Origin of the sequence: Paraburkholderia sp. J67 (assembly GCF_905220265.1) — a bacterium.
Lineage (GTDB): Bacteria > Pseudomonadota > Gammaproteobacteria > Burkholderiales > Burkholderiaceae > Paraburkholderia.
The window spans coordinates 1-57,485 of the sequence record NZ_CAJMZK010000025.1 but is presented as its reverse complement, the minus strand read 5'-3'; the positions used below and the strand labels follow the sequence as shown (position 1 = coordinate 57,485).

Genomic DNA, 57,485 nt, shown 5'->3' with positions numbered 1-57,485 from the left:
GGTGGACTGGCGCGACGCCAACATCCACGTGCTGACCCACACGCTGCACTACGGCATGGGCGTCTTCGAAGGCGTGCGCGCCTACAAGACGGCCAATGGCACCGCCATCTTCCGCCTCGCCGAGCACACCAAGCGTCTGCTCAACTCGGCCAAGATCTTCCAGATGGACGTACCGTTCGACGCGAAAACGCTGTCCGACGCCCAGCTCGAAGTCGTGCGCGAGAACAAGCTCGAATCGTGCTACATCCGTCCGATCATCTGGGTCGGCTCGGAAAAGCTCGGCGTATCGGCCAAGGGCAACACCATTCATGTGGCCATCGCGGCCTGGCCGTGGGGCGCCTATCTGGGCGAAGACGGCCTCGCCAAGGGCATCCGCGTGAAGACCTCGTCGTTCACCCGCCATCACGTGAACGTGTCGATGGTGCGCGCGAAGGCATCGGGCTGGTACGTGAACTCGATCCTCGCCAACCAGGAAGCCACCGCCGACGGCTATGACGAAGCCCTGCTGCTGGATGTGGACGGCTACGTCTCGGAAGGCTCGGGCGAAAACTTCTTCCTCGTCAACAACGGCAAGATCTACACGCCGGATCTCGCGTCCTGCCTCGACGGCATCACGCGCGACACGGTCATCACGCTGGCGCGCGACATGGGTATCCCCGTGATCGAAAAGCGCATCACGCGCGACGAGGTCTACACCAGCGACGAAGCGTTCTTCACCGGCACCGCCGCCGAAGTCACGCCGATCCGCGAACTGGACAACCGCACCATCGGTTCCGGCTCGCGCGGCCCGATCACCGAGAAGCTGCAATCGGCTTTCTTCGACGTGGTCTCGGGCAAAAACGAGAAATACGCGCACTGGCTCGCGAAGGTCTGACGACCCGCTGCGCCAGAGGCAACATTGCGCCCCACTGCTACACAGAGAATCATCCCCATGAGCGAACTGAAGGAAATGCCGCTGGTCGAGTTGAAGGCCAAGGACCTGCCGGCGTACTGCCCGAACCCGTCGATGCCGCGCTGGAGCAATCATCCGCGCGTCTTTATCGACGTCACGCACGGCGAAGCGAAGTGCCCGTATTGCAGCACGCGCTACAAGCTGAAGGACGGCGAGGTCGTGCACGGCCACTGACGGCACGCGGCCGCGCAGCGCTTTGCGCACGGCCGCGCCGGGTGAAGCCGATAGCCGCTGGAACGGAGTTGGAGCGCGCTCGGGGTGTTCACACCGCGGGCGCGCTTGATTGCTTCCCTGCGCGCTCGAGCACGATCGGGCATTTCCTGCTGCTTTCGGCCGCTGCCGAAATTTGGCATTCCCGACGTTAGCGCGGGGCAGCACCCGGCACGCTACGTGCGCCACGTGCAGACCCCGCAACTCCCGACGCGCCTCGCGCGTCGTTTTTTCAACCGCGTTTCGCGCATGCCGACGCTGGCCCTAACCGGCCGCCCGTGCCCGAAACCTTTGCCTTTTCCGGACTTTGAATCCCGATGCGCCGCGCGCTGGTAATTGCACCGAACTGGATCGGTGACGCACTGATGGCGCAGCCGCTCTTTTCGCGGCTCGTAAAACTGCATCCGCGTATCGAAATCGACGCGATTGCGCCCTCCTGGGTTGCGCCCGTACTCGAGCGCATGCCCGAGATACGCGACGTCTACGCCACCGACCTCGCCCACAGCAAGCTGCAACTGTTGCGCCGCTGGCAACTGGCGAGCGATCTGCGCGCCGAGCACTACGACGCGGCCTACGTGCTGCCGAATTCGCTCAAGTCCGCGCTGATCCCGTGGCTCGCGAACATCCCGCTGCGGATCGGCTACACCGGCGAGAGCCGCTATGGCCTGCTGAACGTGCGCCACGCGAATCCGCCCAAGGACGAGCGCCCGCCGATGGTCAAGCACTACGCCGCGCTCGCCTGGGCGCCCGGCGCGAAGGTGCCCGACGATCTGCCGCTGCCGCGTCTTGAATCGGATCCGAACGAAGCGTCGCGCGTCTCGGCGCGCTTCAATCTGGACACGCGCGTGCCGCTGCTGGTGTTCTGCCCCGGCGCCGAATACGGCCCCGCCAAGCGCTGGCCGCCCGAGCATTTCGCGGCGCTCGCGCGCATGGTCGGCCAGTCGTTCCCGTACACGCAGATCGTCGCGCTCGGTTCGCCCAAGGACGCTCCGCTCGCCCAGGCGATCGCCGACCAGGCGCCCAACGTGCGCAACCTGTGCGGCCAGACCGCGCTCGGCGAAGCCTGCGCGCTGATCTCGCGTGCGAGCGCCGTGGTCACCAACGACTCCGGCCTGATGCACGTGGCAGCCGCGCTGCGCCGCCCGCTGGTGGCGATCTACGGATCGACGGATCCGCGCCACACGCCGCCCTTGTCCGAGCTTGCAAAGGTACAATGGTTGCATCTCGACTGTAGTCCCTGCTTTGCGCGCGAGTGTCCGCTCGGGCATCAGAACTGCCTGCGCGAACTCAGCGCGGAACAGGTCTTCGACGATTTGCGCGGCATGCTGGTCGCCCAACGCTAAGGACATGTGCTGCACGTCTTGCGTTGCGCGGCAACCACGCGTCGCGACGTGGATGTGCGGCATGCCACCGACGCCGCGACCGGGGCGCGCGCCCAATTCAGGTAACGCGCGCCGCTCGCACAAGCCTGGGCAGCCCGGCACGCCTCGACGCGTCACAGGCCTGTCTCGCATCACGCGCATGCTCGCGGCTGCCGGTTCAGGACCGCGTCCCGCGCCGTGCAACCGTCCGGACATCGCCAGTCGCGGCATAGCAAACCGAAGCCACCGCCAACCCGCGCGCGAAGCGCATCAGATCAACGAGCCATGCCACGTTTTGCCCACATCTTCGAAGCCGCCGCGGACACTCTCAACGCGTACTACCAGGCCGTCGCGGAGGTCAATATCGACGCGTTGATGGGTCTGTGGATCGACGAGGAATTCGTTAGCTGCATCAGCGCCGAGGGCGCGCATCTGCACGGCCTGGCCGATATTCGCGCGGGCCTTGCCTCGCAGCTGACGGCAGCGCCGGTGTCGATCGAACCGCTCGACATCCGCGTGTACGACAGCCTGGGCACCGTGGTCTATGCCATCGTGGAAGCGCACCGCCCCGTGGATCCGAACGCGATTCCGGCGATGGTCTTCACGACCTACGTGATGGTTCACGAACGCGGCGAGTGGCGCATCGCGCACATTCACGCGAGCCGTATGCCGGACGACGCGGCCAGCCAGTTCTCGGCGAAGCTGCGCCACGGCCAGGGCGCGCTGCACTAAAGCGCGCGCCCACTAAAGCGCGCGCCGAAAAGGTCAAAGCGCGGCCAAAGCACGGCCAAAGCGGCGCGCGAGACGCCGCGACGTTTCATGCGGATTCGCTTTCATGCGAACCGCCTCGCTGTAGCAGGGCAGGAACAAGAAGTCACGCAGTTGCAAGAAGGGGACGGCCATGAGCACGACAGGCGACGAAGCAACCAAATTCGACGCGGCATCGCAAGCCGCATCGTCCGTCCTGAACGAAGCACCCAGCCCTGCGGGCGCGGGCTTCGGCTACCGGGCGCCGTTCTGGCTGCCGGGCGCGCATATCCAGACCATCGTCCCCGCCCTGTTCTCACGTTTGCCCCTACCCGTTTACCGGCGCGAGCGCTGGAATACGCCCGACGGCGACTTCATCGAACTCGACTGGGTCGAGGTGAGCGCCTCCACGCCTGCCAACGCCCCGCTTTTCGTGCTGTTCCACGGCCTGGAGGGCAGTTCCGGCTCGCACTACGCGCGTGCGCTCGCCGCGGCCGCCACCGCGCGCGGCTGGCGTGCGGTGATCCCCCACTTTCGCAGCTGTAGCGGGCCGATGAATCTGCTGCCGCGCTTCTACCACCTCGCCGACGCCGCCGAAGTCAACTGGGTGCTGCGCCGCCTCGCCGCCCAGCACGCGGGCCCGCTCGTGGCCGCGGGCGTCTCGCTCGGCGGCAACGTGTTGCTGCACTGGCTCGCCCAGCAGCGCGAGGATGCGCGCATCGTCAGCGCCGCGGCCGCGATTTCCGCGCCGCTCGACGTGCACGCAGGCGGCAAGATGCTCGCGAGCGGCTTCGGCATGATCTACACGCGCAGCTTCCTCAAGACGCTCAAGATCAAGGCGCTGCAAAAGCTCGACCAGTTCCCGGGCCTGTTCGATGCCGAGGCCGTGCTCGCGACCCGCAACATGTACGAATTCGACGACGTCGTCACCGCGCCGCTGCATGGCTTCCAGAGCGCGCACGACTACTGGACCCGCGCGACGGTGCGCCCGAAGCTCGGCGAGATCGCAGTGCCGACGCTGCTGCTCAACGCCCGCAACGACCCCTTCCTGCCGAGCGACGCGCTGCCCGCGCGTCATGAAGTCAGCGCCGCCGTGGAGCTGGATCAGCCCGAGGACGGCGGCCACGTCGGTTTCATGACCGGGCCGTTTCCGGGGCGCTGCGAGTGGCTCGCGCAACGCGTGACCCAGTACCTGTCGCCCCATCTCCCCGCTTCCCCTCACACCGCACATGGATGACATCGTCAAGCAGGCCCTCGCGCGCTGGCCCAACGTTCCCGCTTGCAGCGGCTGGCTGCGGCTCGACGCGCGCGGCCACTGGCGTCTGCGCGACGAAGCCGACCAGGCTCAAGGCGCGCCAGGCACGCCGGTACGGCACGATGCGCTGAACGCCTTTATCGGCCGCAACTACGAGCGCGATGCGCTCGGCCAGTGGTATTTCCAGAATGGACCGCAACGCGTGTTTGTCGAGCTGGAGTACACGCCGCTCGTCGTGCGCCTCGCGCACGATGGCGAGGGTTCGCTCACGCTCACCGACCAGGCGGGCCATCCGTTCGAGCCGGTCGCAGCGTGGCTGGACGAGCACGGCAGCGTGCTGTTCGCCGATGCGGGAAATGCCGATAACGACGTGAAGCCGCGCGTGGCGCTGCTGCACGATCACGATCTGGACGGGTTTGCCGAGCACGCGACGCTCGCCGACGACGGCCAGAGCGGCGTATTCCACTGGCGCGCGGGCATCGACCTGCCGCTCCAGGCCATCGCGCGCGACGATGTGCCCGCGCGATTCGACTTCGTGCCCAGTCCCGAACAAAGAGAGAAAGTGCAGAAAGCATCGGGCTGAGCGCGGCCTCAACCTCGATCCTTCTCCTCGGCGCGCTCTTCCTTGTAGCGCGCCTCGAAGTCATGCAAGCGCGCGTCGATCGTCGATAGATCGTAAAAGCCCACCGATTTCATATCGCGCGCCTCCTTCAACTGCCGGATCGCCGACGGCCACGCACCATCGAGCGCGAACTTCTCCGCGAGCGCGCGGCGTTGCGTGAGCTGATCGCCGAGCCCCGCGCTCGACTGCGCGAGATACTGCCACCACGCGCCCTGCTGCGGCTCCGCTCCGGTCTCGCGACGCGCCAGCGTCTGCGCTTCCTTGAAGCGACGCGCGACGATCAAGGCCTGCAACAGTGTGTCGGTGGCCGCATGCGATGTGGGCCACGCCGCGTGCGCGGCTTGCGCGAGCCGCACGGCGTCGTCGCTGCGGCCTGCGCGCCGGGCGATATCGGCGGCGAGCACATCAAGACTCGGCGAGCTGCGCTGCCGGCTGCCGTCCGCGACCTCGAACTGCGCGAAGGCCGCGCGCGCGGTCGCAAGCGAGGCCTGCGCGTCGTCGTAACGTTCGAGCTGCAACTGCGCGAACGCGATGCCGTACCAGTTCGCCGCCACATTCACCGCAATGCGATCGTCGATCTCCGCGCGCAGACGCGAAATCTCCTCGAGATACTCACCCCGCGTGCGGTCCTGCAACACCCGCACGCGAGCGCGCACGAAACCGAATTCCGATGCCTGACGCGGCTGCCGATACGGCGCGCGGCGCGCGCGATCCTGCATATCGGCGATGCGCTCGCCATTGAGCGGGTGCGTGCGCGCATAGGCGGGCACGCCGGCGTCGCCCATCGACGCGCGTTCGAGCCGCTCGAAGAACGCCACCATGCCCCAGGGATCGTAGCCCGCACCCGCAAGCAGCTGAAAGCCGACGCGATCCGCTTCGTGTTCGGCGGCGCGCGAGAAGCGCAGTTGGCTATCGACGGCGTACGCCTCGCTGCCGATCGCAATGGCACTGCCGAGGTCGCCGCTGCGCGCGAGCACGCCCGCGAGAATGCCGAACAGGATGCCCGCGAGCGTCGCATAACCGGTGCGCTCGTTCTGCGAGAGCATGCGCGCGATGTGCCGCTGCAAGACGTGCCCCATCTCGTGGCCGAGCACGGAGGCCAGTTCCGATTCGGTCTGCGTCGCCACGATCAAACCGGTGTTCACGCCGATGAAACCGCCCGGCAGCGAAAACGCGTTGATCTGCGCGTCGCGCACCGCGAAGAGATCGAAGTCGGGCCGATAGCCGCCGATGAACTGCGCCGCCGCCGAGGCGGACAAGCGCGCGGCAACCGAATCGAGATAGTCGAGCACGAGCCAGTCGCCGATGTAGTCGGGATCGCGCCGGATCTCGCGCATCACGCGCTCGCCGACGCGGCGCTCGGCCTGCGGCGTGAGCGCGCCGCCCGAACCGTCGCCCAGATCGGGCAGTTGCGGCACCCACGCGGGCGCGTGCACACTGGCGTTGCCCGGCGTCGTGCCCGGGCCCGGCTGACTCGACCACGTCTGGCCGAAGCGGCTTTGCGCGCCGCCATAGGTGCCGAACACGCCCTGCGCGATCGAGGCGGGGATAACGGGTTCGGCGGCGTCATCGAGTGCGCCGCTCACGAGCGCGGGCGCATTCGGCGCGAGCGAGACTGAAGATGGGTGCGAAGCAGAGGATGTGCTGACGGACGCTGTCGATGTGACAGATTTCGCCGAACCCAGATCGAGTACGGCGGCATGCGGCGCCGATGCCCCGCTGCCGCCCGGCGTCTGCGCCCAGGCTGGCCCGGGAACGGCAAGCGAAGCGCACAACCAGCCAGCTAGCAGCCGTTTCAGAAGCATCGATGTCGGGTCGGGAGAACAGACAGCGCAAGATGCTGGCGCGGCGGCCAGCCACCGGGCGATTGTAGCCCGCAATCCCGCCCTCGAATCTGGGCGCGCACGCGGCGCTGTTAAGATAGGCGCCCCTCATGACGCAGCGGAGATTTCCCATGCCCGAACTCACGCATTTCGACGCCGCAGGCGACGCGCACATGGTCGATGTCGGCGGCAAGGCCGAGACCAAACGCATCGCCGTGGCGAGCGGCACGATCCGCATGCTGCCCGACACCTTCGCGCTGATCCGCGACGGCAACGCCAAAAAGGGCGACGTGATCGGCGTTGCGCGCATCGCTGCGATTCAAGGGGCGAAGCGCACCTCGGACCTGATTCCGCTGTGCCATCCGCTCGCGATCACGCGCGTGAAGGTGGATTTCGTGCTCGACGAGGCGCTGCCCGGCGTGCATTGCACGGCCCAGGTGGAAACGCTCGGGCGCACAGGCGTGGAAATGGAAGCGCTGACCGCCGTGCAGGTCGGTCTGCTGACGGTCTACGACATGTGCAAGGCGGTGGATCGCGGCATGACGATCACCGATGTGCGCGTGCTGGAGAAGCACGGCGGGAAATCGGGGGATTGGGTGGCGGCTGACGCGCCGCGCTGAGTTCCGGCAAGATTTCCGGCAAGAAGCAAGCGGCGGCGTGAGTTCAAACACCACGCCGCCCGGTCACTTAACGATCAATCATCCGAATCATCGTCATCGTCGTCCGACGACGAAGGCGGCGGATTGCCATACTTCTTCACCAGATCGGCCTTGAAGCCCGCGAGCGTCGGCTCATCGGCGAGCAGGCCGTAGAGCGCCGCCAGTTGCGTCGGCCAGTCGTGCAGTTCCTGCGCAAAGATCTTCAGGCGCTCGACCGTATCGAAAGCGCCGTCCGTATTGCCCGCCAGCGCCTGCAGCACCGCGTAGCGGCGCAGCACCGTTTCGCCCGGCAGCAGTGCGATCGCGCGTTCATGCGCCGCCAGTTTGGTCGACAGGCTTGCCGCATTCATCGGCATGAGCGTCGCCATGCCGTAGTCGCCCCACGCGCGGAACAGGAACGACGGCGCTTCGGCATATTCCTGCGCCGGATGCGAGCCGTAGTACAGCACTTCGGCGCGGTTGTAGTCGCGCATCACCGGCCACAGCGACACGATGCCGCCGAACACGATCACCGTATAGACCGCAAACGCGGCGCGCGACGGCAGCAAGCGCAGCGGCTTCGTCTCCAGCAGCCCGAACACGAACATCGCGGGCAGCAGGAAGAACATGTACTGCTGCGGGTACTCGACGAGTGCGTGCATGACCAGCGCGCCAATCAGCGCGAAGCCGAAAATGCGCTCGGCCGTGTGCGGCGCGCGCAGCATGCGCACGAACCACGCGAGCAGCCCGAACAGGACGATGCCGCAACCCACCACGCCGGTCTTGGCGAGCAGATCGAGGAAGATGTCGTGCGAGTTGTTGGCGATCTCGACGCCGCCCAGCGTGCGCGCGAGTTCGAACTGGTGAATCGGGAAATCGCCCCAGCCAACACCCAGCAGCGGATGTTCCTTGAACATCGTCCAGCCGTAGCGCCACAGCGCGATACGCGGTGCGATCTGGCCGGCGTCCTTGAAGCGGTCGGCGGCCGACTGGTCGAGTTGCAGTTGATAGTGCACGTTGGCCCAGCGCACGAAGGCGTTCACGCCCACGAAGACCGCGAACAGCACGAGCGGCACGATCCAGTCGCGCACGCCGCCCTTCACGATCGCCGCACCGCGCTCGCCCGCCTCCTCGCCTCGCACGCCACGCGTCGCCGACAGCGCCATCCACAGCCCCGCCACAACGATCACGGCCATCTGCAGCCACGGCCCGCGCGACACCGTAAGCGCGAGACCGCCCGAGAAGATCGCCGAGAGCACCACCCACAGCAGCAGGTTCAGACGGCGCGTCTGCACGAGGTAGAGCGCGGCCGCCGTCGCGAAGGCGATGTAGGTGGCGAGGTGGTTGGCCTGCGCCATGTTGCCGAACGGCCGGCGATCGAACTGCACGTTATAGGCGACGACCAGCGGCGTGACCTTGACTTCGAGATGCAGCAACTGCACGACCTGGCAGAACACCGCGAACAGGCCGCCGATCACGAGTGCCCAGGCGCTCCACACCATCGCCGTGCGCACGAGATTCGCACGCGCGATGCCGTAGCCCGCATGCACCGCCATGAAGGCGGCGAGCAGGTAGCCCGCGCCGAGCCAGTTCATCGACGGCTGCGCGACCGGCAGCGCGATGGTCTGCACGACGAGCAGCAGCCCGAAGGCGAGCGGCACGAGCGCGACCGCGGGCGAGGCAAACTCGACCGCCGGGCGCGCGGAGCGCACCAGCAGCCAGACGCCCGCGCCCACCATCAGGTAGAGCGCAAGCGCCGTGAATTCGGCATAGAACGTCGGGATCGGGTAGGTGTGGTTGACGACCGCATAAGGCAGGATCAACGCTACAGCCAGCAAAACGAACGTAAGGTAACGCGCAAATGGAGAGGGCATGGGAATGGGGGGCGTCAGCAACCGGCGCACTATACAAAACTTTTCCCTCCCTGTGCGCCAGCATTCGGACGAAAACGACACGCAAACGCCAGGACTTCGGTCTTCGCGAACCGAAATACGTCTGAGCGGACTGCGCGGGCGGTGCTTGTGCAACCCTCTGTCACCACCCGCGCACCCTTAGTCCACCGCCGCTCCTTTCAAACTGCGCCTACGCGCGGCATTCCGGCGGCGCGAGATTGGACGGAAGCGTGGCGGCATCGGCCGGCGCCGGTCCCGTACCCGGCGCGCCGAGCGACGAAGCCGTCTTGCCGCCCGCGAAGCATTCCCACGTGAGCGTGCCGCCCTGCACCGCGCCCTGTGCGAGCGCGACGCGCGCCGTGGGTGAATCGGCGTTATCCGGCACCGATGGCACGAGCACGAGCGTGTTGGTCCCCTCGGGGGCGATGCGTGTGGTGAAGGCCACGGTGATCTGCCCGGTCGTGTCGTCGATGTGCACCGACGAGACATTGCGCGTGGCGGGCGGCGACGTGTAGCCGGCGCTGAAGGCGTTGCCGCTCGCCGCGTTTTCGGCCACGGACAGGCGTGCTGCCGAGGCGAGCGACAAGCCCTCGCCCACCCGGCTGCGCGCCAGATAGTCCTGGTAGGCGGGAATCGCATACGCGGCGATCACGCCGACGATGGCGAGCACGATCATCAGTTCGATGAGCGTGAAGCCTGGCGCGGCCCACTGGCTCGCACGGCGCAGCAACGCCCGCCACGACTGCATGAACGACGCGGCCTGCGTGGCTGTGCGAGAAGCGACGCCACGTGCGCCTGGGCTTGAAACAAGTAGGGATACGGTCATCATCTGGGCTCCTGAAACGAAAAACGCCTGCCCACCGGAAGGTGGACAGGCGCTTCGATCGTATCGGCGGCCCGTCGCGCGCAGCAGTCGGCCAGATGGCTTAGGCGTGGCGCTGTCAGTGCGTGGGCAGTACGCGGTCAGTACGTGGTCAGTGCGAACCCGCCGCGCGCGCCGCGTTGCGCCGCTTGAGCAGATGGCCGAGCAGCACCACGAAAAGCGCGCCCGCCACGCACATGCCGTACTCCGCGACCGGCGTGTCGAGCAGCGGCCAGCGGTCGCCCGCCGGATCGTTGACAATCAGCCCGCCCGCGATCCAGCCGAGCAGCGCCGCGCCTAGCGTCACGATCACCGGGTAGCGGTCGAGCAGCTTCAGCACGAGCTGGCTGCCCCAGACGATCAGCGGAATGCTCACCATCAGCCCGAAGATCACGAGCGCGATGCGGTGACGCGGATCGGCGGCCTCGGCGGCGCCCGCGATCGCCACGACGTTGTCGAGGCTCATCACGGCGTCCGCGACGATGATGGTCTTGATCGCCCCGAGCAGCTTGTCGGCCGGCTTTACGTTGGCATGTTCGAGATGCGCCGGCGCGAGCAGCCGCACGCCGATCCACAGCAGCAGCAGGCCGCCCGTGAACTTGAGCAGCGGCACGTTGAGCAGCACCACGGCGAAGGCGATCAGCACGACACGCAGCGCGATTGCGCCCACGGTGCCCCACAGAATGCCGCGCAGACGCTGCTGCGCGGGCAGGTCACGACAGGCGAGCGCGATCACCACGGCGTTGTCGCCGCCGAGCAGGATGTCGATGACGATGATCTGGATGACAGCGCCCCAGTGGAGCGTCGCGAAAAATTCGAGCATGGATGCGAGGACGTAAATAACGCTGGAAACACGGGAATCGCGCGCGGTCTGACGCCGCAAATAAAAAAGCGAGGCAGCCATGACTGGCTCCCTCGCTTTTGTTCGGAAACCTCGTGAAAGGATTCCGCAAGCATAGCAAAAAACGCCAGCGCCCCGCGCATCCATGATGCGCGGAGACCGGCGTTATCCGCAAATTACAGCACCGACTTCAGCAGACGGCCCATTTCCGACGGGTTGCGCGTGACCTTGATGCCGCACGCGTCCATGATTTCCAGCTTCGCTTCAGCCGTATCCGCACCGCCCGAGATCAGCGCGCCGGCGTGGCCCATGCGCTTGCCCGGAGGCGCCGTGACGCCCGCGATGAAGCCGACGACCGGCTTCTTCATGTTGCCCTTGATCCACTCGGCTGCCGTCGCTTCGTCCGGGCCACCGATTTCGCCGATCATGATCACGGCGTCCGTATCCGGATCGTCGTTGAACATCTTCATGACGTCGATGTGCTTCAGACCGTTGATCGGGTCGCCGCCGATACCGACTGCCGACGACTGGCCCAGGCCCAGCGCCGTCAGCTGTGCAACCGCTTCATACGTCAGCGTGCCCGAACGCGACACGACGCCGATGCGGCCCTTGCGGTGGATGTGACCCGGCATGATGCCGATCTTCAGCTCGTCCGGCGTGATCGTGCCGGGGCAGTTCGGGCCGAGGAGCAGCGTCTTGCGGCCTTCGCGGCGCATACGGTCCTTGACTTCGATCATGTCGCGCACGGGAATGCCTTCCGTGATGCAGATCGCGAGATCGAGGTCGGCCTCGACGGCTTCCCAGATCGCAGCAGCAGCGCCTGCCGGCGGCACGTAGATGACCGAAACGGTCGCGCCGGTAGCATCCTTGGCTTCACGCACGTTCGCGTAGATAGGAATGCCTTCGAAATCTTCGCCGGCCTTCTTCGGGTTCACGCCAGCCACGAACGCTTCGCGGCCGTTCGCGTACTCACGGCAAGCGCGAGTGTGGAACTGACCGGTCTTGCCGGTGATGCCCTGCGTGATGACCTTGGTGTCTTTGTTAATCAGAATCGACATGTATTGACCTCTGTTCGTCTGGCGTCGCGTCGCCCTGCCACGGACATTGCCGTGGCCGCGCCGGCACTACGCCATTCGTATCCGCTGAAAATTACTTGCCTTCGGCAGCTGCGACAACCTTCTGCGCAGCCTCTTCCATGCTGTCTGCCGAGATGATCGGCAGGCCCGAATCGGCCAGCATCTTCTTGCCGAGGTCCTCGTTCGTACCCTTCATGCGCACGACGAGCGGCACCTTCAGGTCAACGGCCTTCGAAGCCGCCATCACGCCTTCCGCGATCACGTCGCAGCGCATGATGCCGCCGAAGATGTTCACGAGGATCGCCTTCAGGCCCGGATTCTTCAGCATGAGCTTGAACGCTTCCGTGACCTTCTCGGTCGTCGCGCCACCGCCGACGTCCAGGAAGTTCGCCGGCTCGCCGCCGAACAGCTTGATGGTGTCCATCGTCGCCATGGCGAGGCCTGCGCCGTTCACCAGACAGCCGATGTTGCCGTCGAGCGAGATGTACGCGAGGTCGAACTTCGAGGCTTCGATTTCAGCCGGATCTTCTTCGTCCAGATCGCGGTAAGCGACGATTTCCGGGTGACGGTACAGCGCGTTCGAGTCGAAGTTGAACTTCGCGTCGAGTGCGGTCACGGTGCCGTTGCTCGAAACGTTCAGCGGGTTGATTTCAGCCAGCGACGCGTCGGTTTCCCAGAATGCCTTGTACAGGCCTTGCAGGATCGTGCGGGCTTGCGGAATCGAAGCTGCCGGGACGCCGATCTTCGCCGCCAGGTCGTCGGCTTGAGCGTCGAGCAGACCCGTCGACGGATCCACGATGACCTTGTGGATCAGTTCCGGATGCTTTTCGGCGACTTCTTCGATGTCCATGCCGCCTTCGCTCGAACCCATCAGAACGATCTTTTGCGACACGCGATCCACGACGAGGCTGACATACAGTTCCTGCTTGATGTCGGCGCCTTCTTCGATCAGCAGACGGTTGACCTTCTGGCCTTCCGGACCGGTCTGGTGCGTGACGAGCTGCATGCCGAGGATCTGGCTCGCGTATTCGCGGACCTGTTCCAGCGTCTTCGCCACTTTCACGCCGCCGCCCTTACCGCGGCCGCCCGCGTGAATCTGGGCCTTGACGACCCACACCGGACCGCCCAGCTCTTCAGCGGCCTTGACCGCGTCATCCACCGAAAACACAGGCGTGCCGCGCGGTACCGCGACGCCGAATTTCCGCAGGATTTCCTTACCCTGGTACTCGTGAATCTTCATGCGTGATTCCCTTCAGTCTGAGAGTTGGAGTGAACTTCGTTTCCGCTGTTGTTATTCATGCGCGACGGCGTCGGCCCTGCCCTCACGGCCCGGCCCAGTGTCTTCGCGCACGCTGGCGGCGTCCGGGCCGCGCTCTTTCGAACGCGGCGCATGGCCATACCAGCGCGGATAAAACTGCTTGACCGCCTCACCGTCGAACCGCAGCGCGTGGCAGCGACCGAGTTGGAAAGGCGGTTTGTCGCCGGCGACGGATTCGTCGCCAGAAGTCTTGCCGAGCTCCGGTCCGGACTCGTCACCCGGGCTGCCTTTCGATGTGTCCCACACGGCTCCCACGAACGCCTGGATCGCGACGGTCGGCAACACACCCAACATTTCTGTGAGGTGCGTGCAGCCCTGCGTGCCGGCGAGGAGCCGGCCCGCTTCGCGGCGGAAATTCTGGAGGAGATTGAGCCCGATAAGGGCCCGATAGGCGGGATTGGCGTTCTGGCACTGACCGTCGTAAGGCACCCAGTCGGAGGACGCCTCGGCGTCAACGACGTTGAGCTTGCGATCGATCGTGATACGAAGCCAGAGTTCATGGATTGGCAACCCATTAGGCCGGACACCGGCGGCAAGCGGCACGTCGCGTGGCTTGTGATCCGTCAGGCACGCATCGATGTCCCACAGGCCGTCCTCACGCTCATAGGCTACCGCCCGAATAGCGCGCTGATGACGCAACTGGCGAGGCGCAGGCGGAGAGAGCGGCATGCTAGGTAAGACCGGATTGGAAAACTTCTCGATTTTAGCATACCGGGTATTTGAGACAGCAGCGATCTCGCACCCCCTCTAGAAGCTTGTTTCCAGACGTTTTTTGATCCGCGAGGATCAATTTTCAGACTAATCGCTATCAAAGCCGCCATCGAAATCATCTTCGATGCCCTTGAGGATTTTGCCGATGACGGACATCGAAAAACCGCGTGCGGCGAGAAAACGCGCCTGACGTGCACGCTCGGCCGGCGTCTCGGGCAACTGGCCGTACTTCTTCTGCCAGACCGCGCGGGCACGCGTGAGTTCCGTTTCGCGCAGCTGCGTATTCACTTCTTCGATGAGCGCGTCGCCCACCGCATGACGCTTGAGTTCGCTGACGATGCGCCCTGCTCCCACGCGCGCGGCGCGACGATACACGACGCTTTCCGCGAAACGTGCGTCGGAGAGCCAGCCGTCGCGCTCGAGCGCGTCGAGCAGGACCTCGAGCTCGTCGGCGTCTTCGGTATAGGACATCAGCTTGCGCGAGAGTTCCGCGCGGCTGTACTCGCGACGCGAGAGGTAGCCGAGTGCGCGCCCCTTGAGCGAGCGCTCTGGACGTTGCCTGCTGGATGACGATGACGCAGCGGCGGTTTTGCGCGCGGCGCGTGTCGCAGAGGTGCGCTCGTAGCGGTCGCCTTCGGGTTCCGGCGCTTCGCCGGCTAGTGCGGCGGCACGGGCCAGATCGTGTGCGTCGAATGATTCGTCGTCGAAATCGTCGCGACGATTCGTCTGGCGTGAGGTGCGTGGCAGCACGCGAGCGGGTGCGCGATTCGACGCATGGGTCGAAGCCTCGGGGGTTCGACGCGATTGGCGTGATTGGCGCACGGGCACAGGTTCGCGCGTGTACTCGCTTTGCGATTCGAACGACGGTGCCAAGGGCGTGTTCGTGCCATCGGCGGGCGCATCGAAGAAGGCTTCGAACGGTACTTCGAATACCGCACCACCTTCATCGTCGAGATCGTGGGGTACGTCATGCGGCATGTCTTGAGTCACTTCTTGATTCACATCGCGAGCCGCAGAATGAGAAAAGCCGCGAGCGCCCAGATGGGCGTCGCGGCTTTGTATGTTGGGTGCGGTTTCAACGCGCTGAGCGGAGGAACGCTTTATCGCGCCCCGAGCATCACGCGGATGCCCCGCCTCGCCCGAAGTCGAGGCAGTGGCCGCTTGTGGCGGCACCGAGGCGGAACCGCCCTTGCGCATCATGAAACTCCGCTCACTCGACGCTAACGGACTTTATTCCTCGTCCGCGATTTCGACTTCGCCGGAGCCGTTGACGCTGTCGGCCATCGCGCTCACGCCGAGCGATTCGCGAATGCGGTTTTCGATCTCACGAGCGATGTCCGCGTTTTCGCGCAGGAATTCGCGCGCGTTGTCCTTGCCCTGACCAATGCGTTCGCCGTTATAGCTGTACCACGCACCCGCCTTGTCGACGATCTTGGCCTGCACGCCCAGGTCGATGATTTCGCCCTGACGCGAGATGCCTTCGCCGTAGAGGATGTCGAACACGGCTTCGCGGAACGGCGGCGAGACCTTGTTCTTGACGACCTTCACGCGCGTTTCGCTGCCGATCACTTCGTCGTTCTTCTTGATCGAACCGATACGACGAATGTCCAGACGCACCGACGAGTAGAACTTCAGCGCGTTGCCGCCCGTGGTGGTTTCCGGGTTGCCGAACATCACGCCGATCTTCATACGGATCTGGTTGATGAAGATGACCATGCAGTTGGTCTTCTTGATCGTGCCGGTGAGCTTGCGCAGCGCCTGCGACATCAGACGCGCCTGCAGACCCGGCAGCGAGTCGCCCATTTCGCCTTCGATTTCGGCCTTCGGCACGAGTGCCGCAACCGAGTCGATCACGATCATGTCGATCGAGCCCGAGCGCACGAGTGCGTCGGTGATTTCGAGTGCCTGTTCGCCCGTGTCCGGCTGCGAGATCAGCAGTTCCGGCACGTTCACGCCGAGCTTGGAAGCGTATTGGACGTCGAGCGCGTGTTCCGCGTCGATGAACGCCGCCGTGCCGCCGAGCTTTTGCATTTCGGCGATCACCTGGAGCGTGAGCGTCGTCTTACCCGACGATTCCGGACCGTAGATCTCGACCACCCGGCCACGCGGCAGGCCGCCGACGCCGAGCGCGATGTCGAGGCCGAGCGAACCGGTGGAGACCACCTGGATGTCCTCGACCGCGTCACCGTCGCCGAGTCGCATGATCGACCCTTTGCCGAACTGCTTTTCGATCTGCGCGAGCGCGGCGGCCAGCGCCTTGCCCTTCTCAGCAGTCAGCCCAGCCGAGCCTTTCTTGCTATCTTCCATGAATCGTCCTTTGCTATGATGAACGGCGTCTGATGACGATGCACGCGCCCGCCGATGACATACTGCGAGCGGTGCGCACGAACCCAGACACTGTATAAAAAAACAGTAGTTTTGGCAAGCCCGTTTTCAACTAACGCGCACGCCGAAACCGCGATTTTCGGAGACCGCCGTGCGCCGCCCGTTCAGGCCCCAAGCCTGCGAACGCGGCGCCGGTGCTGCGAAGCGCGCCCCAGACATGCGGGCAAGGCGCTTCGAAGGCGACGCTGGCGCATCATGCGAATTCTCATTGCCGAAGACGACAGCATACTCGCGGACGGTCTGGTCCGATCACTCCGCCAATCGGGCTATGCCGTTGATCACGTGCGTACCGGCGTGGATGCCGATACCGCCTTGTCGATGCAGTCTTTCGACCTGCTGATCCTCGATCTGGGCCTGCCAAAAATGCCGGGCCTCGAAGTGCTGCGACGTTTGCGCGCGCGCAATTCCAACCTCCCCGTCCTGATCCTGACCGCTGCCGACAGCGTGGACGAGCGCGTCAAAGGCCTCGACCTCGGCGCCGACGATTACATGGCCAAACCCTTCGCGCTCAACGAGCTGGAGGCGCGCGTGCGCGCGCTCACCCGGCGCGGCGCGGGCGGCGGCCCGACCGTCGTGCGCCACGGCGCACTGTCTTACGACCAGGTCGGCCGTGTCGCCCACATCCACGAGCAGGTGCTCGATCTGTCGGCGCGCGAGCTGGGTGTGCTCGAAGTGCTGCTGCAAAGGCTTGGGCGGCTGGTCTCGAAGGAGCAACTGGTCGATCACCTCTGCGAATGGGGCGAGGAAGTCAGCAACAACGCGATCGAGGTCTACGTGCACCGCCTGCGCAAGAAACTGGAAACAGGCGGCGTGCGCATCGTGACCGTGCGCGGACTGGGCTACTGTCTGGAGAAGGAAGCAAAAGAAGCGACCCCGCAGGCGAACGCTTCCCCGGGCTCGACCGTGCAAGCCCAACCCGCCATGCCGGCCAGCCACTACTTCAAATAGCCAGGCGCGACGATGGCCGAGCCCGATCCCGCCGCGCGCTCCCTGCCGGCCTCGTCCGCCAGCCCGCGATCCGTTGCGGCATCCACGACGTCAACCGCGCCAGGCACGTCGGACGCGCTCGACGACGAAGCGCGCGACGCCCGTTACGCCAATCCCTTCGCCCCGCCCGACGAAGCCGAGGCCGCCGCCGAGGCGCGCCCGCGCTCGCTGTTCGGCGAAATCCTCGACTGGATGCTCGCCCCGCTGCTGCTGCTCTGGCCGATGAGCATCGCGGTCACCTATCTGGTGGCCAAGTCGATCGCCAACGGCCCGTTCGACCGCGCGCTCGAAACCGACGCCTATGTGCTCGCGCGCCAGATCCATCCGGTCAACGGCGTGGCCGAGCTGACCCTGCCCGATTCCACCCGCGACTTCCTGCGCGCCGACAACGTCGACAGCGTCTATTACCAGGTGCTCGGCAGCCGCGGCGAACTGGTGGGCGGCGACCGCGACATGCCGCTGCCGCGCGACGACGACCGTCCTTCGCCGGGTCTCGTCGAATTCCGCGACGACACGCTGCACGGCATCGACATCCGCGTGGCCTACACGACGGTCGAACCGCCGCATCTCAACGGCTCGCAAGCCGTGCTCGTGCAGGTGGCCGAAACGCTCGACAAACGCCGCGCGCTCGCCAACGACATCATCAAGGGCGTGATCCTGCCGCAGTTCGTGATCCTGCCGCTCGCGATCCTGCTGGTCTGGTTCGGCCTCTCGCGCGGGCTCGCGCCGCTGCACGCGCTGCAATCCAACATCCGCCTGCGCCGCCCCGACGATCTTTCGCCGCTCGAAGCGCGTCGCGCGCCGCCCGAGATCGAGCCGCTCGTCACCTCGTTCAACGACCTGCTCACGCGGCTCGAACAGAACATGGAACTGCAAAAGCGCTTTATCGCCGATGCCGCACATCAGATGAAGACGCCGCTCGCGGGCCTGCGCACCCAGGCCGAACTCGCGCTGCGCCAGGATGCCTCGCCCGAAGTGCACCGCTCGCTCGAACAGATCGCAACGAGTTCCGAGCACGCGGCGCGACTCGTCACGCAGCTGCTCGCGCTCGCGCGCGCCGAGAACCGCATGTCGGGGCAAATCTTCACGCCAGTCGATGTGGCCGACGTCGCCCGTCATGCGGTGCGCGACTGGGTGCAGCCCGCGCTCGCGAAGCAGATGGATCTGGGCTACGAAGGCCCCGACGAGGCCAGCACGGAAGGGGCCGATGCGCAGGCAATCGCCGCCATCGTCGACGGCAATCCGGTGATGCTGCGCGAGATGCTGTCGAACCTGATCGACAACGCGATCCGCTACACGCCCGTGGGCGGGCGCATCACCGTGCGCGTGCGGCCCGAGCCCGCCGCGCGGGCCGTGCATCTGGAAGTGGAGGACACGGGAATCGGCATTCCCGCCGCCGAGCGCGAACGGGTGCAGGAGCGCTTCTACCGCATCCTGGGCCGCGACGGCGACGGCAGCGGCCTTGGGCTCGCGATCGTGCGCGAGATTGCGACGATGCACGGCGGCACCCTCGCCATCGACGACAACGTCTATCAGGAAGCGCCGCGTCTCGCGGGCACGCTCGTGCGCGTCACGCTGCGTCTGCGCGCTGCAAGCTGACACGTATCAGCCAAAACTGACGACGGGAGCGTCAGAAACAGGATGGGACTTTCCCTTAGCCGGCCCTTGATCGCCGCGAGTCACTCGCACCAATGCAAGCCGTTAATAGATATTTCAGAGATATTAGAAACAAATTCGACGAATTTAACGGCAATTCAACCACTTCCTACGCGTTTTTGAACCCGCCCTCATACGTCAGAACCCCGTAAGTTTCCATTCCAATAATGCAGCGCAGGACCGCCACAAACGCGGACCCACACGCATATCAAAATTGGAGACACATATGGCAACCGTTGGCGGACAAGTCTCGCACGCGCCGATGACCCGCGACGAAAAACGCGTGATCTTCGCGTCGTCGCTCGGCACCGTGTTCGAGTGGTACGACTTCTACCTGGCCGGCTCGCTCGCGGCTTTCATCAGCAAAAGCTTCTTCTCCGGCGTCAATCCCACCGCGGCCTTCATCTTCACGCTGCTCGGCTTCGCGGCTGGCTTCGCGGTGCGCCCGTTCGGCGCGATCGTGTTCGGACGCCTGGGCGACCTGGTAGGCCGCAAGCACACCTTCCTCGTCACCATCGTCATCATGGGTCTGTCGACCTTCGTGGTCGGCTTCCTGCCGGGTTATGCGTCGATCGGCATCGCAGCACCCGTGATCTTCATCGGCATGCGCCTGCTGCAGGGCCTGGCTCTCGGCGGCGAATACGGCGGCGCGGCCACCTACGTCGCCGAACACGCACCGCCCGGACGCCGCGGTTTCTACACGGCCTGGATCCAGACGACTGCCACGCTCGGCCTGTTCCTCTCGCTGCTCGTGATCCTCGGCGTGCGCACCTCCATCGGCGAAGAAGCCTTCGCCACATGGGGCTGGCGCGTGCCGTTCGTCGCTTCGATCCTGCTGCTCGGCGTATCGGTGTGGATTCGCCTGCAACTCGACGAATCGCCCGCGTTCAAGCGCATCAAGGCCGAGGGCAAAGTGTCGAAGGCCCCGCTCTCGGAAGCGTTCGGCCAGTGGCGCAACCTGAAGGTCGTGATCCTCGCGCTGATTGGCGTGACGGCGGGCCAGGCCGTGGTCTGGTACACGGGCCAGTTCTACGCGCTGTTCTTCCTGACGCAGACGCTCAAGGTCGATGGCGCAAGCGCCAACATCCTGATTGCGCTGGCGCTGCTGATCGGCACGCCGTTCTTCCTGTTCTTCGGCTCGCTGTCGGACAAGATCGGCCGCAAGCCGATCATCATGGCCGGCTGCCTGATCGCGGCACTCGCCTACTTCCCGCTCTTCAAGGCGCTCACGCACTACGCCAACCCGGCGCTCGAAGCCGCCACCGCGCGCGCACCGATCGTGGTGATCGCGAATCCGGACGAATGCTCGTTCCAGTTCAACCCGGTGGGCACCTCGAAGTTCACGAGTTCGTGCGACGTCGCCAAGAGCGCGCTCTCGAAGGCGGGCCTGAACTACTCGAACGTGGCCGCCCCGGCGGGCACGCTCGCGCAGATCAAGGTGGGCGACACGACCATCGACACCTATAACGGCAAGGCGCCGGGCGCCAAGGAGGCCGGCGCGGCGTTCGACAAGACGCTCTCGGGCGCATTGAAGAGCGCGGGCTATCCGCTCAAGGCCGATCCGGCGCAACTCAACTGGCCGATGACCGTGGTGATCCTCACGATCCTCGTGATCTTCGTGACGATGGTGTACGGGCCGATCGCGGCGATGCTGGTGGAGATGTTCCCGACACGCATCCGCTATACGTCGATGTCGCTGCCCTATCACATCGGCAATGGCTGGTTCGGCGGCTTCCTGCCCGCGACGGCGTTCGCGATCGTGGCGGCCAGAGGCGATATCTACTCGGGGCTCTGGTATCCGATCATCATCGCGCTGGCGACCTTCGTGATCGGCATGCTGTTTGTGAAGGAGACCAAGGACTCGGATATCTACGCGCAGGATTGAACCCCGAGTGAACGGCGCCCTGAAAAAGTTTTGAGAAGGTGCTTGACAGGGCTGCCGATCCCCGACATAATCTCACTTCTCAAGGCGAATTAGCTCAGCCGGTTAGAGCGACGGAATCATAATCCGCAGGTCCGGGGTTCGAATCCCTGATTCGCCACCAAATGCGAAAGCCGCTGTTTCGAAAGAAACAGCGGCTTTTTCTATTTCCGCGCCCGAAGCAGCAAAGGCGCGCATAACGCGGAGGCGGCACCGGCACTCAAGCCGCTCCGCCCGCCAGATTCACCCCACCACCTTCCTGCCCCGCTTCGCCACATACATCGCCCGATCGGCCTGATCGATCAGCGCAGTCATCTCATTGCCGTCCTCGGGCAGCACCGCCACGCCGACGCTCACGCCCAACTCAATCGTCTGCCCTTCGAACTCGAACGGCTCCTGCACCTTCTCGCAGATCCGCTGGCTATGCACCTCGGCATCGTGCCGACCCGTGATGCCGGGCAGGATCATCGCGAACTCGTCGCCGCCCACGCGCGCGGCCGTATCCACGCGGCGGCTGTTGCGCGCAATGCGCGAAGCCGTCTCCTTGATCGCCGCATCGCCCGCGCGGTGGCCATAGCGGTCGTTGATCGGCTTCAAGCCATCCATGTCGAGATTGAGCACGCCGAGTCCGCCCGCCGAGCGCACCGCCAGATCCACCGACTGGCGCAGGCGATCGTAGAACAGCGCACGGTTCGGCAATCCGGTGAGCGCATCGTGCGTCGCGCGCAGATAGAGCTCGCTGGTTTCATGGCGCGCGGCATGGAACATCGCCGCTGCGATCAACCCGGAGATGAGCGAGAGCGCCGCGATGTCGTCGTCGCTGAAGGCGCTCACTTCGGGCGCGACCACCTTCAGCACGCCCACCGTGGTTTCCAGATGCTTGAGCGGCGTCACAATCATCGAGCGCAGGCCCGCACGGCGGCAGGCTTCGCGATCCACACGCGGATCGTTTTCCGAGTCGTCGCAACGCAGGATCTCGCCGCTGCTCACGCACAGCCCCGACAGACTGGAACTGCGCGCGAGGCGCAAGCCCAGCATGCTCGCCACGCTGCCCGACGCCGCGCGATAGACCATGTCGTCGCCTTCGGCGAGTTCGACGGCAGCGCCCTGCGCGCCCGTCAGCATTTCGGCGCGTTCCGCGACGAAGGCCATCACGCCTCCCAGGTCGAGGCCCAGGCGCGCGATGTCCGACTGCGCGCGGATGATTTCGAGGAGCGTTGCGTTGTCTAGTTGCGGAGCGCCAGGTGCATTCATCATCGTGTCAAACGTTTGCGGATTGAGGCTGACCAGAAACTTGAAACTCGTACTTGAAACCTGCCCGGTGTCTGACGGCGCTGTAAGGCGCGGCGTGAGACACGGTGTGAAGCGGGTCGCGCTGAAGCATAGCAAACTCGCGCGCCCGATCCATCAGCCTTCGATGCGCTCGCGCGTCACGCGCAGCAGCGCGGCCATCGCCTCGCGCGCGGCGGACGCATCGCGCCGCGTGATCGCATCAGCGACTGCAGTGTGGTCGGGCAGCGCGGCGTTGAAGACGTCGGCGCGTTTGGCGTTCACGCGCAACTGACCTTCGAGCGTGCGCCCGATCAGCACGCCCAGCGGCACCAGCAATTCGTTGCGGCATGCCGCCAGCACGGCCAGGTGAAAGCGCAGATCGGCGCGCACCCATTCGTCCACGTTACGGGCGGCGGCCATCGCCGCATGCGCTTCGTCGATCTGCGCAAGCGATGCGGTGTCATGCGCGCTCGCCGCGAGCCCAGCCGCGTACGGCTCGATCATCTCGCGCATCTCCTGGAGCTTGAGTGCGAACGCAAGCGGCGGCGCGACGCGCGCGTACCAGTCGAGTAGATCGGCATCGAGCAGGTTCCACGCGGCACGCTCGCGCACGCGGGTGCCGATCTTCGGGCGCGATTCCACGAGCCCCTTGGACGTGAGCGTGCGCAACGCCTCGCGCAACACCGTGCGGCTCACGTCGAAGCGCTCCATGAGTTCGGCTTCGCGCGGCAGGATTTCGCCGGGCGCGTGGTCGCCGCGCAGGATCGCGCTGCCGAGTTCGAAGGCCACCGTGCCGTGCAGATCGCGCTGAATGGCTGTTCTCCTGGATATTGGGAATCGATGTGAAATAATACTATTAATAGCACTTTAAGGCGAATTTTGCAGTAGCATGTGTTCCAGGACGCGCCGGGCATCCGTCCGAGCCGCGCGCCGCATTCCGCTATCTGGAGACATTCCGTGAAAATCACCAAGCTCGAAACCTTCGTCGTGCCGCCGCGCTGGCTCTTTCTCAAGATCGAAACGGACGAAGGCATCGTCGGCTGGGGTGAGCCGATCGTCGAGGGTCGCGCGCATACGGTGGCCGCGGCCGTCGACGAACTCGCCGACTACCTGATCGGCAAGGACCCGCTGCTGATCGAGGATCACTGGCAGGTGATGTATCGCGCGGGCTTCTATCGCGGCGGCCCGATCACGATGAGCGCCATCGCGGGCGTCGATCAGGCGTTGTGGGACATCAAGGGCAAGCATCATGGCGTGCCCGTGCACGCGCTGCTTGGCGGCCAGGTGCGCGACAAGATCAAGGTGTATTCGTGGATCGGCGGCGACCGTCCGAGCGATGTCGCGAACAATGCGCGCGCCGTGGTCGAACGGGGCTTCAAGGCCGTCAAGATGAACGGCTCGGAAGAGTTGCAGATCATCGACACCTTCGACAAGGTGCAAGGCGTCATCAACAACGTCGCGGCCGTGCGCGAGGCCGTGGGCCCGAATGTCGGCATCGGCGTGGATTTCCACGGCCGCGTGCACAAGCCGATGGCCAAGGTGCTCGCCAAGGAACTCGATCCGTTCAAGCTGATGTTCATCGAGGAGCCGGTGCTCTCCGAAAACGTCGAGGCGCTGCGCGACATCGTCAATCAGACCAGCACGCCGATCGCGCTGGGCGAGCGGCTCTACTCGCGCTGGGACTTCAAGCACATTCTCGCGGGCGGCTACGTGGACATCATCCAGCCCGACGCCTCGCACGCGGGCGGCATCACCGAATGCCGCAAGATCGCGGCGATGGCGGAAGCCTACGACGTTGCGCTCGCGCTGCATTGCCCGCTCGGTCCGATTGCGCTCGCAACCTGTCTGCAGATCGACGCGGTGAGCTACAACGCGTTCATCCAGGAGCAGAGCCTCGGTATCCACTACAACAAGGGCAACGACCTGCTCGACTACATCCGGAATCCGGAAGTGTTCAAGTATGAAGACGGCTTCGTGTCGATTCCGCAAGGGCCGGGGCTCGGCATCGACGTCAACGAGGAGAAGGTGCGCGAGATGGCGAAGACCGGCCACCGCTGGCGCAATCCGGTGTGGCGCCACGAGGACGGCAGCGTCGCCGAGTGGTGATGCGAGATGGCAATGAAGCGTGTTACGTGCGTCACGTGCGTTACGTGACGGCCCGCATGGGCCACGTTTCAGCGCCGTAACGTTTAAGGCCGTTTTTCGGCTTGCAGGCCGCGTTGTGCTTTTTGGCACACGCGGCCTTTGTCGTTTTCGCACACAACGTTTTTGGGCGCAAAGCCACGCCCAATAAGGCTTGCAGCGATGTCCCGCAAGCCACTCCAGCGAGGCCGGGCACGCCGTATGCGCCGCTGGCCTGCTCTTTGCTGAATCCCCTGTGAGACCAACACACAACAAGCTGCAAGGGATTCACATGGACATCATGCTCCCCGACTATCTGATCCGCGAACAGGCCGCCGTCCTCGCACTGGTGGTGTTCGGCCTGACACGGGTCATCGCGGCCGCCGTCGCCAGCACGCGCGGCTGGCGCATCCTCGTGATCGAACAGAGCTTTATCGGCGTGGCGATCCTCTGGTGCGCGCCGCAGCTCATCGAGCTGATCGTGCATCCGTCGTCGGTCACCGCGCTCGCCGAGCTCGAAGGCAAGGCGATCGGCTGCGCCATCGCCCTGTTCTTCTCGCCGATTCTCAGCCACCGTCTGGGCTACGAGTGAGTACGCCGCGGCCGCTATCCGACCCGACGTTTCAGCCCTGCAACACGTAGCCCGGCACGCTGTGCGCAAGCACGGCCGCGATCACCAGCACGGCCATCATCACGAGCGCTTCCAGATGCAGCACGTTGACGAAGCGTCGGGCCGCGCCCGTTGACGCCGCGCGGCGCAGCTCGGGCATGGCCACCACGCGGTTGAAGCCGCCCAGCAGCAGCGTCAGCGCGACGAGCGCGAGTTTCGCGAGCAACACGTGGCCCCACGTGCTCGATTCGAGCGCCTCGATCGAACCGCCAGTGCCACGAATGGCGTTGAACACGCCCGTCGCGAGCACGAGGCCCACGGCGAACAACGCCACGTTCGACACCTGCCCCGCCGTGCGGATCAGCACGCCGCGCGCCGTCGACGCACCCAGTGCGGGCAGCACCGCCAGCCCGCCCGCCATCACGATGCCGCTCCAAGCGCTCGCGCTCAGCACGTGCAGCGTATTGAGGCCGAGCGCCGCCGAGGCGAAGCCCGCGTCGGCCGCGTGACCCAGTCCCGCGCGCCCTGCCGCCACCACGATGATCGCGAGCCATAGCACGCCGTCACGCAGCGGGCCGGCCGACGCCAGCGCGGTCGCGAGCAACACCAGCGCGCCGGCGAATGCGACGCTCCACGCATGGCCCACATGCGTCTGCGCGAGCACCGTCGACATCACGCCGAATCCGCCCGGCAGCGTTTCACCGCTGATAGATGCGCTCTCGTACAGCAACCACATCGCGAGCGCGATCACCAGCACGAGCGCCGCTGCGCGCAGCGAGCGTTGCGCACGCAGCCACGCGAGGCGCGCGGGCGCGACGGCGCTGCGCGCATCCTTCTCGAGCCACGCGCCGTAGAGCGCGGAACCCAGTGCGAAGGCGTAGGCGATGTTCACGAGGGCGGCCATCGCGACCTGCCCGATCCAGAGCCAGTCAGCTTTCATCGGGCGCCGCCCTCCCCAAGTTCACGGCGCACGCGAAGTACGCGGTGTGCATTGGGTGTGGCGATTGTGGCGGGCAGTACGCAGTGCGCGCGAGCATCAAGGCGCGCCTGCAACATCGAAACGGAAAGTGCAATTGGAGTCATCGAGACGAGTGGCAAGGAAACAACAAGAAAACGGGCTGAGGTGAGAGGGAGTCGGACGAAGTCGGCCGCAACCGTGCGCGCCCTTTTCGAGACGTGCCTGCTTCGATAGCCCAGGCGCGGATCGGTTCAACGGCAACGTCATCGTCAGGCCGAATTTCGTGCGCGAAGGCAGGGACAATCCCGAGTCACGGATCGGCCAACAGGTGCAGAATCATAACCGGCGTCGTTGCGACCCTCCGCCGCATTCGAGTTCGGGCAAGCCCGCGTAGCCGGGCGGTCAGGCTCTGTGGCAAATAGTCTCTATCGGGTCGCCAGGCTAGTAGAATCGGCTGCGTCGCCGCAGCGCGCACGGTCTCTTTCGCTTTCATCGCGCGCAGCCTCAAGCCGGGCCGCACGAAGCCTGGTCAGGTCCACGATAAAGAATGGAGTCACGCGTGTCCCCAAGACGTATCCTCCGACCGCTCATTCCGCTCGTCGCGCCGCTGGGAGCCGCATTGCTGTTCGGCACGACCGGAATATTCAGCGCTGCTTCTGCACAGACCCCGCAACCGAAAGCCCCCGACACGATCGAATCGCGTGTGCAGGGCTGTACCGCGTGTCACGGCTCGCACGGCCAGGGGACCGACAACGACTACTTCCCGCGTCTTGCCGGCAAACCCGCCGAGTACCTCTACAACCAGTTGATGAATTTTCGCGATGGGCGACGCAAGTACCCACCGATGAATTACCTGGTCACCTATCTCTCCGACGAGTACCTGCACGAGATCGCCACGTACTTCTCGCAGCAGCGCCCGCCGTATCCGCCGCCCGTGAAGCCGTCGGTCGGCGACAGCGTGCTCGCGCGCGGCCAGGCGATCGTGCTGCGCGGCGACCCGGCCAAGCAGGTGCCCGCGTGCGCGGCCTGCCACGGCGGGAAGCTCACCGGCATGGAGCCGGCGATTCCTGGTCTAGTCGGGCTGCATTCGGACTACATCAGTGCGCAGATCGGTGCGTGGCGCTCGGGCTCGCGTCACGCCAAGGCGCCCGATTGCATGCATGAGATCGCCACGCGCCTCACCGACGATGACGTGAATGCCGTCGCGGCCTGGCTCTCGACGCAAAATGCGCCGCAAAATCCCGTGCCGGCAGCGGCTGGCTCGTTGAAGACGCCGCTTGCCTGCGGCAGCGAACCGCAATAAGGCGCCGGGGAGACAGCCATATGAACCGCAAGTCCCTGTTCTCACTGTCCGCAGTCGTGCTCGCCGCCGCAGCGGCGCTCGTGCCCGTGCTGTGGACCGGCAACACGTATCTGCACGTCAGCTCGGCGCAAGCCGCTACGCCCGTCGATCAGGCCGACCTCATCAAGAAGGGCGAATATCTCGCCCGCGCCGGCGACTGTATCGCCTGCCACACGGTGCGCGGCGGCAAGATCTTCGCGGGCGGCCTGCCGATGGCGACGCCGTTCGGCACGCTCTACACGCCGAACATCACCCCCGACGACCGTGCGGGCATCGGCAAGTGGAGCGCCGACGACTTCTACCGCGCCATGCACACGGGCCGCTCGAAGGACGGCAGCCTGCTCTACCCGGCCTTCCCGTTCACGAGCTACACGAAGGTCTCGCGCGCGGATTCGGACGCGATCTATGCGTACCTGCGCTCGGTGCCGCCCGTGAGCGTGCCTAGCCGTCCGCACGAGCTCAAGTTCCCGTTCAACAACCGCAACCTGCTGATCGGCTGGCGCACGCTGTTCTTCCACGAAGGCGAGTACAAACCCGACCCCACCAAATCGGTCGAGTGGAACCGTGGCGCGTATCTGGTCGAAGGGCTCGGGCACTGCGGCATGTGCCACACGTCGATCAACATGATGGGCGCGCCGGTCAACTCGTCGGCGTTCGCGGGCGGGCTGATTCCGCTCCAGAACTGGTACGCGCCGTCGCTCACCTCGAGCGAAGGCGGCCTCGGCGACTGGGACATCAAGGACATTTCGAGCCTGCTCAAGACCGGCGTGTCCGAGCGAGGCGCGGTGTTCGGGCCGATGGCGGACGTGATCCACAACAGTCTGCAATACGTCTCGGACGACGACATCCACGCGATGGCGACCTATCTGAAGACCATCCCGCAGAAGAAGGAAGCGCCTGAGAACATGCAGATGGAGACCTCGGATACGTTCGGCGGCGAACTCTTACAGCAAGGTCAGAAGATCTACCATGACCAGTGTGCAAAGTGTCACGCGGAGAACGGCCTCGGCATGCCGCCGAATTTCCCGCCGCTCGCGAACAACCAGTCGATCCAGATGCATTCGGCTGTGAATCCGATCCGCATGGTGCTCAATGGCGGCTATCCGCCTAGCACGCAGGGCAATCCACGCCCGTATGGCATGCCGCCGTTCGCGCAAGCGCTGTCGAATCAGGAAGTGGCAGCGGTCGTGACCTTTATTCGCATGTCGTGGGGCAATAAGGGCACGCCGGTGTCCCCGCAGCAGGTGGCCGATCTGCGCTCCGCGCCGCTCGACTAGGGTATCGCCTGCTATAGTGGTGCCTGCCTGATCAGGGCGCAGCCGGCAAAACGCCGTCGGCTGCGCCCTTCGCTATTTGGCGCTTCGGGCATCGGGCTGTCGAGGACAGCCGAACGAAGTTGAACGAAAGGTTTTTTTGAACACGGCGCGACTGGCGTGCGCAAGCGGCGGCAAAGCGGGTTTGCAGCCGCACCGATACCGGGTCTGAACCGAACCGGGCACGCAGGCCAGATCGGCATGTCGAGCGGGAATCGGCATGACGCAGCCGCGGGGCAAGAAGAACAAGGAGTTGTCGTCATGCACGCCGGTGAGCGTTTGAACAGCATTACTCACCTCGTGGGCGCCATGTTGTCGATCGCGGGGCTGGTTTCGCTCGTGACGCTCGGCGCGCTCGATCACGATGCCTACAAGGTCGTGAGCTTCGCCGTCTACGGTGCGATGCTATGCGCGCTGTACACGATTTCCACGCTGTATCACGGTGTGCGCGGGCCGCGCATCAAGGCCGTGCTACAGAAGTGCGACCATGCCGCGATCTATCTGCTGATCGCGGGCAGCTATACTCCGTTCTCGCTCGTCACGCTACGCGGGCCGTGGGGCTGGTCGCTCTTCGGCGTGAGCTGGGGGCTTGCCGCGCTCGGCATCGCTCAGGAGCTCACGCTCGGGCGGCGCACGCGTGTGCTCTCGATGGTGCTGTATGTGGTGATGGGCTGGCTCGCGCTGGTCGCGGTCAAGCCGCTCATCAGCACGCTGCCGGCGGCCGGCACGGCCTGGCTACTGGCCGGCGGCATCATCTACAGCGTCGGCATTTATTTTTTCGTCAATGACGAACGCATCCGGCACGGACATGGAATCTGGCATCTGTTCGTGCTAGCCGGAAGCGTCTGTCAATTCGTGAGCGTCGCAGGCTACGTCGCCTGACGGCCTTCAGGGCACCCGCGGCCATCCGCGCGGGAATCCACACGAAGCTCATCGCGCGGCGGCCGCAGTGTCCGCGGCCGCGCGATGCAACCCTATGCCAGCCGGCGCTCCCTGGGGAGCGTCGACAAGCGGCGCGCGCACTGGCGCGCCGTCCGAATAAACGCGAGCGGATGTGCGTGCGCGAGCAGCCCTTGCCGCACAGCGCGCCGGCTGCCGGCAGCGCCTGCCGCCCGCGATACTGCAATAAAACAGGTCTTTATGTCTTTTGATTCTCTCGGCTTGTCCGAACCGCTGGTCCGCGCTGTCAACGAACTGGGCTATACCTCGCCCACGCCCATCCAGGCGCAAGCGATTCCCGCCGTGCTTAACGGCGGCGACCTGCTCGCCGGCGCGCAGACCGGCACCGGCAAGACCGCTGGCTTCACGCTGCCGATCCTGCAACGCCTGACCGACATGGCGCCGGCCGCAGGCGGCAAGCGCGTCGTGCGCGCGCTGATCCTCACGCCCACGCGCGAGCTCGCCGCCCAGGTGGAAGAAAGCGTGCGTGCCTACGGCAAGTATCTCAAGCTCAAGTCGACGGTGATGTTCGGCGGCGTGGGCATCAATCCGCAGATCGACGCACTCAGGCGCGGTGTGGATATCGTCGTGGCGACGCCGGGCCGTCTGCTCGACCACATGCAGCAAAAGACCATCGACCTCTCGCAGATCGAAATCCTCGTGCTCGACGAAGCCGATCGCATGCTCGACATGGGCTTCATCCACGACATCAAGCGCGTGCTCGCCAAGCTGCCGCCCAAGCGCCAGAACCTGCTCTTCTCGGCCACGTTCGCCGACGAAATCAAGGCGCTCGCCGACAGCCTGCTCGACTCGCCCGCGCTGATCGAAGTCGCGCGCCGCAACACCACCGCGGAAACGGTCGCGCAGAAGGTCTACCCGGTCGATCGCGACCGCAAGCGCGACCTGCTCACGCATCTGATCCGCCAGCACAACTGGTTCCAGGTGCTCGTGTTCACGCGCACCAAGCACGGCGCGAACCGCCTCGCCGAACAGCTCACGAAGGACGGCATCAGCGCCCTGGCGATCCACGGCAACAAGAGCCAGTCGGCGCGCACGCGTGCCCTGAGCGAGTTCAAGGACGGCACGCTGCAGGTGCTGGTGGCCACCGATATCGCCGCGCGCGGTATCGACATCGACCAGCTGCCGCATGTGGTCAACTACGACCTGCCGAACGTGCCCGAGGACTACGTCCACCGCATCGGCCGTACCGGTCGTGCAGGCGCGACGGGCGAAGCCGTGTCGCTCGTTTGCGTGGACGAGCATCAGTTGCTCAAGGACATCGAGCGCCTCATCAAGCGTCCGGTGCCGCAGGAAGTCATCCCGGGCTTCGAGCCGGACCCGAACGCGAAGCCCGAGCCGATCCAGCGCCGTGGTCAGCAGCAAGGTCGTGGCCAGCAGCAGGGCCGTGGTCAAGGCCAGCAAGCTCAGGGTCGTGGCGCGGCGCAGGCCGCGAAGCCCGCACAGGGTCGCGAGCCGCGTGGCGGCAATCGTGAGGGTGGTCGCGACGGTAACCGTGCCCATGCGGGTAACGGTGGCAATGCAGGTGCCAATGCAGGCGGCAACGGCGGCCAGCGCGCAGCCAAGCCCGCATCGAATGGCATCCGCACAGCCAAGCCGGTGAAGCAGCAAGGCACGGCCAATCATGGCGCCAACCACAGCGCACAAGGCGGCCGTGCTGAGCACACGCGTCGCGAAAGCCAGCGCGGCGTCTCGCACGAAAGCGCGCTGGGCCGCGCACAGCCGCGCAAGCCGCAGTCGAATCCGGGCGCCCTGCTCGGCGGCGGCGGCCGTCCGGGTGGCTCGCGCCGCGACGGCAACGGTCAGCGCGATCGCTAAGCGTTAAAGGGCAGGCCTGAACGGCGCTGCCAGACAAACAAAGGCCCGCTACGCAGCGGGCCTTTTGCATTGCTGACGCGGAAAAGCGCGTCTAGCGGAAGAACACGTGCTGCGTGATCTTCGTGAGCGGGTACATGACCCCCGGCGCGATGCGAGCGGGCAGATCGAGCGGCTTGAGCAGCATCTTCACGCACATCTCGGCCGACAGGTTGTGGCGCACCAGCTTGTTCACGCGCGCGGTGAGCTCGCGGTTATAGGCGGCATCCCGCACGCGCTCCGGATAGCGAATCGCGAACACGTGACGCAGCGCGATCTCCGAATCCTCGTTCTTGATCTCCATCACGCGGCGCATCAGCGCACCGAGCACGGCGAGCCGGCCGTGGCCCTCGACCTGGTTGTACTTCTTGAAGTATTTGAAAAAGTGTTTGTAGTGGCGCACTTCGTCGGTGCGGATGTTGTCGGTGATTTCCTTGAGCACCGGCTCGTCCGAACACTCGCCGATGGCGCGATACAGCGTGGCCGTGCCCGTTTCCACCACGCAGCGCGCGACCATTTCGAGCGCGCGCGTCTTCTCGAACTCCTCGAACGAGCAGGTCTTCGAGTATTCCTCGAAGAAGTTATGGAAAGCGGTGTCCCAGTCGAACTCGGGCCACACGTAGTTGATGTAGGTCTTCAGCGCGCGGCCGTGCTGAAGCTCCTCGTGTTCCCATTCGTTGTTGAGCCACTCGGACACTTCCGGGTCGCCGTTGAAGAAAACGCTCAGGTTGCTCGTGTACAGGTCCGAGCCGCTTTCGATGAACGATGCCGCGCACAGCAGCAGCAACAGGTCTTCATTGACGGCGGCACGCTGACGGTCGATTCGCGTGAGGTCGATATCTTCGATGCGCCAGGGCATCACGTGGCGAGGCTCAATGTCATTGCGCATTGTGTCGTGCTCCAAAGCGGTATCGGGCAGTGCCGCGCCTGTCCAGGCTACCCGGTCTTGCGCCGAGGCCGCGTAGCGAAAGGTACCAGCCCTTTTAACTTCATCTTAGCTGCTGTTCTGCAAAGCTGCAGTCTGAGAGCACAGACCGATCCCGGACACGGCAGTTCCAGGAAAAGACGACTTGTAAGCCTCGCGTGAGCGGGTGGCCTGACCTATGCGCGCGGTGAATTCGCATGAAGCTTTCAGGGCCGTTGCGCGAAGCCAGCGACGCGAAACCCGATGGCAGCGGGCACACATTGGTTTGCAATCCTGCGCAATGCGCACGCCTGTAAGCTGAATAGACAGTAATAATCGTCTAAAACCAATAACCGAAGATTTCTTCCACGCTGGTCGCTTGACGATCCGCAAGCGCGACGTCCGATGCTCGCGCAGCGGGACTGCACAGGACCGCGTGACGACGCTGGGAGCCCATTGCGCATTGCAGCCGATGGGGTCGGCAAAGGCAGTCAGAATCATGGCGCATTCTTGCACTGCGGCACGAACTTCAAGTGAAATCAAGGATCTGCGCGCACGCCTCGACCGCCGCCGCAAGGCACGGTTGTCAAACGGAATATTTTTGGGATGTGGTTTGTACAACGCAGCGCGGTTGCCTACACTCCAGTTCCCCGGCGCCGATCCGGGCTGGATGCCGTTTGGTTCATTTGTCGAACGCCGCCTTGGCCGATGACGCATGACAGCAAACGGTCCGCCCATCCGGCACACGAATCGCGCCGTCGCAGGCTTTCGCGCACGCCCACCGCATGATTGTCACCACGCCGCCCAGCCCGGCCGCGCAAGGTGACCTCTGATGCGGCAACACGGAGAGAAAGATGCTGAGTCCGCATGAATTCGCCACCCTGCTGCTAGTGCAAGACGCGCCCAATCAGATCGACATGGAACGCGAAGAACTGGACGCCCTCCTCGAAAGACAGCTCGTTCAACTGGAACGCCTCGCTTCCGGCCTCCAGCAATGGCGACTTACCGAAATCGGCGACTCTGCGTTACGCGCGATTAAACGGTGTTCATGAGCCCGGTGGGCGCACCCCGCGCCAGCCGCCACTCACAACGATTAGCCCATCATCCGATTTCTCGACCTGCGCGGACGCCGGGATAGTCCGCCAGAGCGTTGTGTCGAGCCCATCCCCGATGCAGGCGCACGGTAGTAGCAGCACGCGCCTGCAGTGCATGGTCACGCGGACCCGCGCGCTTCATGCCCGCGTGACCATTTTTTTCCGACTCTGGATGCTTCCGTGAGATCGATCGCGCCGCGCTGCGTGACGCCTTGATGCGTCTGTACGTTCCGTAATATGCCGGTTTGGGCGCTTCAGCCGCCGCGCAAGGTCGGGTCCGCCGACGCGCGCCACGTGAGCGCCTGCGCGCGCTGCGCATTGAGGTATGCCACCCACGCATTACGCGCCTGCGCATCTGCGCCGGCAGCACCCGCGCCATGCGCCGTGTACTGCTGCGCGAGCCCCGCCTGAAAGCCGCAGAACTGCTCCTGCGGCAGCTTGCCGTGGCGATTCGCGACATAAGCGTCATAGATCGCCGAATAGACGGCCTGCGTGTCAGCACCGTAATCGGGCTGACGGGCGCCGCACATCTGCTGGAGATCGGCAAAGGCAGGCGCGCGCCAGCCGCCCACGAGCCCCGACGTATTCGCGCACCCGGCGACGAGCATCGCCGCGCCGATCATCGCAAGTCCACGCATCGCATTCCCCTCTGTCCGGCTCGTATTGGATCAGCCATTGTCGCATCGCGCGGCGCGCGCGCGCAGCCTGGCCGTCCGGCCAACGCCCGGCAGTGGTCACGAACGCCCACGAATCCCGACAATCCCCCGCCCAGAGTGACGCCGCGCGCGCAAAAGCACGTATCATTGGGCTTTCAATCGTCCCGCGTTGCCGGCCCACGCGGGCTCGCCGCCAAGCCCGGCCGACCGCTCCCCTGCTTTTTTCGTCTTGCGCATGATCGACCATCTCATCTGCGACTGCGACGGCGTGCTCGTCGACAGTGAAGTCATTGCCGACCACGTCCTCTTCGATACCCTCAGCCGCACCTTTCCCGGCGTCGATTTCCGCGCCGCCGTGGCGGGAGCGTTCGGACAGCAGACCTCGCGCTTTCTGGCCGATGTCGCCGCGCGCTTCAATCTCACGCTGCCCGACAATTTCCTCGAAACGATCGACCACAACTGCGAAGTCGCGATCGCCGAATCGGTGAGCCCGATCAACGGCGTGCGCGATGCGCTGCGCCGCGTCTCGCTGCCGGTCGCGGTGGTCTCGAACAGCCGGCTCACGCGCGTGCACGCCTCGGTGCGGCGCGCCGGGCTCGATACGATCTTTGGCGAACGCATCTTCAGCGCCGAGCAGGTCGCCCGGCCCAAGCCCTACCCCGACGTCTATCTGCACGCCGCGCAAACGCTCGGCGTGGAGCCATCGAACTGCCTCGTGGTCGAGGACAGCATCTCGGGGTTGAATGCCGCGCGCGCAGCGGGCATGAAGACGATCGCCTTCGTAGGCGCGAGCCACATCCCGTCGGGCTATGCCGACGTGCTGCGCGAGATGGGTATCACGCGCATCATGGAACACATGGACGAGTTGCCCGCGCTCGTGGAAGCGGGCGTACGCGGCGAGTTCGGCGACGTGCAGTCGTAGGCGAACTTAAGCGAATCTGCCATGCAAAACGGCGCGTAGGCCCCAAGGCCTCACGCGCCGTTTTTCATTCCGACGACGGACGCTGCAGCGCGCCCGTCGTCAACGGTTTTACACCAGCTCGGCGCTACGCTCGCGCGCGAGCGCCAGCGATTCGCGGAACTCGACCAGCTCGGCGATCGTGAGCATAGGCAGGTTGTGCAATTTCGCGAAGTCGTCGACCTGCTGGCCGCGCGCCATCGTGCCGTCCGGATTCATCAGTTCGCACAGCACGCCCGCCGGAGCGAGACCCGCGAGCACGGCCAGATCGACGGTGCCTTCGGTGTGGCCACGGCGCGCCAGCACGCCGCCCGGCTGCGCGCGCAGCGGGAACACGTGGCCCGGGCGCACGATGTCTTGCGGTTTGGCGTCGGCGGCAATGGCCGCGCGGATCGTCGTCACGCGGTCGGCAGCCGACACGCCCGTGCTCACGCCGTCACGCGCCTCGATCGAGACCGTGAACGCGGTGCGGTTGCGGCTTTCGTTGTGCGGGACCATCGGCGGGAGTTCGAGCGCGCGCACCTGCTCGTCGGACAGGCACAGACAGACGATGCCGCTGCATTCGCGGATGAAGAGCGCCATCGTCTCGGTCGTCAGGTGTTCGGCGGCGCAGACGAGATCGGCTTCGTCTTCGCGGTCGTGGTCGTCTTGCAGCACGACCGGACGGCCTTCGCGCATGGCTTGCAGCGCGGCGGCGATGCGCGGCGGCACCACTTCGGTTTCGAGCAGGGGAAGATCGGCGATGGCGTCGAGCGGCGCATCGGCGGAAACAGCATTGCGGGTAAAGGACATGTGAAACGCTCCTCGCAAGAGTTGGGCGAAAAACGTTTCAGGGCATTGCAAACAGACAGGAATCCCCGTCGCGCGTCGTCCGGCACGCACGTCGTATCCCGAAAATCAGCACAAAAGCACCGACACTCACAGACACGCGCGCAGGCTGGAAAGCCGCGGCGGATGGGCAAACATGACCATCTGCACATCTTCTCTCATCCGGACTATGACCGTCGGCTCTGGCTTCGCACCAGATCTGCTGACCCCACGCAACATCGCGCGGGCGCTCGCGGGCTCGCTGGCTTTGCCTTTCGGCTCGGCCGGCATACCGCCGGTGGGGAATCGCACCCCGCCCTGAAGACGCACTGATTACCGGATCAACCGGCGGGCAAAGGATACAACAGGCCGCACAATCGTGCAGCGCGGTAAAAAACCAGTAGACAAGCGGCGCGCACTGCGTCTTGTGCACTGCGGCACAACAACGGCCGCGCCCCTGACTTCGCTCATGCCGGCTGCGGCGAAGCCGACGCTTCGCTGCTGCCGACACCATTGGCGCTATGCGGCACATCCCAACGCGGCGGCGTTTCGGCGTTGAGCGTCACGCGGAACACACGCGTTTCGGTATCGCCGGGATTGCGCAGGCTGTGCGGCTGATCGGCGTCGAAAACGATCGCGTCACCGGTCGCCAGCAACTGGCGGCGGTCGTGCACGCTCACTTCCAGCGTGCCCTCGCTCACCACCAGATTGACGGTCGTGCCCGGCGCGCGGCGCGTGCCCGGCTCCGTGTGCAGCGGCGCGATGCGCAGCTCGTGGAATTCCGCGACGGCCGGGCCGTCCTCGGGATAGAGCGCGCGTGCCGAATAACGACCATCGGCGCTCACGCGGCGCGCGGCGCGCTCGGCGGGCAGATGCTCGAAGCCGCTCACCGCATGGCGGCGCAGGAACGCCGAGACCGAGACCTTGAGCGCCGCCGCCACCTTGCACAGCACCTTGATCGACGGCACGCTGCGCGCGGATTCGACCTGCGCGAGCATGGCGCGCGAGACGCCCGAAGCGCGGGCCAGCGCGTCGAGTGAGAGCTGACGCTCGGCACGCAGACGCGCGAGATTCACGCCGACCAGATATTCGAGCGCATCGAACGGGCCTTCGCCGCGCGCGGCGCCGTTCGATGTGAATGAATCGGCGGAAAGCGCGGACGTCTGCACGGCGAGATCGTCAGCGTGATCGTCTGCATGTGCATCTGCACGAGCAGGCTGTTGATCCGTACTCCGATGCGTCGTGCTGCGATATGCGGCCGGACGATCGGCCTGTGCGTCCCTCACGAGCGCGAGCGGTGATTGCATGGCTGCCTCCCAGGCGCGCCGTTGAAGGCGCTAGAGCTTGAATGGAGGCAAGACTAGCATCGGGCCCGGCCGCGCCCAACGAAGTTATCTTCACACTGATATCAGCATTGCAGAGCGCGATTTCGGGAATGCTTTCGCGTCCTGACGATATGTGCGCAGCCGGTGCTGTTGCGCCGGATCGGCGCAGGCTCGATCGCTCAGCAAACGTCCTGGCGAACCGCGACTTTCGTACCGACCGCGGCGTGCGAAAGCGAAGTGCGCGCGTCGAGCCGCGCCGCGAACCACGTCAGCACGAGCGCCGCGATGGCGACCACGGCCGCCACCCAAGGCAGCGCATCGAGCGCCACACCACGTGCGATCGCAAGACCACCGAGCCACGCGCCCATTGCATTGCCCACGTTGAAGGCGCCGATGTTGAGCGTCGAGGCCAGATTGGGCGCGGCGGCGGCCTTTGCGACCACGCGCATCTGCAACGGCGGCACGGTCGCGAACGCGGCGATACCCCACACGAACAGCGTGATGGCGGCCGGCACGCTCGCATGACTCGTCTTCGTGAAGATGGCCATGACCACGGCCAGCGCGACCAGAATGCCCATCAGCGAAGGCATGAGCGCGCGGTCCGCCAGCTTGCCGCCGAGCGTATTGCCCAGCGTCAGCCCCACGCCGAACAGCACGAGCATGAGCGTCACGCCGCGCGGCGAGAAACCGCTCACCTGCTCCAGGATCGGCGCGATATAGGTGAAGACGACGAACACGCCGCCAAAGCCCAGCACCGTCATGCCGAGCGCGAGCCACACCTGCGGTTCGCGCAGCACGCGCACTTCGTGGCCGAGGCCGATCGGGCCGCTATCGTGCTGATTCGGCACCAGCGCCGTCACGCCGATCAGCGAAATCACGCCCAGGCCGCTCACGATCCAGAACGCCACGCGCCAGCCGAACTGCTGGCCGATGGCCGTGCCGAACGGCACGCCCAGCACCGTCGCGAGCGTGAGGCCGGTGAACATCAGCGCGATGGCGCTGGCCCGCTTTTCCTGCGGCACGAGCGAGGCCGCCACCACGGCGCCGATGCCGAAGAACGATCCGTGCGCGAACGAGGCCACGACGCGCGCGACCATCAGCAGCGAATAGTTGTCGGCGATGGCGCACATCACGTTGCCGACGATGAACACGCCCATCAGCAATTGCAGCGCGAGCTTGCGCGGCATGCGGCTGGTGAGCACCGCGAGCAGCGGCGCACCGACCGCCACGCCCAGCGCGTAGCCCGTCACGAGCAGGCCGGCGGCGGGAATCGTCACGCCGAGATCGCGCGCGACGTCGGGCAAGAGGCCCATGATGAGGAACTCGGTGGTGCCGATGGCAAAGGCGCTGATCGCCAGCGCGAGCAAGGGTATAGGCATCGAAATCTCCGGATTGCAGCCTTGGGGTATGACGTGTGGAACGTGTGGGTAGGGGCGCTTCAGCCCGCCGCCGTCACGAATTCGACGACGACGCCAGGCGCCAGCGCCACGAACAGTTGCCGCTCGCCGCTCAGGGGCACATCGGCGAGCTGATACGGCACGCCGTGCGCCGCGAGCCGGGTGAGCAAGGCCTGCCATTCGTCGCCGGGCGCGACGCGAAACGCCACGTGATCGAAGCGCGGCGCGACACGCACGGGCCGCGCGGCGGCCACGGTCGAATCGACCAGATGGACGACGGGCCGGCCGTCGGCGTAAAGCCAGTAGCCGCCCACCGCAAACGGCGGACGCGCGCCGTTCTCAAGGCCCGCGACGTCGCAGAAGAAGCGGCGCGCGCCTTCCAGATCGGGCGTGACGAGGGTGATGTGATCGAGTTGCATGCGCGACTCCTGCGTGGCCCGACAAGCAACGCCGACGGGCAAAAGCTGAGAACACGCGCATTGTCGACGCCACGCGCAATTTTGATAATTGGCGTAGCATTTGAAGCATTTTCAATCAGCATCTAATAATCCCGAGTCATCGCATATGGACAATCTCGGCGACGTGCGCCTGTTCGTGGAGGCTTCGCGCCTGGGCAGCCTGTCAGCAGCGGGGCGCAAGCTCGGTCTCACGCCCGCGGCGGCCAGCGCCCGCCTCGCCCGGCTCGAAGCCGAGTTGCGTGCGCGCCTGTTCGACCGCACCACCCGCCAGCTACGCCTTACTGACGAAGGACGCGTCTATCTCACCTGTAGCGAACACGCGCTGCGCTCGCTCGACGACGCCAAGGCCGCGCTCCAGGAGGGCCAGAACGCGGTGCGCGGCAAGGTGCGCATTTCGGCGACCTCCGACTTCGGCCGCAATCTGCTGATGAAGTGGCTCGACGAATTCCGCGCACGCTATCCCGAGGTGCGCTTCGCGCTCACGCTCACGGATACGCTCTCGAATCTCGTGCTGGAGGACATCGATCTCGCGATCCGCTTCGGCAATCCGGCGGACAGTTCCCTGATCGCTCGCCGCCTCGCGCCGAACCGGCGAATCCTTTGCGCGTCGCCCGCCTACCTGGCGAAGCACGGCGAGCCGCGCGAGCCGAACGATCTGGCCCGTTTCGACTGCATCGTGATCGGCTCGTCGGCCGGTCCGGTGAACGAGTGGCGCTTCACGCGCGGCAGCGAAACGCAGACGTACACCGTGCCGCTGGAACACGCGCTCGAAACCACGGACGGCGCGGTCGCGCGCCAGTGGGCGCTGTGCGGCTATGGACTCGCGGTGAAGTCGATCTGGGACGTGGCCGACGACCTGCGCGCCGGGAACCTGAAGATCGTCTTGCCCGAGTGGCGCTATCCCGACGCGCCGCTGCACGCGCTCTATCACCGCAACCGCTTTCTCGCGCCGCGCGTGCGGGCGCTGCTGGACTTTCTGACCGAGCGTTTCGCGCAAACGGCGGACGAGTTGCACGCGCTCGTGCCCTGCACGGAAGACGCGGCGGGCGAGCCCGCCAAACGGGTGGGCGACAGCGCAACGGGCCGCTCGCACCGTCGCAAGCCCGTCGATGCATAAGGCTATAATGTTGGATTACGCTGAACAACGGTTCGCGTCGCAAACCCCGGCCCAATAAGCAGATGCAGCCGCTGCGCGGGCAGATGCCCGCGCGAAAGCACAAGCAGCTCAAAGCAAACGCCGCTAGCGAACCGCCCCACCGTGCGCCCCAGCCTTCGCAGGCCGGCCACCCGCTTCAGCCCTCATTTATTCACCGTAGTCCCGACGTGCATTGTGTGCATCAGCCGGACGACGCCCCCAGGTGAACCACTGCGAACGGCGAAACCCGATGACCAAGAAAGTTTATGTAAAGACGTACGGCTGCCAGATGAACGAGTACGACTCCGACAAGATGGTCGACGTACTCGGCGCGGCTGAAGGCCTCGTCAAGACCGACACGCCCGAAGATGCGGACGTGATCCTCTTCAACACCTGCTCGGTGCGCGAAAAGGCGCAGGAAAAGGTGTTCTCCGAACTCGGCCGCGTGCGCGAGCTCAAGGCGGCGAACCCGAATCTGCTGATCGGCGTAGGTGGTTGCGTGGCAAGCCAGGAAGGCGCCGCCATCGTGCAACGCGCGCCGTACGTGGATCTCGTGTTCGGTCCGCAGACGCTGCACCGCCTGCCGCAGATGATCGACGCGCGCCGCGCCTCGGGCCGCTCGCAGGTCGACATCACCTTCCCCGAAATCGAGAAGTTCGACCATCTGCCGCCCGCGCGCGTGGAAGGCCCGAGCGCGTTCGTCTCGATCATGGAAGGCTGCTCGAAGTACTGCAGCTACTGCGTCGTGCCCTACACGCGCGGCGAAGAAGTCTCGCGTCCGCTCGACGACGTGCTGACCGAAGTCGCGGGTCTCGCCGACCAGGGCGTGCGTGAAGTCACGCTGCTCGGCCAGAACGTCAACGCCTACCTGGGCGCGCTCACGCAAGGCGCCGAGGAAGTCGCCGACTTCGCCACGCTGATCGAATATGTCGCGGACATCCCCGGCATCGAGCGCATCCGCTATACGACGTCGCACCCGAAGGAATTCACGCAGCGCCTGATCGACACCTACGCGAAGGTGCCCAAGCTCGTGAGCCACCTGCACCTGCCGGTGCAGCACGGTTCGGATCGCGTGCTGATGGCGATGAAGCGCGGCTACACGGTGCTCGAATACAAGTCGGTGATCCGCAAGCTGCGCGCGATCCGTCCGGATCTCTCGCTCTCGACGGACATCATCGTCGGCTTCCCCGGCGAAACCGACGAGGACTTCGCGAAGACCATGAAGCTCGTCGAAGAGATGAGCTACGACACGAGCTTCTCGTTCATCTACAGCCCGCGCCCGGGCACGCCGGCTTCGAATCTAGAAGACGACACGCCGCGCGAAGTGAAGCTCAAGCGTTTGCAGCATCTCCAGGCCACGATCGAAGAGAACGTGCAGCGCATCAGCCAGTCGATGGTTGGTCGCGTCGAGCGCATTCTGGTCGAAGGCCCCTCGCGCAAGGACCCGAGCGAACTGTCGGGCCGCACCGAGAACAACCGCGTCGTGAACTTCCCGGCGCCGCTCGCTTCGCACGCGCGTCTGATCGGCCAGATGATCGACGTGAAGATCAACCACGCGTATCCGCACTCGCTGCGCGGCGAGCTCGTGCTCGCGCACGAGGGCACTTCGGCGCTCACGCACTAAGGCGCGCGCCCCCACGGAATCCGGGAGTTCAGAGACACCTTGAAGCCCAATCAGCAGCATCTGGAATTCACCGCACCGCGCGAAGACAACGCGCGGCTCGCGAACCTCTGCGGTCCGCTCGACGAGAACCTGCGACAGATCGAGCAAGCCCTCGACGTCACCCTCGCCCGCCGCGGACACCGCATCACGATCCGCGGGCGCGGCGCGAAGCTCGCGCTCACCGCGCTCGAAAACTTCTACAACCAGGCGCGCGATCCGCTGTCCGTGGACGATATCCAGCTCGCGCTGGTCGAGGCGCGCCATCTGGCCCGCCGCGCGGCGGCCAATGGCGGCGCGCGCGGCACGAATGGCACGAGCGGCACGAGCGACGATGGGGAAATCGACCCGCGTTTTCGCGGCGATCCCGATCATCCGTTCGACGAGCCCGCAGGCAACGACATCGATATCGAGGAACAAGGCCCGAAGCTCTACACGCGTCGCGCCGACCTGCGTGGCCGCACGCCAGCGCAGCGCGAGTACCTCAAGCAGATCATTTCGCACGACGTCACGTTTGGCATCGGGCCGGCGGGCACGGGCAAGACCTATCTCGCGGTAGCTTGCGCCGTTGACGCGCTCGAACGCGATCAGGTCAAGCGCATCGTGCTCACGCGTCCGGCCGTGGAAGCGGGCGAGCGTCTGGGCTTCCTGCCCGGTGATCTCTCGCAGAAGGTCGATCCGTATCTGCGCCCGCTCTACGACGCGCTCTACGATCTGCTCGGTTTCGACAAGACGGCGAAGATGTTCGAGCGCCAGATGATCGAGATCGCGCCGCTCGCCTACATGCGCGGACGCACGCTCAATCACGCGTTCATCATCCTCGACGAGGCGCAGAACACCACGCCTGAGCAGATGAAGATGTTCCTCACGCGGATCGGCTTTGGCTCGAAGGCGGTCGTGACCGGCGACACCACGCAGATCGACTTGCCGCGCGGCCACAAGAGCGGCCTGATCGAAGCCCAGCACGTGTTGCAGAACGTGCGCGGCATTGCGCTCACGCATTTCACGAGCGCGGACGTGGTGCGCCATCCGCTCGTCGCGCGCATCGTCGAAGCCTATGACGCGCACACGAAGAAGGATGACAGCGCAGCCGATGCCCGCTAACCGGGCACGCTCAATCGTCAGAACCCTATGGCACGCGCACCGAAACTCAAACTGAACGTGCAGTTCCCCGCCGCGAAGGCGTTTCCCGAGCACAAGGCCGCGCTGCCCCGCGCAACCGTGGCCGCGTGGATCAAGGCAGCGCTCTTCGCCGACGCGGAACTGACCGTGCGCTTCGTCGACGCCGAGGAAGGCCGCACGCTCAACCGCACCTATCGCGGCAAGGACTACGCGACCAACGTCCTCACCTTCGCTTACGCGGAGAGCGAGGACGATCCCGTGACCGGCGACCTGATCCTGTGCTGCCCAGTGGTGGCGAAGGAAGCCGCCGAGCAGGGCAAGCCGCTCTCGGCGCACTACGCGCACCTGCTCGTGCACGGCACCTTGCACGCACAAGGCTACGACCACGAGGACGACGCCGAAGCCGAAGAGATGGAAGGCATCGAAACGGAAGTCCTCAACTCGCTCGGCTTTCCCGACCCGTACAAGTAAGTCCCTGCTTTTCCGTCAGCCCGATATGAACGACAAGCGCGCGAACGTTTCCGGTGATGTGATCGACTCGCAGAAGGAGCGCGCGGCGCCCTGCCCGGGGTATCCGCCGTCCCTCGGCGAGTCGAGACTGCTCAGCGAAGACGAACTGCGCGATTCGCTCGCCTGCATGCTCCAGCAATGGGACGGGCGCAGCGACATCTGGCTGTTCGGCTATGGCTCGCTGATCTGGAACCCGGGCCTGCCCACCGTCGAGAACGTGCGCTCGCGCGTGCATGGCTACCATCGCGGCCTGTATCTGTGGTCGCGCGTGAATCGGGGCACGCCCGAACAGCCGGGCCTCGTGCTCGCGCTCGATCGCGGCGGGTCCTGCGCGGGTGTGGCGTTTCGTCTCGCCGCGCAAGGCGTGATGCCGCATCTGGAAGCGCTCTGGCGCCGCGAAATGCCGATGGGGTCGTACCGGCCCGCGTGGCTGCCCTGCGTGCTCGCGGACGGGCGGCGCGTCGCCGCGCTTGCCTTCGTGATGCGCCGCGACGTGGCCAGCTACACCGGCAAGCTCGACGAGAACACCGTGCGCACCGTGTTCGGCTGCGCCACCGGCCGCTACGGCACGACGCTCGACTACGTGCGCCGCACCGTCGATGCGCTGCGCGAGAGCGGCATGCCTGATCGGGCGCTGGAACGCTTGCTCACGCGCTGCGCTGGCGAAAAAGGTTGATCACGGCACTTCCCTACGCGGCCCCCCCTACGCGGGCCGCCCTATTTTGTTCCGCCGCGCGATACGCGCCCATCTGCGATAGGATTGATCTGAGTGGCGTGCCATACACAGGCGCGCCACACGCATGATGTATCCTTTCCCCTCCGCAACAGCGCGCCCGGCCCGGAAGCGGCCAAGGGCGCACCACCATGAACGACTCTTATCCCAGTCGACGATTGACCGACAAACCGCAAGAAAAGCGCTCCCTTCTGGAGCGGCTGACCGACTTCATCTCGCCCGAGCCCGACTCGCGTAGCGAGCTTCTCGAAATCCTCCAGGACGCACACGCGCGCAATCTGATCGACGCCGACTCGCTTTCGATGATCGAAGGCGTGTTCCAGGTGACCGAGCTTTGCGCGCGCGACATCATGGTGCCGCGCGCCCAGATGGACGCGCTCAACATCGCCGAGAGCCCGGACGATTTCATGCCCTTCGTGCTGGAAAAGGCGCACTCGCGCTATCCGGTCTACGAGGGCAATCGCGACAACGTGATCGGCGTGCTGCTCGCAAAAGATCTGCTGCGCTACTACGCCGAAGAGGAATTCGACGTGCGCGGCATGCTGCGCCCGGCCGTCTTCATCCCCGAGTCCAAGCGCCTGAACGTGCTGCTGCACGACTTCCGGCAGAACCGCAATCACATCGCCATCGTCGTGGACGAATACGGCGGCGTGGCGGGCCTCATCACGATCGAGGACGTGCTGGAGCAGATCGTCGGCGATATCGAGGACGAATACGACTTCGACGAGGAAAGCGGCAATATCATCGCCTCGCCCGACGGACGCTTCCGCGTGCGCGCGCTGACCGAGATCGAGCAGTTCAACGACGCGTTCGGCACCCATTATTCGGACGAAGAGGTCGATACGATTGGCGGATTCGTCACCAATCACTTCGGGCACGTGCCGCATCGTGGCGAAAAGGTCCGCATCGACGATCTGATTTTCGAGGTGCTGCGCGCCGACGCCCGCCAGGTGCACATGCTGCTGGTGCGCCGCGACCCGCTCGCCGGTCACCGCGAGGCCGCGTTGCAGCCTCCGGGCACCTGAAGCGCGCGCTCAGAACGCGCTAGCAGGACATGACGCCGGCCTTCGCGCCGGCGTTTTACATGGCGGCACGATCGGACCCCAAACGATTTGCACCGATGCCGCCCGACACCGCGAATTCCTGACGCGCGAAAATGCTATCGTTGCGCTCGCTGTCCGCACGTAGCCGCATCGCCGATAACCAGCACGCGGGCCTCCGCGCTACCGCAGCGAACGCACGACCTACCCGCAACCCGCGCCCCCGGCGCGCCTGCGCACTACAGCGCCACCGCATATTCATGGCCGAACCGATCGATTCCCGCACGCGCGATGGCGCGCGCGCTAGTAGCCCCAACGTCAGCACCGCGCGTCGCGCCGTGCCCGCATGGCATTACCTCGCCGCCGTGGCGCTGGGCGCGCTCAACACGCTCTCGTTCGCCCCCACGCCGCATGGCGGCTGGCTCGAAATCGCGATCTTCGCCGGTTTCTACTTCTGGCTCACGCGCACCACCGGCTGGAAGAGCGCGCTCTTCACGGGCTGGGCGTTCGGCTTTGGCAACTTCGTCACGGGCGTCTGGTGGCTGTATGTGAGCATGCATTTCTACGGCGGCATGCCCGCGCCGCTCGCCGGTGCCGCGCTTGGGCTGTTTTCGCTCTATCTGGGCGTCTACCCGGCGCTGGCCGCGCTGGTCTGGTCGTTCTGCGCCGGGCACGCGAAGAACGGGCGCGACGATTCACTGCCCTACTCACCCACGTGGCACGGCGCCTTCGCTTTCGCGAGCGCCTGGGCGCTCGGCGAATGGGCGCGCGGCTACATTTTCACGGGCTTTCCATGGCTCTCCAGCGGCTACGCCCAGGTCGATGGACCGCTGGCCGGTTTCGCGCCGATCGTCGGCGTGTATGGCGTGGGCTGGGTGCTCGCACTCGTCGCGGCCCTGGTGGTGCAGACGCTCATGAGCCTGCGCAGCGCCCGTGGCAGCGCGCTCACGGCGGCCGTCATCGCGCTCGCCGTGACCGGCGCCGGCCTGCTGCTGCCGCGCGTGAACTGGACACAACCCGAAAACGCGCCGCTCAACGTGCGCCTGCTGCAAGGCAACGTGAAGCAGGACATGAAGTTTTCCGAGTCCGGCACGCAAGACGCGCTCAACGAATTCCAGAAGCTGATCACCGAAAAACCCGCCGATCTCGTCGTCACGCCCGAAACGGCCGTACCGGTGCTCCTCCAGGCGATTCCGGAGAAGTTCGGCCGCGACGTGCGCGCCTTCGCCGACGGCACCCATACCGCGATCCTTTTCGGCGCGGTAGGCGGCACGATCACGCCGGACGGCCGCGTGGTCGATTACACCAACAGCCTGTTCGGCATCACGCCGGGGACCAACGGCCTGTATCGCTACGACAAGCACCACCTCGTGCCCTTCGGCGAGTTCGTGCCCTGGGGCTTCCGCTGGTTCGTGAACCTCATGAACATTCCGCTCGGCGACTTCGCGCGCGGCGCGCCCGTGCAGCCGCCGTTCCTCGTGCACAACCAGCCGGTGGCCGTCGATATCTGCTACGAGGACATCTTCGGCGAGGAAATCGCCCGCACCGTGCGCGAAAGCCCGGTTTCGCCGGGCATCCTGATCAATTCGACCAATCTGGCGTGGTTCGGCGACACCATCGCGCTCGACCAGCATCTGCAGATCGCGCGCATGCGCTCGCTCGAAACCGGCCGGCCGATGCTGCGGGCAACCAACACGGGCGCGACCGCCGCGATAGACGCGCACGGCAACGTGATCGCCCGCCTGCCCACCTTCACGACGGGTTCGCTCGACGTGCGCGTCGAGGGCACGCAGGGCTTCACGCCCTACGTGACGAGCGGCAACAACACGGTGATCGCCATCTCGTTGTTGTTGCTGGCGATAGGCTTTGCATTCGGGCCGGGCCGCATCGGCCGCAAGAAGACCTGAGCGCACAGGTGCAGGCGCGCGATTGAGATTGTCGCGCGCCTTCTGCGCCAGAACGGGCCACAACCCGGCCTGCAAACCGGGCCGCAAACCGGGCCGCCAAGCCCTCCCGGCCTCAACGCTCCACCAATCCGGTAAAATTCAGCGTTTCAGCACCTGGCCGCCACGCACCGGTCGCCGCGCGGGCCTCGCCTGCCGCCGCAACCCGCGTCTTCCGCCCTAAAGACACCGCAGACACTGCAGGCACACATGCTCACGTTTCAGCAAATCATCCTGACGCTCCAGTCCTACTGGGACAAGCAGGGCTGCGCGCTGCTCCAGCCGATCGACATGGAAGTCGGCGCGGGCACCTCGCACGTCCATACCTTCCTGCGCGCAATCGGCCCCGAGCCGTGGCGAGCAGCCTATGTGCAACCGTCGCGCCGCCCGAAAGATGGCCGCTACGGCGAGAACCCGAACCGTCTGCAGCACTACTACCAGTACCAGGTGGTGCTCAAGCCCGCACCGGAAAACATCCTCGACCTGTACCTCGGCTCGCTCGAAGCACTCGGCTTCGACCTGAAGCAGAACGATGTGCGCTTCGTGGAAGACGACTGGGAAAACCCGACGCTCGGCGCGTGGGGTCTCGGCTGGGAAGTGTGGCTCAACGGCATGGAAGTCACGCAGTTCACCTACTTCCAGCAAGTGGGCGGCATCGACTGCAAGCCGGTGCTCGGCGAAATCACCTACGGTCTCGAGCGTCTCGCGATGTACCTGCAAAAGGTCGAGAACGTCTACGACCTCGTCTGGACCGAGTGGGAAGAGCAAGGCCCGAACGGCCCCGAACTGCGCCGCCTCACCTACGGCGACGTCTACCACCAGAACGAAGTCGAGCAATCGACCTACAACTTCGAGCACGCGAACGTCGACCTGCTGTTCACGTTCTTCAACGCGTACGAAAGCGAAGCGAAGCGCATGATGGAACAGCAACTCGCGCTGCCCGCCTACGAACTCGTGCTCAAGGCCGGACACACCTTCAACCTGCTCGACGCGCGCGGCGCGATCTCCGTGACGGAACGCGCGGCGTACATCGGCCGCATTCGCGCGCTCTCGCGCAGCGTGGCGCAGTCGTACTACGAATCGCGTGAAAAGCTTGGCTTCCCGATGCTCGGCAATCCCGTGCACGGCGTGCCGGGCCTGACCACCGACGAACAGGACGCCGCGATGCCCGCCTGGGCGCCGCCGCTGAAGGTCGAACGCAAGTTCGACGAGGAATGACCGGATCTCCGACAACAATGACCCAAGCTCATCAAGCCACCCTCCTCGTCGAACTGCTGACCGAGGAACTGCCGCCGAAGGCCCTCGCGCGCCTCGGCGACGCCTTTGCAGAAGGCATCGCGCAGCGCCTCGCCGCGCGCGACCTGATCGAAGGCGATCTGTCGTTCGAACGCTTCGCCACGCCCCGCCGCCTCGCGGTGACGATCAAGAACGTGCGCACCGTCGCCCCTGAAAAACAGGTGCGCGAGAAAGTGCTGCCGGTGTCGGTCGCACTCGACGCCAACGGCCAGCCCACCGCGCCGCTCGCGAAGAAACTCGCGGCGCTCGGCTTCCCCGACTTCCCGGTGAGCGACCTCGAACGCGCAGGCGAAGGCAAGAACGAAGCGTTCTTCCTGAGCTACTCGGCGCCGGGCGCGACCCTCGCCGACGGCCTGCAAGCCGTGCTCGACGAAGCGCTCGCCAAGCTGCCGATTCCGAAGGTCATGACGTACCAGCGCCCGGACGGCAGCAACGTGCAGTTCGTGCGCCCGGTGCATCGCCTCACGGTGCTGCACGGCGACCAGATCGTGCCCGTGAGCGCATTCGGCGTCGATGCCGGCGACACCACGCGCGGCCATCGCTTCCTCTCGGAAGGCCTGATCGCCTTCACGCACGCCGACGACTACGCGCACACGCTCCTGCACAAGGGCCGCGTGATCGCGAGCTATGACGAACGCCGCGAATCGATTCGCGCGCAACTGATCGAAACCGCGGGCGACGACAAGGTCGTGATGCCCGACGCGCTGCTCGACGAAGTGAACTCGCTCGTCGAATGGCCGGTCGTCTACGCGTGCAAGTTCGAGGACGAATTCCTGCAAGTGCCGCAGGAATGCCTGATCCTCACGATGCAGACGAACCAGAAGTATTTCGCGCTGACCGACGACGAAGGCCGTCTGCGCTCGCGCTTCCTGATCGTCTCGAACATCGAAACCAGCACGCCGGTTGAGATCGTCGAAGGCAACGAGCGCGTCGTGCGCCCGCGACTGGCCGACGCCAAGTTCTTCTTCACGCAGGACAAGAAGAAGCCGCTGGCCGACCGCGTGCCGCTGCTCGCCAACGTCGTCTATCACAACAAGCTCGGCTCGCAGCTGCAGCGCGTGGAACGCCTCGAAGCCCTCGCAGGCGCGATCGCCGGCATGTGCGGCGCCGACGTCACGCTCGCGAAGCGCGGCGCACGTCTGGCCAAGGCGGACCTCTTGACCGACATGGTCGGCGAGTTCCCCGAACTGCAAGGCACGATGGGCACCTACTACGCACGCCACGACGGCGAAGCGGAAGAAGTGGCGATCGCCTGCTCCGAACACTACCAGCCGCGCTTCTCCGGCGACGACCTGCCGGGCACGCCCACGGGCACCATCGTCGCGCTCGCGGACAAACTGGAAACGCTCGTCGGCATCTGGGGCATCGGCCTCGCGCCCACGGGCGAGAAAGACCCGTTCGCACTGCGCCGCCACTCGCTGGGCGTGCTGCGTATCCTCGTCGAAAAGCAACTGCCGCTCGACCTCGTCGAACTGCTGCGCACGACGTACGCGCAATTCGCGGGCATCGAGGCCGTCACCGAATCGACGCAGGCGATCTACGAATTCTGCATGGACCGTCTGCGCGGCCAACTGCGCGAGCGTGGCTACGCGGCCCAGGAAGTCGACGCCGTGCTGGCGCTGAACCCCACGCGTTTCGACGACGTGGTGGCGCGACTGGACGCCGTGCGCGAATTCGCGGCACTCAACGAAGCCGCCGCGCTGGCCGCCGCCAACAAGCGCATCTCGAACATCCTCAAGAAGTCCGAGGGTGCCGAGGACGCCGGCGTGCAGATCGCCCTGCTGACGGAAAACGCCGAAAAAGCGCTTTACGCCCAGCTCGAACAGGTCGCCCCGCGCGTGGAATCGCAACTGGCTGCCCGCGAGTACACGGGCGCGCTGACCGCGCTTGCGGCGCTGCGCGAAACCGTCGACACGTTCTTCAACGACGTGATGGTCAATGCCGAAGACCCGGCGCTGCGGGCCAACCGCCTCGCGCTGCTCAAGGCACTGCATCGCCAGATGAACAGCGTGGCCGACATCTCGCGGCTTGCGGCATAACGGCCGTCGTGACACGACAACCCTGACGCGACACCATGCCGACCAGCACCACGCGCAAACTCGTGATCCTCGACCGTGACGGCGTGATCAACGCCGACTCCGACGCCTTCATCAAGTCGCCGGACGAATGGATCGCACTGCCGGGCAGCCTCGAAGCGATCGCCCGCCTGAACCAGGCGGGTTATCGCGTCGCCGTCGCGACGAACCAGTCCGGCATCGGCCGCGGCCTGTTCGACACGACGGCGCTCAATGAGATGCACGCGAAGATGCACCGCCAGGCCACTGCCGTGGGCGCGCGCATCGACGCCGTGTTCTTCTGCCCGCACACCTCGCAGGATCACTGCGACTGCCGCAAACCCAAGCCCGGCATGCTGAAGATGATCGCCGACCGCTTCGAGATCGAGCCTGCCGACACGCCCGTAGTGGGCGATTCGCTGCGCGACCTGGAAGCGGGCGCTGCGCTCGGCTTCCGCCCGCACCTCGTGCTGACCGGCAAAGGCCAAAAGACGCTCGCGGCCGGCGGCCTGCCCGAAGGCACGCAAATCCACGATGACCTGCGCGCATTCGCGCTGGACTTCCTCTCCAGCGAATCGGCCTGACACCCAACGCCGCCCCGCACCACCGAACGGTCCACCCGATGCGCTTCATCCGCTCCCTGCTGCTGCTTGTCTACCTGATCGTCTACACGATGCCGTACGCGATCGCGTGCTTCATCGCCTTCCCGTTCATGAACGCCACGCGGCGCTACTGGATGGCCGCGGGCTGGTGCCGCTCGACGCTGTTTGTCGCGCGCTGGCTCAACGGCATCCAGTACCGCGTCGAAGGCATGGAGAACCTGCCGGACGGGCCGGCCGTGCTGCTCTCCAAGCACCAGTCGGCATGGGAGACGCTCGCGTTTCCCGCGCTGATGCCGAAGCCGATGTGCTACGTGTTCAAGCGCGAACTGGTGTATGTGCCGTTCTTTGGCTGGGCGCTCGGCATGCTCAAGATGATCAAGATCGACCGCAAGGAAGGCAAACACGCGTTTGCCTCCGTGACGCGCCAGGGCAAGGCGCGCATGGCCGAAGGCGCATGGGTCATCATGTTCCCCGAAGGCACGCGCACGCCGGTGGGCTCGCAAGGCAAGTACAAGACCGGCGGCGCGCGCTTCGCGATCGCCACGGGCGCGCCCGTCGTGCCGATCGCGCACAACGCCGGCCGCGTCTGGCCGCGCAACTCGTTCATGAAATATGCGGGTATAGTCACGGTGTCGATCGGCAAGCCCATCGACACCACGGGGCTCACGCCCGATGAAGTGAATAAGCGCGTGGAAAAATGGATCGAAACCGAAATGCGCCGTATCGATCCCACCGCGTACCGCGAAACGGATGGCGCGTCGGTTAATACCGCGAGGATTTGACTGCTCGGTTTATCCGGCCCGGTGCAGAAGGCCGGGTTCGACAGCCCATCCGCCGCGCGGGCCGCTCACGCCCCTCCCGCACCAGGCCTGACAATGCCGAAGTCCCCCACGCCGCGCACCGCCGCGGCGCTTGACCATCAGCAACTCGATTTGCCGCTCTTTTCTGAGCCGGTGGTGGGGGTTGCTTCTCCTTTGGTTTCTTCCGCTCCTTCTTCTCCTGCTGCTTTGTCGCCTGCCGCTTTGTCGCCTGGTAAGGCGACGGTTGCGCCGCTTGCGCCGGATGGCTCGCGATTGCGCACGCTCGAACTCGGAGCGCGCACACTGCAGTATCGGCTCAAGCGGTCATCGCGTAAGTCGATCGGGTTTGCAATTGATGGGACCGGGCTCACGATTACCGCGCCGCGATGGGTGACGATCGCCGACATCGAGAACGCTATCGCCGAGAAGCAGAGGTGGATTTTCTCGAAGCTGATCGAGTGGCAGACGCGCGTTGAGCAGCGCGCGCTGCCGAAGGTGGAATGGCGCGATGGGGCTGAGCTGCCTTATCTCGGTAAGCCTATGTCGGTAAGGCTTGGGGCGGGGTCGCTGGCTTTTGATGAGGCTACGCGGGTGCTCTCACTGCCCCTGCCGCCGCATGCGGATGCGCAGCAGATCAAGGATCGGGTTACTGGGTGGTTGCAAGGGGAGGCGACGCGGATCTTTGGCGAGCGGCTGGTGGTTTACGCCGCGAAGCTTGGGGTTACGTTTCGGTCGTATGGGCTTTCTTCGGCCATGACGCGATGGGGAAGCTGCTCAAGCGAGGGGCGGATTAGGCTCAACTGGCGGTTGATTCATTTTCCGCTTTCTATCGTGGACTATGTGGTTGCGCATGAGCTTGCACATCTCCGGGAGATGAACCACAGCCCGAGGTTCTGGCAGACCGTGGAGTCGATTTTTCCGGAGTTTCGCGAGGCCAGGAAGCAACTCAAGCAGCATCCGCCGGAGATGGTGCCGGGGATGTGAGGGGTGAAATCGCTTCAATTGGCCAACCTGGACTGATGTGCCTGGGGGATGCCAGTGTCTAAATGATGAAAAAGAAGAGGAACGCGTCGTCACTTATCCCCTCCCTGAGGCTTTACGTGCTAGCCACCGCCCGGCGCACCTACTGGGTTGACTGACCTACACCCACCCTCACGACCTATCCCCAATTGCCAGTCTGGCAAGTGTTGAGTCGCAGAGCAAAAAGTCCTCAATCGCAAACTTGATATTAATCAAGCGTAGAGCCGCTTTCGGAGTCTTCATGTAGCGCCGTGGCCTGCATTGCCACAACATCTCACAGCGTCCCAGCTGACTTGCAGCGAAATCTCGCATGCAATTCCCCCAAAAAACGAATCAACCGCTTAAATCAACCTAACAATATAAAGCTATGAAAATATAAAATGAATGCAAAGATAATCGAATTAAAACCATCAATATTCTACATGGATGCTTGATGTTATTTTCCATCCAATATATGAGAGGACTGGCGGCCATATTTGTCCTCATTTATCATGCATCTCATAAGCAAGTTCAGATCGCTGGATTCGGTAACGAATGGTCTTTTGGCGCATCAGGCGTTGATCTGTTTTTTATCATTTCTGGCTTCATCATGTGTCACGTCACGGCACATAAAAACATCGCACCGCGCGAATTTCTTGTAGCGCGCTGCACGCGAATCCTTCCACTTTATTGGTCACTATCTCTATTCGCCCTCGCCGTCTACCTGATCGAACCAGGAATGATTAACAGTAGCGGAGGAACTACGACCATTCTAAATTCATTTACACTAATTCCAACTGGCGATAAATTTTTGATTCAAAACGGTTGGACACTGAGCTACGAATTCCTTTTTTATTTCATATTTTCGGCATCATTGTTGAAATGGTGTGAAAATCGCCTCCTTTTCGTCACTATCACAATGACATGCTTCACCGCCGTCGGTGATTTTCTTCACCCCACAAATCCAACACTCCAGTTCGTGACCAGCAAAATGCTACTGGAATTTTTGATGGGGATAGTTGCTCATATTTATATAAAATCCGAGCGCAATAATTCTAAATTCAGCGTATTTTTAATTGTTATTGGCATTGCAATAATGACCCTTGGCTCGCTTTCAGCCTCTCCTAACCAACGTGTGGTTTGGTACGGGTTACCCTATGCGCTACTATTTTCCGGGCTTGTTAGTCTTGAAAATACTGTCAAATTTGTATCGACATCACTCATTGGACGTGCGATGAGGATAATCGGCGATGCTTCGTATTCGATCTATCTCTCTCATCCTTTTGTGTTGTCGACAGTCGGTATCATTCTTAAGCGATTTCACATGCAGAGCGCCACCGCTTTCTCGATCGCAACCATGACAATAACTTCCGTCGCTGCTGGCTACGTCTGCTATATCGTCGTCGAGACAAACCTAAATCGTCTCGCAAGGAAGATCACCGCCCACCCTGCTACGATTCGGGATAGCGCACCTAGTCAGACGTGAAGTGTCGTGACTCGCGCTTTCAAGGTTTGGCACTTTCTAGAGCAAGCCTTCCGCGAATGAGTTGCCCCACGCCGCATCAATACCGGCAACCGGCAGAAAATCTAAAGCGCCGCTGAGGTTTACATCATGCCGCTCGCGGATCCCGCCCTTTCCGACAGCGTCTCAATCTCGCCAGCCATCGCAAATGGCCATCCATATTTCTGCAAGATGGCCGCAATTTGCCGGTCATTGTGATTGTCAAGCAGTGCGTTTTGATTGAACAACGCGCACTCTTGACTTCCATCCCACAGAATCAGCCTATGACGCGCTGCGGATCTCCGGAACGTCGCGCCGTTTATGGCAGCCATCCAGAAAAGCCAGATATCGTCACCTGTCGGACAGAGTTGCAGAAAAAGCCTTTCGTCACAAACATCCTTGAAGAATACGCCTGGCGGGTAGAGCACGCCTCCGATTCCAGTCGGGAATACTACATCCTTCTCGTCGGGCGCCAGGATGTCGAAGCTCCACTCCATATATGACGCAGGCACTGAGGGGCACGTGAATTCGATTTTGTGGCACCGCGAGCAGATCACCTCACGTTTCCCGGGGCGCACTGCCGCTACCAGTTCCTGAAGCCAGATTGGCCAGTAGTACAAGTCGTCGTCTGCGATGGCCACCCAATCTTCTTTTGATTCCCGTAATCTTGGAATAATCTTTTTATACGATCGTAAGTCCTCACAACGACGGATTACCAGGCCATCTTGTTCCAGTCTCCGCACATTGCCGGGCAGCGCCTGATAATCGTTTTCCGCGACCCAAAGCTCCACATAATCTGGCCGCACGCGCTGCATTAGCAAGCTTTTAAGTGTCAAATGCAGTGACGGGAAGCGCGGCGGATAGGACGTTAGACTAACGATGAGTCGACCTGGAAGATTGTGCTTTTTATAACGCAATCTTGAACGCGCCAGATATTTTATCTCGACATAGAAAGGTGCGAGCTTCCCGAATCCGGTCAGCACCTTGTTTATTACGCGAACCGCAAACGATTTAAATATCGCAAACATTTTCATATACCCGAACGATTCCAAATAATCGCCTTGCAAGACCATACCCACACAACTGCAACATCGCTCACGTTAAAACGGTGAAATCGATTATTCCGCACGCGGATTAATACTAGGAAGGCATTCCCTGCGATCGCATTGCGATAGCCCGCCGAATAAACGAAAGATCACCTGTAATAAATATCATCAAAAAATAAACACCACCAATTACCATTACCTTAAAAAACAGACAAACAACCGGAATTTGATTAAAAAAATCGAATTTATCTCGCAAATATATCGCAATTACACTGACAACCACTACACCGATTGAGATACGCACACTGGGTCTGAATAGCTCTACCACAGAACGCTGAAATCCAAATCGCGACAAAATATAAAACCCCTGTGCAGCATTGATATAGAAGCTAAGCATCACCAGCGATGAAAGTGATTCGAGGTCGCCGATATAAATTCCTGCAGCAATTGCTGAAAGCGTCGTAAATGTTGAGATAATTCCTGTCACAAGCAACAATCGGGTTTTTCCAATCGCCTGAAAAACAGATCCGGTTGAAGAAAGTATGACCTGAATCGTAACGGAGAGACTCAATATTGAAAATACGGGAACGGCGCCTCCCCACTGCTTGCCATAGCCCAGTGAGATAATTTCTGCCGCACATCCGAGACAAATTGCCCCGAGAAATCCACCCCCAATAATCAAGATTCTTATCAATTTTCTATAAGAATCAAAAATTACCCCTGGATTATTGGCATGCTCGGCGTAAACTGGCTGTATCGTCGGCGTTACGACATGCGTCAGATTTGAAATAGGCATTAGCATCAGACGATAAGACATATCGTACACCCCCAACGACACCGCACCGAGAAATTTTCCAATTACAAGCTTGTCGATATTTCTCGTAAAATAGTTCACAAAATTGAAGAGAAATTGATAGCTTGAATAGGAAAACACATAGCCCATTTTTAAAAGCGTTGGCGCGCGGAGCGACGGCTTGGCACAGTACACACAAAATACAAAGATGAAAAATGCGTTGCTGGTGCTCTTGAGCACCAACGCTGCAACGCCCCCTCCATGCATGGCTGACCATGTAGCGCATATACCCGATAATATTGCTGCGGACACCTCGATTCGCGCTATGGCCGCGAAGCGCTTCCGTTTTCTAAGAAGCGCTAACGGTACGATTACCCAGCATGCAAATGCGACATTTACAGCAATTCCATTAGCAATACTCGAATAAATTTCATTGCTGTAAACACGAGCAATCGCGGGACCAGCCAGCGAAAGCGCCACGCCAGCAACCGCACCAACGAATATTGTTAGCCAGAATAGGCCCGCTAGTTGTCGCGGCACCAGTTCGCCAAACTGGACCACAGCGGGCCCAAGTCCCATTTCGCTCAGGAAGGACAGAAAGACGGCAATAACGCTCACCACCGCCACCAGGCCAAACTCATTCGGACTAAGCGCGCGCGCCAATATGGCGGTCACGATCAACTGTATGACGATATTGCTGTAGCGCCCAATCATATTGATCAGCACGCTGCGGCGAAGCGTGCCGTTGATGTTCGACATTGCCTTAAACCTCTGCGTGCGAACGACGTCTCGCGACGCCCCGACCAATGCTGTGATATTCGAAACCTGCGCCTTGCATGGCGTCCGGTTCGTAGAGATTGCGTCCGTCGAAGATGCGCGGCGCCTTCAATTCCGCCTTCAGCGCTTCGAAATCGGGCGCCTTGAACGCCGTCCACTCGGTGACGATCACGAGTGCATCGGCACCCGCA

General features: G+C 64.1%; 52 protein-coding genes, 1 tRNA gene and 1 riboswitch (1 of these 54 running past the window's edge). Of the genes, 32 read left to right on the top strand and 21 right to left on the bottom strand.

What is annotated here, in order from left to right; genetic code table 11:
* The 6 genes from U5782_RS31775 to U5782_RS31750 form a co-directional block, all read left to right on the top strand.
* A protein-coding gene (locus U5782_RS31775; protein ID WP_322047839.1) for a branched-chain amino acid transaminase crosses the window boundary here: on the top strand, positions 1–874 show its 3' portion. The gene continues 47 nt to the left of window position 1, outside the view; the window shows 874 of its 921 coding nt (coding positions 48–921); its start codon lies off the left edge, out of view; it ends in the stop codon at positions 872–874.
* Positions 875–931: 57 nt separating this feature from the next.
* Entirely contained in the window at positions 932–1,126 is a 195-nt protein-coding gene (locus U5782_RS31770) for a zinc-finger domain-containing protein (RefSeq protein ID WP_224016465.1), read from the top strand.
* 353 nt (positions 1,127–1,479) lie between these two features.
* Positions 1,480–2,505 carry a lipopolysaccharide heptosyltransferase II gene (waaF, locus tag U5782_RS31765; RefSeq protein WP_322047838.1) on the top strand — a complete coding sequence of 342 codons (1,026 nt, stop codon included), beginning with the start codon at positions 1,480–1,482 and terminating at the stop codon, positions 2,503–2,505.
* Positions 2,506–2,808: 303 nt separating this feature from the next.
* Positions 2,809–3,255 carry a nuclear transport factor 2 family protein gene (locus U5782_RS31760; RefSeq protein ID WP_322047837.1) on the top strand — a complete coding sequence of 149 codons (447 nt, stop codon included), beginning with the start codon at positions 2,809–2,811 and terminating at the stop codon, positions 3,253–3,255.
* 169 nt (positions 3,256–3,424) lie between these two features.
* Positions 3,425–4,507 (top strand): hydrolase, encoded by a 1,083-nt coding sequence (locus U5782_RS31755; RefSeq protein WP_322047836.1) that lies wholly within the window; start codon positions 3,425–3,427, stop codon positions 4,505–4,507.
* Positions 4,500–5,108 carry a DUF2946 family protein gene (locus tag U5782_RS31750; RefSeq protein ID WP_322047835.1) on the top strand — a complete coding sequence of 203 codons (609 nt, stop codon included), beginning with the start codon at positions 4,500–4,502 and terminating at the stop codon, positions 5,106–5,108. Before U5782_RS31755 ends, U5782_RS31750 begins: the two co-directional genes overlap by 8 nt.
* Before the next feature lie 8 nt (positions 5,109–5,116).
* Here the strand turns inward: U5782_RS31750 and U5782_RS31745 are convergent, their stop codons facing one another.
* Positions 5,117–6,952, bottom strand: a complete 1,836-nt coding sequence (locus U5782_RS31745; RefSeq protein WP_322047834.1) for a M48 family metalloprotease — start codon at positions 6,950–6,952, stop codon at positions 5,117–5,119.
* 149 nt (positions 6,953–7,101) lie between these two features.
* Here U5782_RS31745 and moaC point away from each other — a divergent pair, with 149 nt between their 5' ends.
* A complete protein-coding gene (gene moaC / locus U5782_RS31740) occupies positions 7,102–7,590 on the top strand; it encodes a cyclic pyranopterin monophosphate synthase MoaC (RefSeq protein WP_322047833.1) in 489 nt (162 codons plus the stop codon).
* Between the two features lie 74 nt (positions 7,591–7,664).
* Here the strand turns inward: moaC and U5782_RS31735 are convergent, their stop codons facing one another.
* The 8 genes from U5782_RS31735 to recA all read right to left on the bottom strand — a co-directional run bounded on the left by U5782_RS31735 (position 7,665) and on the right by recA (position 16,615).
* Positions 7,665–9,482 carry a PglL family O-oligosaccharyltransferase gene (locus U5782_RS31735; RefSeq protein ID WP_322047832.1) on the bottom strand — a complete coding sequence of 606 codons (1,818 nt, stop codon included), beginning with the start codon at positions 9,480–9,482 and terminating at the stop codon, positions 7,665–7,667.
* 208 nt (positions 9,483–9,690) lie between these two features.
* On the bottom strand, positions 9,691–10,248 hold the full coding sequence (locus U5782_RS31730) for a pilin (protein ID WP_322047898.1): 558 nt from the start codon (positions 10,246–10,248) through the stop codon (positions 9,691–9,693).
* Between the two features lie 226 nt (positions 10,249–10,474).
* Entirely contained in the window at positions 10,475–11,185 is a 711-nt protein-coding gene (locus tag U5782_RS31725; RefSeq protein ID WP_322047897.1) for a TerC family protein, read from the bottom strand.
* Between the two features lie 194 nt (positions 11,186–11,379).
* The gene (sucD, locus tag U5782_RS31720) at positions 11,380–12,261 is read right to left on the bottom strand and encodes a succinate--CoA ligase subunit alpha (RefSeq protein WP_027817870.1); all 882 of its coding nucleotides are present in this window, start codon (positions 12,259–12,261) and stop codon (positions 11,380–11,382) included.
* A gap of 91 nt (positions 12,262–12,352) precedes the next feature.
* The gene (sucC, locus tag U5782_RS31715) at positions 12,353–13,519 is read right to left on the bottom strand and encodes an ADP-forming succinate--CoA ligase subunit beta (RefSeq protein ID WP_322047831.1); all 1,167 of its coding nucleotides are present in this window, start codon (positions 13,517–13,519) and stop codon (positions 12,353–12,355) included.
* A 51-nt stretch (positions 13,520–13,570) separates the two neighbouring features.
* Complete coding sequence (locus U5782_RS31710) at positions 13,571–14,266, bottom strand: DUF2889 domain-containing protein (protein WP_322047830.1); 696 nt, start codon at positions 14,264–14,266, stop codon at positions 13,571–13,573.
* A 129-nt stretch (positions 14,267–14,395) separates the two neighbouring features.
* Positions 14,396–15,286 (bottom strand): recombination regulator RecX, encoded by an 891-nt coding sequence (gene recX / locus U5782_RS31705; RefSeq protein ID WP_322047829.1) that lies wholly within the window; start codon positions 15,284–15,286, stop codon positions 14,396–14,398.
* Positions 15,287–15,538: 252 nt separating this feature from the next.
* Entirely contained in the window at positions 15,539–16,615 is a 1,077-nt protein-coding gene (recA, locus tag U5782_RS31700; RefSeq protein WP_322047828.1) for a recombinase RecA, read from the bottom strand.
* A gap of 273 nt (positions 16,616–16,888) precedes the next feature.
* On the opposite strand from recA, the gene U5782_RS31695 reads away from it, so the two are divergent.
* The 4 genes from U5782_RS31695 to U5782_RS31680 all read left to right on the top strand — a co-directional run bounded on the left by U5782_RS31695 (position 16,889) and on the right by U5782_RS31680 (position 21,381).
* A complete protein-coding gene (locus tag U5782_RS31695) occupies positions 16,889–17,641 on the top strand; it encodes a response regulator transcription factor (RefSeq protein WP_322047827.1) in 753 nt (250 codons plus the stop codon).
* A 12-nt stretch (positions 17,642–17,653) separates the two neighbouring features.
* Positions 17,654–19,279 (top strand): sensor histidine kinase, encoded by a 1,626-nt coding sequence (locus U5782_RS31690; RefSeq protein ID WP_322047826.1) that lies wholly within the window; start codon positions 17,654–17,656, stop codon positions 19,277–19,279.
* Between the two features lie 283 nt (positions 19,280–19,562).
* A complete protein-coding gene (locus tag U5782_RS31685) occupies positions 19,563–21,221 on the top strand; it encodes an MFS transporter (RefSeq protein WP_322047825.1) in 1,659 nt (552 codons plus the stop codon).
* A gap of 83 nt (positions 21,222–21,304) precedes the next feature.
* Positions 21,305–21,381, top strand: a tRNA-Met gene (locus tag U5782_RS31680).
* 119 nt (positions 21,382–21,500) lie between these two features.
* Here U5782_RS31680 and U5782_RS31675 read toward each other — a convergent pair.
* Positions 21,501–22,514 (bottom strand): sensor domain-containing diguanylate cyclase, encoded by a 1,014-nt coding sequence (locus tag U5782_RS31675; protein ID WP_322047824.1) that lies wholly within the window; start codon positions 22,512–22,514, stop codon positions 21,501–21,503.
* A 150-nt stretch (positions 22,515–22,664) separates the two neighbouring features.
* Positions 22,665–23,318: a FadR/GntR family transcriptional regulator gene (locus U5782_RS31670; protein WP_322047823.1), complete on the bottom strand. Its 654-nt coding sequence runs from the start codon at positions 23,316–23,318 to the stop codon at positions 22,665–22,667.
* Between the two features lie 168 nt (positions 23,319–23,486).
* Here U5782_RS31670 and dgoD point away from each other — a divergent pair, with 168 nt between their 5' ends.
* Complete coding sequence (gene dgoD, locus U5782_RS31665) at positions 23,487–24,635, top strand: galactonate dehydratase (RefSeq protein WP_322047822.1); 1,149 nt, start codon at positions 23,487–23,489, stop codon at positions 24,633–24,635.
* 307 nt (positions 24,636–24,942) lie between these two features.
* Positions 24,943–25,242, top strand: a complete 300-nt coding sequence (locus U5782_RS31660) for a hypothetical protein (RefSeq protein WP_322047821.1) — start codon at positions 24,943–24,945, stop codon at positions 25,240–25,242.
* 31 nt (positions 25,243–25,273) lie between these two features.
* Here the strand turns inward: U5782_RS31660 and U5782_RS31655 are convergent, their stop codons facing one another.
* The gene (locus U5782_RS31655; RefSeq protein ID WP_322047820.1) at positions 25,274–26,200 is read right to left on the bottom strand and encodes a CopD family protein; all 927 of its coding nucleotides are present in this window, start codon (positions 26,198–26,200) and stop codon (positions 25,274–25,276) included.
* A gap of 565 nt (positions 26,201–26,765) precedes the next feature.
* On the opposite strand from U5782_RS31655, the gene U5782_RS31650 reads away from it, so the two are divergent.
* The 4 genes from U5782_RS31650 to U5782_RS31635 all read left to right on the top strand — a co-directional run bounded on the left by U5782_RS31650 (position 26,766) and on the right by U5782_RS31635 (position 31,648).
* Positions 26,766–27,521: a c-type cytochrome gene (locus U5782_RS31650; protein WP_322047819.1), complete on the top strand. Its 756-nt coding sequence runs from the start codon at positions 26,766–26,768 to the stop codon at positions 27,519–27,521.
* A gap of 20 nt (positions 27,522–27,541) precedes the next feature.
* Complete coding sequence (locus U5782_RS31645) at positions 27,542–28,837, top strand: cytochrome c (RefSeq protein WP_322047818.1); 1,296 nt, start codon at positions 27,542–27,544, stop codon at positions 28,835–28,837.
* A 297-nt stretch (positions 28,838–29,134) separates the two neighbouring features.
* Complete coding sequence (gene trhA / locus U5782_RS31640) at positions 29,135–29,755, top strand: PAQR family membrane homeostasis protein TrhA (RefSeq protein ID WP_322047817.1); 621 nt, start codon at positions 29,135–29,137, stop codon at positions 29,753–29,755.
* Between the two features lie 258 nt (positions 29,756–30,013).
* Positions 30,014–31,648 (top strand): DEAD/DEAH box helicase, encoded by a 1,635-nt coding sequence (locus U5782_RS31635; protein ID WP_322047816.1) that lies wholly within the window; start codon positions 30,014–30,016, stop codon positions 31,646–31,648.
* A gap of 91 nt (positions 31,649–31,739) precedes the next feature.
* Here the strand turns inward: U5782_RS31635 and U5782_RS31630 are convergent, their stop codons facing one another.
* On the bottom strand, positions 31,740–32,573 hold the full coding sequence (locus U5782_RS31630; protein ID WP_322047815.1) for a ferritin-like domain-containing protein: 834 nt from the start codon (positions 32,571–32,573) through the stop codon (positions 31,740–31,742).
* An 869-nt stretch (positions 32,574–33,442) separates the two neighbouring features.
* Here U5782_RS31630 and U5782_RS31625 point away from each other — a divergent pair.
* Positions 33,443–33,640 (top strand): hypothetical protein, encoded by a 198-nt coding sequence (locus U5782_RS31625; RefSeq protein ID WP_322047814.1) that lies wholly within the window; start codon positions 33,443–33,445, stop codon positions 33,638–33,640.
* A gap of 296 nt (positions 33,641–33,936) precedes the next feature.
* Here the strand turns inward: U5782_RS31625 and U5782_RS31620 are convergent, their stop codons facing one another.
* A complete protein-coding gene (locus U5782_RS31620) occupies positions 33,937–34,320 on the bottom strand; it encodes a hypothetical protein (protein WP_322047813.1) in 384 nt (127 codons plus the stop codon).
* Positions 34,321–34,573: 253 nt separating this feature from the next.
* On the opposite strand from U5782_RS31620, the gene U5782_RS31615 reads away from it, so the two are divergent.
* Positions 34,574–35,260 (top strand): HAD family hydrolase, encoded by a 687-nt coding sequence (locus U5782_RS31615; RefSeq protein ID WP_322047812.1) that lies wholly within the window; start codon positions 34,574–34,576, stop codon positions 35,258–35,260.
* A 108-nt stretch (positions 35,261–35,368) separates the two neighbouring features.
* Here U5782_RS31615 and ribB read toward each other — a convergent pair whose 3' ends face one another.
* From ribB to U5782_RS31595, 4 genes are all read right to left on the bottom strand, one after another.
* Complete coding sequence (ribB, locus tag U5782_RS31610) at positions 35,369–36,088, bottom strand: 3,4-dihydroxy-2-butanone-4-phosphate synthase (protein WP_322047811.1); 720 nt, start codon at positions 36,086–36,088, stop codon at positions 35,369–35,371.
* A gap of 182 nt (positions 36,089–36,270) precedes the next feature.
* Positions 36,271–36,433: riboswitch (FMN riboswitch) on the bottom strand.
* A gap of 137 nt (positions 36,434–36,570) precedes the next feature.
* A complete protein-coding gene (locus U5782_RS31605) occupies positions 36,571–37,410 on the bottom strand; it encodes an XRE family transcriptional regulator (protein WP_322047810.1) in 840 nt (279 codons plus the stop codon).
* 197 nt (positions 37,411–37,607) lie between these two features.
* Complete coding sequence (locus tag U5782_RS31600) at positions 37,608–38,807, bottom strand: MFS transporter (protein ID WP_322047809.1); 1,200 nt, start codon at positions 38,805–38,807, stop codon at positions 37,608–37,610.
* A 59-nt stretch (positions 38,808–38,866) separates the two neighbouring features.
* Positions 38,867–39,244 (bottom strand): VOC family protein, encoded by a 378-nt coding sequence (locus U5782_RS31595; RefSeq protein WP_322047808.1) that lies wholly within the window; start codon positions 39,242–39,244, stop codon positions 38,867–38,869.
* A 145-nt stretch (positions 39,245–39,389) separates the two neighbouring features.
* On the opposite strand from U5782_RS31595, the gene U5782_RS31590 reads away from it, so the two are divergent.
* The 13 genes from U5782_RS31590 (at position 39,390) to U5782_RS31530 (ending at position 54,663) form a co-directional block, all read left to right on the top strand.
* Entirely contained in the window at positions 39,390–40,400 is a 1,011-nt protein-coding gene (locus U5782_RS31590; protein ID WP_322047807.1) for a LysR family transcriptional regulator, read from the top strand.
* A gap of 268 nt (positions 40,401–40,668) precedes the next feature.
* Positions 40,669–42,042: a tRNA (N6-isopentenyl adenosine(37)-C2)-methylthiotransferase MiaB gene (gene miaB, locus U5782_RS31585; protein ID WP_322047806.1), complete on the top strand. Its 1,374-nt coding sequence runs from the start codon at positions 40,669–40,671 to the stop codon at positions 42,040–42,042.
* Positions 42,043–42,081: 39 nt separating this feature from the next.
* Complete coding sequence (locus U5782_RS31580) at positions 42,082–43,182, top strand: PhoH family protein (RefSeq protein ID WP_322047805.1); 1,101 nt, start codon at positions 42,082–42,084, stop codon at positions 43,180–43,182.
* Between the two features lie 27 nt (positions 43,183–43,209).
* A complete protein-coding gene (ybeY, locus tag U5782_RS31575) occupies positions 43,210–43,671 on the top strand; it encodes an rRNA maturation RNase YbeY (RefSeq protein WP_322047804.1) in 462 nt (153 codons plus the stop codon).
* 25 nt (positions 43,672–43,696) lie between these two features.
* The gene (locus U5782_RS31570) at positions 43,697–44,386 is read left to right on the top strand and encodes a gamma-glutamylcyclotransferase (protein ID WP_322047803.1); all 690 of its coding nucleotides are present in this window, start codon (positions 43,697–43,699) and stop codon (positions 44,384–44,386) included.
* Positions 44,387–44,574: 188 nt separating this feature from the next.
* Positions 44,575–45,468 (top strand): HlyC/CorC family transporter, encoded by an 894-nt coding sequence (locus U5782_RS31565; protein WP_322047802.1) that lies wholly within the window; start codon positions 44,575–44,577, stop codon positions 45,466–45,468.
* Between the two features lie 275 nt (positions 45,469–45,743).
* The gene (lnt, locus tag U5782_RS31560; protein ID WP_322047801.1) at positions 45,744–47,390 is read left to right on the top strand and encodes an apolipoprotein N-acyltransferase; all 1,647 of its coding nucleotides are present in this window, start codon (positions 45,744–45,746) and stop codon (positions 47,388–47,390) included.
* Between the two features lie 246 nt (positions 47,391–47,636).
* A complete protein-coding gene (gene glyQ / locus U5782_RS31555; RefSeq protein ID WP_322047800.1) occupies positions 47,637–48,644 on the top strand; it encodes a glycine--tRNA ligase subunit alpha in 1,008 nt (335 codons plus the stop codon).
* Positions 48,645–48,661: 17 nt separating this feature from the next.
* Positions 48,662–50,761: a glycine--tRNA ligase subunit beta gene (glyS, locus tag U5782_RS31550; protein ID WP_322047799.1), complete on the top strand. Its 2,100-nt coding sequence runs from the start codon at positions 48,662–48,664 to the stop codon at positions 50,759–50,761.
* 35 nt (positions 50,762–50,796) lie between these two features.
* Positions 50,797–51,360 (top strand): D-glycero-beta-D-manno-heptose 1,7-bisphosphate 7-phosphatase, encoded by a 564-nt coding sequence (gene gmhB / locus U5782_RS31545; protein ID WP_322047798.1) that lies wholly within the window; start codon positions 50,797–50,799, stop codon positions 51,358–51,360.
* 38 nt (positions 51,361–51,398) lie between these two features.
* The gene (locus tag U5782_RS31540) at positions 51,399–52,160 is read left to right on the top strand and encodes a lysophospholipid acyltransferase family protein (RefSeq protein WP_322047797.1); all 762 of its coding nucleotides are present in this window, start codon (positions 51,399–51,401) and stop codon (positions 52,158–52,160) included.
* A 93-nt stretch (positions 52,161–52,253) separates the two neighbouring features.
* A complete protein-coding gene (locus U5782_RS31535; RefSeq protein ID WP_322047796.1) occupies positions 52,254–53,162 on the top strand; it encodes a SprT family zinc-dependent metalloprotease in 909 nt (302 codons plus the stop codon).
* Positions 53,163–53,631: 469 nt separating this feature from the next.
* Positions 53,632–54,663: an acyltransferase gene (locus U5782_RS31530; protein WP_322047795.1), complete on the top strand. Its 1,032-nt coding sequence runs from the start codon at positions 53,632–53,634 to the stop codon at positions 54,661–54,663.
* A gap of 119 nt (positions 54,664–54,782) precedes the next feature.
* On the opposite strand, the gene U5782_RS31525 is transcribed toward U5782_RS31530, so the two are convergent.
* From U5782_RS31525 to U5782_RS31515, 3 genes are all read right to left on the bottom strand, one after another.
* Entirely contained in the window at positions 54,783–55,751 is a 969-nt protein-coding gene (locus tag U5782_RS31525; RefSeq protein ID WP_322047794.1) for a hypothetical protein, read from the bottom strand.
* 67 nt (positions 55,752–55,818) lie between these two features.
* On the bottom strand, positions 55,819–57,276 hold the full coding sequence (locus U5782_RS31520) for a lipopolysaccharide biosynthesis protein (protein ID WP_322047793.1): 1,458 nt from the start codon (positions 57,274–57,276) through the stop codon (positions 55,819–55,821).
* A gap of 4 nt (positions 57,277–57,280) precedes the next feature.
* The coding region (locus U5782_RS31515) for a UDP binding domain-containing protein (RefSeq protein ID WP_322047792.1) at positions 57,281–57,485 on the bottom strand (205 nt) is incomplete at its 5' end.

Bases quoted from the DNA above. Each gene is read 5' to 3' on its own strand.
- U5782_RS31770 (WP_224016465.1), top strand. From the start codon at position 932: ATGAGCGAACTGAAGGAAATGCCGCTGGTCGAGTTGAAGGCCAAGGAC.
- waaF (WP_322047838.1), top strand. From the start codon at position 1,480: ATGCGCCGCGCGCTGGTAATTGCACCGAACTGGATCGGTGACGCACTG.
- U5782_RS31760 (WP_322047837.1), top strand. From the start codon at position 2,809: ATGCCACGTTTTGCCCACATCTTCGAAGCCGCCGCGGACACTCTCAAC.
- U5782_RS31755 (WP_322047836.1), top strand. From the start codon at position 3,425: ATGAGCACGACAGGCGACGAAGCAACCAAATTCGACGCGGCATCGCAA.
- U5782_RS31750 (WP_322047835.1), top strand. From the start codon at position 4,500: ATGGATGACATCGTCAAGCAGGCCCTCGCGCGCTGGCCCAACGTTCCC.
- U5782_RS31745 (WP_322047834.1), bottom strand. From the start codon at position 6,952: ATGCTTCTGAAACGGCTGCTAGCTGGCTGGTTGTGCGCTTCGCTTGCC.
- moaC (WP_322047833.1), top strand. From the start codon at position 7,102: ATGCCCGAACTCACGCATTTCGACGCCGCAGGCGACGCGCACATGGTC.
- U5782_RS31735 (WP_322047832.1), bottom strand. From the start codon at position 9,482: ATGCCCTCTCCATTTGCGCGTTACCTTACGTTCGTTTTGCTGGCTGTA.
- U5782_RS31730 (WP_322047898.1), bottom strand. From the start codon at position 10,248: ATGCAGTCGTGGCGGGCGTTGCTGCGCCGTGCGAGCCAGTGGGCCGCG.
- U5782_RS31725 (WP_322047897.1), bottom strand. From the start codon at position 11,185: ATGCTCGAATTTTTCGCGACGCTCCACTGGGGCGCTGTCATCCAGATC.
- sucD (WP_027817870.1), bottom strand. From the start codon at position 12,261: ATGTCGATTCTGATTAACAAAGACACCAAGGTCATCACGCAGGGCATC.
- sucC (WP_322047831.1), bottom strand. From the start codon at position 13,519: ATGAAGATTCACGAGTACCAGGGTAAGGAAATCCTGCGGAAATTCGGC.
- U5782_RS31710 (WP_322047830.1), bottom strand. From the start codon at position 14,266: ATGCCGCTCTCTCCGCCTGCGCCTCGCCAGTTGCGTCATCAGCGCGCT.
- recX (WP_322047829.1), bottom strand. From the start codon at position 15,286: ATGCCGCATGACGTACCCCACGATCTCGACGATGAAGGTGGTGCGGTA.
- recA (WP_322047828.1), bottom strand. From the start codon at position 16,615: ATGGAAGATAGCAAGAAAGGCTCGGCTGGGCTGACTGCTGAGAAGGGC.
- U5782_RS31695 (WP_322047827.1), top strand. From the start codon at position 16,889: ATGCGAATTCTCATTGCCGAAGACGACAGCATACTCGCGGACGGTCTG.
- U5782_RS31690 (WP_322047826.1), top strand. From the start codon at position 17,654: ATGGCCGAGCCCGATCCCGCCGCGCGCTCCCTGCCGGCCTCGTCCGCC.
- U5782_RS31685 (WP_322047825.1), top strand. From the start codon at position 19,563: ATGGCAACCGTTGGCGGACAAGTCTCGCACGCGCCGATGACCCGCGAC.
- U5782_RS31675 (WP_322047824.1), bottom strand. From the start codon at position 22,514: ATGATGAATGCACCTGGCGCTCCGCAACTAGACAACGCAACGCTCCTC.
- U5782_RS31660 (WP_322047821.1), top strand. From the start codon at position 24,943: ATGGACATCATGCTCCCCGACTATCTGATCCGCGAACAGGCCGCCGTC.
- U5782_RS31655 (WP_322047820.1), bottom strand. From the start codon at position 26,200: ATGAAAGCTGACTGGCTCTGGATCGGGCAGGTCGCGATGGCCGCCCTC.
- U5782_RS31650 (WP_322047819.1), top strand. From the start codon at position 26,766: ATGGAGTCACGCGTGTCCCCAAGACGTATCCTCCGACCGCTCATTCCG.
- U5782_RS31645 (WP_322047818.1), top strand. From the start codon at position 27,542: ATGAACCGCAAGTCCCTGTTCTCACTGTCCGCAGTCGTGCTCGCCGCC.
- trhA (WP_322047817.1), top strand. From the start codon at position 29,135: ATGCACGCCGGTGAGCGTTTGAACAGCATTACTCACCTCGTGGGCGCC.
- U5782_RS31635 (WP_322047816.1), top strand. From the start codon at position 30,014: ATGTCTTTTGATTCTCTCGGCTTGTCCGAACCGCTGGTCCGCGCTGTC.
- U5782_RS31630 (WP_322047815.1), bottom strand. From the start codon at position 32,573: ATGCGCAATGACATTGAGCCTCGCCACGTGATGCCCTGGCGCATCGAA.
- U5782_RS31625 (WP_322047814.1), top strand. From the start codon at position 33,443: ATGCTGAGTCCGCATGAATTCGCCACCCTGCTGCTAGTGCAAGACGCG.
- U5782_RS31620 (WP_322047813.1), bottom strand. From the start codon at position 34,320: ATGCGTGGACTTGCGATGATCGGCGCGGCGATGCTCGTCGCCGGGTGC.
- U5782_RS31615 (WP_322047812.1), top strand. From the start codon at position 34,574: ATGATCGACCATCTCATCTGCGACTGCGACGGCGTGCTCGTCGACAGT.
- ribB (WP_322047811.1), bottom strand. From the start codon at position 36,088: ATGTCCTTTACCCGCAATGCTGTTTCCGCCGATGCGCCGCTCGACGCC.
- U5782_RS31605 (WP_322047810.1), bottom strand. From the start codon at position 37,410: ATGCAATCACCGCTCGCGCTCGTGAGGGACGCACAGGCCGATCGTCCG.
- U5782_RS31600 (WP_322047809.1), bottom strand. From the start codon at position 38,807: ATGCCTATACCCTTGCTCGCGCTGGCGATCAGCGCCTTTGCCATCGGC.
- U5782_RS31595 (WP_322047808.1), bottom strand. From the start codon at position 39,244: ATGCAACTCGATCACATCACCCTCGTCACGCCCGATCTGGAAGGCGCG.
- U5782_RS31590 (WP_322047807.1), top strand. From the start codon at position 39,390: ATGGACAATCTCGGCGACGTGCGCCTGTTCGTGGAGGCTTCGCGCCTG.
- miaB (WP_322047806.1), top strand. From the start codon at position 40,669: ATGACCAAGAAAGTTTATGTAAAGACGTACGGCTGCCAGATGAACGAG.
- ybeY (WP_322047804.1), top strand. From the start codon at position 43,210: ATGGCACGCGCACCGAAACTCAAACTGAACGTGCAGTTCCCCGCCGCG.
- U5782_RS31570 (WP_322047803.1), top strand. From the start codon at position 43,697: ATGAACGACAAGCGCGCGAACGTTTCCGGTGATGTGATCGACTCGCAG.
- U5782_RS31565 (WP_322047802.1), top strand. From the start codon at position 44,575: ATGAACGACTCTTATCCCAGTCGACGATTGACCGACAAACCGCAAGAA.
- lnt (WP_322047801.1), top strand. From the start codon at position 45,744: ATGGCCGAACCGATCGATTCCCGCACGCGCGATGGCGCGCGCGCTAGT.
- glyQ (WP_322047800.1), top strand. From the start codon at position 47,637: ATGCTCACGTTTCAGCAAATCATCCTGACGCTCCAGTCCTACTGGGAC.
- glyS (WP_322047799.1), top strand. From the start codon at position 48,662: ATGACCCAAGCTCATCAAGCCACCCTCCTCGTCGAACTGCTGACCGAG.
- gmhB (WP_322047798.1), top strand. From the start codon at position 50,797: ATGCCGACCAGCACCACGCGCAAACTCGTGATCCTCGACCGTGACGGC.
- U5782_RS31540 (WP_322047797.1), top strand. From the start codon at position 51,399: ATGCGCTTCATCCGCTCCCTGCTGCTGCTTGTCTACCTGATCGTCTAC.
- U5782_RS31535 (WP_322047796.1), top strand. From the start codon at position 52,254: ATGCCGAAGTCCCCCACGCCGCGCACCGCCGCGGCGCTTGACCATCAG.
- U5782_RS31530 (WP_322047795.1), top strand. From the start codon at position 53,632: ATGTTATTTTCCATCCAATATATGAGAGGACTGGCGGCCATATTTGTC.
- U5782_RS31525 (WP_322047794.1), bottom strand. From the start codon at position 55,751: ATGGTCTTGCAAGGCGATTATTTGGAATCGTTCGGGTATATGAAAATG.
- U5782_RS31520 (WP_322047793.1), bottom strand. From the start codon at position 57,276: ATGTCGAACATCAACGGCACGCTTCGCCGCAGCGTGCTGATCAATATG.